This window comes from Pseudomonas sp. GM18, assembly GCF_000282195.1.
Taxonomy (GTDB): Bacteria; Pseudomonadota; Gammaproteobacteria; order Pseudomonadales; family Pseudomonadaceae; genus Aquipseudomonas.
This window is the reverse complement of the sequence record NZ_AKJT01000080.1, coordinates 1-57,137: the sequence shown is the minus strand read 5'-3', so window position 1 is coordinate 57,137 and position 57,137 is coordinate 1. Positions and strand designations below refer to the sequence as shown.

Sequence of the window (57,137 nt, the reverse complement as noted above, 5' to 3'; positions counted from 1 at the left end):
CGTTGTACGCCGACCCGCAGATCCTTTTGCACCCCGACGCCGCACTGCTCGAACACCCACAATGGCTGAACCTGGCCCGCGATGCACTGGCCCAGTCGGTGGGCGTCGGCCTGCTGCTCTGCGCCGGCATCGGCGTGCTCGCACTGTTCATCCTGTACCGCTTGCCGCCCGTGAGACTGAACGTCTTGCCGGCCACCGCTGCTCCTGAAAAACAATAAAAACCTTTACTGCCGCTTTTGACTGCCTCTCACAACATTCGACAACTCATGGGGATGACTCCGATGGAGCTTTTCAATCGCGCACCTAAAGTAGTGGCCGGCATTTGCGGCCTGATCATCGCTCAACAGGGTTACGCCGCAGGCCTGGTAGAAGACAGCAAGCTCAGCGTGCTGGCCCGCAACTTTTTCAGTAATGCCGACAACCGCAGCGGCGCCGCCGACCCCAACTACACCCAGGAATGGGGCCAGGGTTTCATCGCCAACTTTCAGTCCGGCTACACCCAGGGCACGGTCGGTTTCGGCGTGGACGCCATTGGCATGTACGGTATCCGGCTGGACTCCGGCAAGGGCCGGCACTACAACCCCGAAAGCAAAAACTTCAACGGCAACATCTTTCCGACCGACAGCGACGGGCGTGCCGTGGATGAGTTCGGCAGCCTGGGCCTGACGGCCAAGGCGAAGTTCTCCAACACTGAACTGAAATACGGCACGCTGGTCCCGATGTTGCCGGTGGTAATGTCCACCGACCGCATGCTGCAACAAACCTTCAATGGCGGGCAGATCCAGTCCAAGGATCTGGAGAACTTCACCTTCACCCTCGGCCAGCTGGAGCATGTCAAAGGTCGCGGCTCAAGCAACCAGATGGGCATGTCCATTCCCGGTGCAAACAACGCGCAGACGGGCGAGTTCGTCAACAAGTTCTATTACGGTGGCGTGGACTACAAAGCGACCAAAGACCTGACCTTGCAGTACTACTACGGCAATCTGCAGGACTTCTACAAACAGAACTTTCTGGGCCTCAAATACGATTGGCAGGTCGGCCCCGGCACCCTGCGCACCGACCTGCGTCACTTCGACAACCGCTCCGATGGCGCCAACGGTCATGACCCCGACTTCTACACGTTTGGCTACTACGGCGACGGCGTCACCAAAGGCAAAGTCGACAGTCGCCTGAGCAGCGCGCAGTTCACCTACCTGGTGAACGGCCACACCATCGCCGCCGGCCTGCAGCAAGTCAGCGGCGACAGCGACGCGGTCTGGCTGAACCAGGGTGACGGCTCCACCGCCTATTTCATGACGGAGTCGATGATCGGCAAGTTCCAGCGCGCCGGCGAAACCACCTGGCAGGTTCGCTACGGCTATGACTTCGCCAAGGTCGGGGTTCCGGGTTTGAGTTTCATGGGCATGTACGAAAGCGGTTCGAACATCCGTACTCCCACGGGCGACAAAAGCGAATGGGAGCGCAACCTGACCGTGAGTTATGTGGTCCAGCAAGGGCCGCTCAAAGATCTGAGCATTGCCCTGCGCCACGCTTCGTTGCGCACTGAAGTGTCCACGCAACGGGACAGTGATGAGCATCGAGTGATCATCAGCTACCCGCTGAACATTCTGTAAGAGCCTACACACTGGGTGATACGCATCGTCACCCAGTGTGCCGTTGTAGATGACAGAGGCAAGACTAGTTCAAAGTAACCGTGCATCCACCGGATCAGAAGGACAGTGTACGACTTGATCAACTAAGTAACGATATTGGCTAAAGAATGGACGCTCGCGCTCGCGGGATCAAATTGCCATCCATTGCCTCTCCGAACCTTGAGTGTCACCCTGCGGCCGTTCATCAAGGATCAGAACAAGGAATCAAGGATTGAGTGGCTACGTACCCAACCCGCCTAAAAACTACCGCTACGCAGAAGCCAAGCCCGTCGACCTCCACGCCGAACGCTGGGCCGAGTACGAAAAACACGGCAAAGAGCCCGCACCCACGCCACCAAAAGTAGGTATCGCCTTACGCATCGGTGTGTTCTTCGATGGTACGGGTAACAATGCTAATAACGCCGCAGCTGGGCTGCTATGTGGTGCCCATCATCCCATCGCACCCAATGACATTGATGCCAGTTGCAAACCGTTCATGAGTGATCCGGACAGCAGTTATGGCAACGACGTCAGCAATGTGAAAAAGCTCAGCGACCTGTATGAAGCCGTTCCAGAGGCCGAAGGGGAAGGCCTACAAAAACGGGCCTCCCGCGTTGTGTATGTCGAGGGCATCGGCACCCGCTCCGGTGAAAAAGACAGTACATTGGGCGCCGGCACCGGGCGCGGGGAGACGGGCGTTGCAGGACGAGTCGAGTCCTCGCTCGCACTAATCAAACAGCGTATCAATGAAGTCTTACTCGATAACCCTGATAGTGAAATCACCTCACTGACTTTCGATACATTCGGCTTCAGCCGTGGCGCAGCAGCCGCTCGGCATTTCGCCAACGAAATCGTCCGCACTAGTCGGGGCCCCCTTGGCGACGTCCTACGAAGCCTCCCCAAGGCCTTCAGCTCCAACTTTATCGACCAATATAAAAACGATATAAACATGGGCTTCATCGGCTTGTTCGATACCGTGCCATCGATTGCCGGCTGGTCCAATTTGGGGAACATCAAAAGTCCCGTTGCAACGGGCATTAAGCTCTACCTTGACCGTCGTTTTTTCACTGACGTCGTCCAACTGGTCGCACGTGACGAGTGCCGAGCCAACTTTGCCCTCAGTCGCATCAAACCCGATCACTTGGAAATTACCCTGCCGGGCGTGCATTCCGACATCGGCGGCGGCTACCTCGAAGAAGCCCGGGAGTGTGTACTCGTCTGCCCCATGCAAACACTCGTAGTGCCCCTGAATACAGATGTCGTCACCACATCCATTTACCGCGATGCGGTGAATGTGAGAAGCCAGTGGTTGGCCAACGGCTGGCCTGCGGAGATACTGAATATCGTCACCCCCGATGCGCTCCTGATTCCAAACAACCCGCAAGATCGGCTCAGCCCAAGCGTCAAACGCGTGTATGCCGCCGTGCAGCTCAAACGCCCTGTGAGCGGACAACTGTCCAGGGTGTACCTGAGAGTGATGCACCACCTGGCGAAAGAAAAAGGCGTTCGGTTCAACGACATTCCCGACACGCCAGATCTGGCCGTCCCCTCCGAGCTTCAGACTCTGTGCGACCGATTTGTGGCGGGTGACTACAGCACCACGTCGCAAGAAGAACAACTGCTGAAACTGAAGTACATTCACACGTCCGCCAACTGGAACCACCCCCTTGGCCGTAGGGATGGCAATGGCATTAACGCCGTGTACATCAATGCCCCCACGGCGGATGCAATCCGCGTGCAACATCCTCACGTACCTGACTGGACACTTTGGTAATGAAAGTACTCGTGACCCTGCTGTGCACGTTGTTCATGGCTGGCTGTCAGTCAGCCGAATCGCTGTCAGCCAATAACGACCCCAAATCCCAGTGGTGGGAGCTCGCGTTCACCGAACCCTACTATATGAAGGCGTGGGTCGAGGACAGCGCCGTAGAAGACATCAACGGCAAGCTGTTTCAGCACACCGGTGGCGGCACAGCCGCAGGCGGGGAGCCAGAAAACGGTAAAGAGTCCGCACGAGGTTGGCATGCCGTTGGCAGCGCTGCAAAAGCAGTGGTCGGCGCCGACCTCCCCAAACGCATTTACGTGCGCTGGCAATCCATCGTAGAACCCCAGACCTATCACGTTTGGTTGGACATACCTGATCAAGCCAGAGAACTCATGCGGTCATCGACCAATCAACGATGTCCTGCATCCCCTGAACAAGAATCGCGGTATATGGCATCAATTTACCTGGGGCTAGCCCCAGGTGGTGTCGTACAAGTGTGGGTGAGAAACGCCTGCCACCAACCAATCAAAGTAGCTCGTGCTCAGGCGGAAGTTGAGCCGTTGGGGCCAAGTCAGGGCAAAAATGAAGGGCGATACGCTTACCCTATCAGTGAAAACTCCAAGCGCTACATCGAGAAATATGGAATACCGTACGGGAGTTGGTGAGTAGTGCTCCCGCATACCATGCACATATCAACGTGTTGAATTCACACGTTGAAGAGCATGTTTAAAGATACTCAGTGTTACTTCCCGACGGCTACAACACCTTGCGTCGTTGCCTACAGGTACGACAGAATTCGCCGGCTTGTGCACTTTGAAGCCCATCGGTAACTTGATTCGCATCACTGATTCCCAGTGATCGGGTTTAGTAGCCCGTGGTGTTTTTTCAGTTAGGTGCAAAGCTCTGTCCATCAGATGTTCCTGTCTGAACGTGATGGTGGCTGTGCTCAGGGCGCTTCGGCGCGCCGGTTAATGCTGATAACTCCCCGGTCTACTAACCTGCGCACAGCTGCCACCCTTCTTTTAGTAGGGAAGGTTAAGCAGCTCCATTCAGGAGTTTTCAGCTTATGTTCAAGGTAACGCCCAATCCGCCGGTCACAGATCCGGCATCCCCCTACGAATCCCCCGACTCAAAAAAATTCCACGAAGCCGCCGAACGCGCCCTCGACCATTACCTCAACCCGGCCGCCAAGATCATGGCCACCACCAACGAACCCGAGCCCATGTACTTGGCCAATCCGAAGTACAACACCGAAGCCCTGCTGGCCAACGCCAGCGAAACACTCGGCTCGGCCACCCTCATGCTCAACAATTTCGCGGCATTGCTGGAGACCTCACATCGCAAGACCCTGCTGGGTATTGCGCAAGTGGTCATGCTAGGTGAGCTGGCGGTGAATCAGGCGCTGGATAACGTCGAGCCGTCTGAGTAATCACCGCAGTCTTAGGGGGGCTTGCCCCGATCGGGTCTAAGGCAGTCAACCTAATCGGCTGACTGCCTTTTTTCACACGCCGAGGCCAAATCCATTGTGCAGCAGCGAGGCCAGGCACTAGTTTTTAAGCTTCGCATCAGTTACCAGCCGAGACTGACTATCCTGCCCCCCTCCCCGCGATCTTGCTGAAGATCTGCCTCATCTCCCCGCCACTCTGAGCCAAAAGCTGACGCCACACCTTGCCGCCCTTGGCCAGGTACGTTCATGAATCCGCGCCTCATTTTGATATGTTTATTTTCACACAGTTGATTTATGAAATATTTTATGTCATTTATACCCTCGCAAATCATCAGGACAGTCCACCTCGCCAGACCGGACGGCAGCCCCGTATCACCCCAACGCCCCATCCAAGGAGTCAACAATATGAACAAGACAGAACTTCTAGGTGCTCTGGCACTGTGCGCCGCAAGCTTGCTGGCACACGCCGACGAAGACAGCCTGCGTATCGGTATCGAAGCCGCCTACCCGCCCTTCTCCTTCAAGACGCCGGAGGGCAATGTCAGTGGTTTCGATTACGACATCGGCAACGCGCTGTGCGCAGAGATGAAGGTCAAATGCGAGTGGGTCATCCAGGAATTCGACGGCATGATCCCGTCGCTCAAAGTGCGCAAGATCGACGCTGTGCTGTCGTCGATGTCGATCACTGAAGACCGTATGAAGTCGGTCGACTTCAGCAAAAAGTACTACCACACGCCGGGCAAGTTCGCGATGAAGACCGGCAGCGTGATCAACGACCCGCTGGTCGATCTCAAAGGCAAGAAAGTCGGCGTGCAACGCGCCTCGACCTACGACCGTTTCGCCACCGAACAGCTTGCGCAAGCCGGCGTCGAAGTGGTCCGCTACGGCTCACAAAATGAAGCCTTCCTCGATCTGGCATCAGGTCGCCTGGACGCCACTCTCGCCGACATCGTCAATACCGATGAGAGCTTTATCAAAACTCCCATAGGTAAAGGTTTCGCTCTGGTTGGGCCGGACATCAACGACCCGAAATACTTCGGCAGAGGCGCCGGGATCGCGGTGCGTAAAGGCGACAGCGCGAACGTTGCACGCCTGAGCGCAGCGATTGATGCCATCCGCGCCAATGGCAAGTACCAGCAAGTGATGGCCAAGTACTTCGCCTTCGATATCTACGGCGAATAAGCCGTTACCCGAAACCCTGGCGCCGGCGCTTGCAGGTGCCACTTTTGGCTTGTCTCGCGCGCCTCCCGGCGCTCGTTTGAGGAACTTCATCATGCTTCACGGCTACGGATCGAGCATTCTCGATGGCGCCTGGCTGACCATTCATCTGGCCCTGACTTCCATGTCCATGGCGATTGCCCTGGGTCTGATCGGCGCCGCCTTTCGTTTGTCACCGTTTAAATGGCTGGCGGTGCTGGGCGAAGGTTATACAACCCTGATTCGCGGTATTCCTGACCTGGTGTTGATCCTGCTGATTTTCTACGGCGGCCAGGATCTGGTGAACCGCATTGCCCTCGCACTCGGTTACACCCGCTACATCGACATCAACCCCTTTATCGCCGGCGTCTGCACCATGGGCTTCATTTTTGGTGCCTACCTCTCGGAAACCTTTCGCGGCGCCTTTATGGCGATCCCTAAAGGTCAGGCCGAGGCCGGCGTGGCTTATGGCATGAGGGGCGCTCAGGTGTTCTGGCGGATTCTGGTGCCGCAGATGATTCGTTTCGCCATTCCGGGGTTCACCAACAACTGGTTGGTGCTGACCAAATCCACTGCGCTGATCTCGGTGATCGGGTTGCAGGACATGATGTTCAAAGCCAAAAACGCAGCGGACGCCACCCATGAGCCGTTCACGTTTTTCCTCGCGGTTGCCGCGCTCTACCTGATGCTGACCAGCGTGTCATTGCTGGTGCTGCGCTATCTGGAAAAACACTACTCGGTCGGCATCAAAGCCGCCGAACTGTGACGGGGAGCACATTCATGATTCTCGACTACAACCTGATCTGGGAAAACCTGCCGCTGTATCTCAATGGCGCCTTGTTGACCCTGAAAGTTCTGCTGATTTCCCTGGCCGTTGGCCTGGTGCTGGCGATTCCATTAGCGCTGATGCGCGTATCCCGATCGCCGCTAATCAGCTTCCCGGCCTGGCTCTACACCTATGTGATTCGCGGCACCCCGATGCTGGTGCAACTGTTCCTGATCTATTACGGGTTGGCGCAGTTCGAAGCGGTACGCCAAAGCGCGCTCTGGCCTTACCTGTCCAGCGCGACCTTTTGTGCCTGCCTGGCCTTCGCGATCAATACCAGCGCCTATAGCGCGGAACTGCTGGCCGGCAGTTTGAAAGCCACGGCCCACGGCGAGATCGAAGCCGCCAAGGCCATGGGCATGTCGCGCTTTACCTTGTACCGCCGCGTGCTCCTGCCGTCCGCCTTGCGCCGGGCACTGCCGCAATACAGCAACGAAGTGTTGATGATGCTGCAGACCACCAGCCTGGCGTCGATCGTCACCCTGGTCGACATCACCGGAGCCGCTCGTACGGTCAGTTCGCGGTTCTATCTGCCATTCGAGGCGTTCATTACCGCCGGCCTTATCTACCTGGCCCTGACCTTCATCCTGGTTCGTCTGTTCAAGCTGGCCGAGCGCCGCTGGCTGGCCTATCTGGCACCGCGCAAGCACTAAGGAGCTGTTATGGAGCACATTGAATACCTGTTGCCGTGGGGTGCCTCGGGCACAGAACGACGGCTGTCGCTGTTTCGTTTTGGCAGCGGGCCGCGCAAGGCCTATATCCAGGCCTCCCTGCATGCCGACGAGCTGCCGGGGATGCGCGTGGCGGTTGAACTTAAGCAGCGTCTGAGCGTGCTGGAAGAACAAGGTCGCCTGAATGGGGTCGTCGAGTTGGTGCCGATGGCCAACCCGATTGGCATCGCCCAGATGTTCCAGGCCACCCATCAAGGTCGTTTTGAGTTCTCCAGCGGGAAGAACTTCAATCGTGATTTTCCAGAGCTGGCCGAAGCTGTGGCGGCGCTGGTGAAAGGTCAACTGGGCGCCCACGCCGACGTCAACACCGGGCTGATCCGCCGCGCCATGGCCGATGTTCTCGCCGACATGCCACCGCCGACCTCGGAACTCGATGGCCTGCGCCGCCTGTTGCTTTCACATGCCTGTGACGCCGATGTGGTGCTGGACCTGCACTGCGATTTCGAGTCGATCATGCTGCTTTACGCCATGCCGCAACACTGGCCGCGCCTGCGCTCATTGGCCGCTCGACTGGGTGCCGGCGCCGCATTGCTGGCCGAGGATGCGGGTGGCAGTGCCTTTGATGAAGCCTGCGCGATTCCCTGGTTGCGTCTGGCCGAACTCTTTCCTGAAGCCGATATTTCTTTGGCCTGTGTGGCGACCACCATTGAACTGCGCGGTATGGCCGACACCGAACGCGAGCCCTGCATCGACAGCGCGCAGGCCATTCTCGGCTATCTCGCCGAGCAAGGCCTGATCAGCGGTGACTGGCCGGCCGCGCCACCGACCGAGTGTGAAGCGACGCCATTCGCCGGCGCGCAGTACGCCTATGCGCCGCACCCCGGCGTGGTGAGTTTTCTGCAACCGCTGGGTGCCCGGGTCAGGGTCGGCGACCCGCTGTTCGAAGTGATTGATCCGCTGACCGATCGCCACAGCATCGTGCGCGCCAGCACCGACGGCATCCTCTATGCCCGTGAACGTCTGCGCTTTGCCCAGCCCGGTTTGTGGCTGGCCAAAGTGGCCGGTACTCGCCCTATTCGCCAAGGCCGCTTGCTCAGCGACTGATTCCAGAGAGTTGAAACCATGTACAAACTTGAAATTCAGGATCTTCACAAAAGCTACGGCACCCACGAAGTGCTCAAGGGCGTATCCCTGGAGGCGAAGGCCGGTGACGTGATCAGCATCATCGGCTCCAGCGGCTCCGGCAAAAGCACCTTCCTGCGGTGCATCAACCTGCTGGAACAGCCCAACGCCGGCAACATCGTGCTCAATGGCGAACAGCTCAAGCTGGTGACCAACAAACTCGGCGGGCTCAAGGCTGCCGAGCCCAAACAGTTACAACGCATGCGTTCGCGACTGTCGATGGTGTTTCAGCATTTCAACCTCTGGTCGCACATGAGCGCCCTTGAAAACGTCATGGAGGCCCCGGTGCATGTGCTGGGCATGAACAAGAAAGAAGCGCGGGAAAAGGCCGAGCATTACCTGAACAAAGTCGGCGTGGCGCACCGCATGAATGCCTGGCCGGCGCATATGTCGGGGGGTGAGCAGCAACGCGTGGCGATTGCCCGGGCGCTGGCCATGGAGCCGGAAGTGATGCTGTTCGACGAGCCCACTTCGGCGCTCGACCCCGAGCTGGTCGGTGAAGTGCTGAAAGTCATGCAGGATCTTGCGCTGGAGGGCCGGACCATGGTGGTCGTGACCCACGAAATGGGCTTTGCCCGCGAGGTCTCGAACCAGCTGGTATTCCTGCACAAGGGCCTGGTCGAAGAGCGCGGCAACCCGCGTGAAGTGCTGGTCAAGCCACAGTCCGAGCGCCTTCGGCAGTTTCTGGCCGGCAGCTTGAAATAGCCCACCCGCCCGCTCACCGCCCCCAGGTTCAGCACTGCACACCAAGGGGCGGCTTCGGATACACTCCAGCCAACTTATGCCCGCGCCCGCCCCAGCCCCAGCCCCATCTCCAACCCTCAGGAACTGTAGAGCCGGATATGCCAACCCCTTCGAAAGACACCACGGTCTATGCCGCGCCGGTGATGCGCAAACTGGCGGAAATCGTTTCCGATCTACAGCCTTCACTGCGCAAGGTGGCGGATTTTATCCTGCGTCACCCGCTAAGGGCCGCGACACTGACCATCGAAGAAATGGCGCATGAAACATCCACCTCGCCGGCCGCGGTCAATCGTCTGGCCAAGGCGCTGAACCTGGGTGGCTACACCGGCATGAAGGCCGAGCTGGTCGCGACGTTGCAGCAGATGGTGTCGCCGGTCGACAAACTGCGCAACGAACTGGCGCATCGTCCCGGCGGTGCATTTGGCCTGCATGAGCAAATCCAGAGCGCCACCAGCAACCTCGCCACGGCAGCCACCAACAACCACGCCGACACCTTTGAAGCGTTTGTCACCCGCCTGATCGAAGCGCGCAAAATTTACATCCTGGGCTTTGGCAACAGCGTCTACTTCGCCGGCCTCGCCGCCTCGACCCTGATGCCCTTCTGTGCGGACGCCACCGCCATCAGCATGGAGGGCGGCAACGAAAACGCCGCGTACCGCCTGGCCGCCATCACCGATCAGGATGTGTTGCTGGCGATCTCCCTGCCACGCTATTCCCTCGACACCCTGCAACTCGCACGCTTCGCCAATGAGCGCGGCGCCTCGGTGCTGGCGATCACCGATTCACCCGCATCGCCGCTCACCAGCATTGCCGAACACGTGCTGTTTGCCCCCGCCGACCATCCGGTAATGACCAGCTCCAACATCGCCGTGCTCGCCTTGATCGAAGGATTGGTGGCGGGCGTGATGGCGCGCAATAAAGAAGCCGTCAAGCTGGCGACCGAGCTGACCGAGAGCGTGATGTCTTATTTGCATATTCCTGCCAGTAGTAAATCGTCGAAGAAGTGATGGCTGTTGGCAAGATTGGAGTTTCCCTAGAATCGCACGCCCGTGGTGACCATGACCGCGTTGAAGCCGAGCAATACCAGCTCCGCTGCTACCGGCCCGTAATGAACTCCCAGTGACGGAATGATCGCCGGTGCGACTCCGAAGCGATTGAGCGGGATTTTGTCCTGATATTTACCGTGATAGCCCTCAACTACACCGCCGGTCAGTTTTATATACACCGGGTAGTCCGCACTTTCGTAGCGCTGACCGGCATAGGCGTAATAGGAGCGCTGGCTGAACGAGTTGCGAAAAGTCGCCCCGCCAAACAACCAGCCGGATGCTTCTTCCCTCTCCAGTCCAATCAAATCCTGATTGTTATTGTGCTCGGGGTCCGGTGAGTAGTGCCGGGTGTAGACGCTGGCTTGCAGGTACCAGGAACCCTGGTTCTTTTGAGACGCGTCGTCCTGAGCCAGTGCATGGGCGGTTTGGGCCATCAGCAGCAGCCCGCAGATCCATAATTCTTTCATCAAGCGGCCCCCTGGGAGGCAATTGGGCTGACGCCGGAGAGCGTGCCTATATCTTGGGTGTGCTCCCTGCAGACGAAACGTAAGCCTAGTCGGTCTAAACGGAACATCCCAGGTAAAACCGGAACGCTGGCGGTACGAGAAGTGTTTCGTCACTGCTCCAGTCGCGGAATCCTTCGAGGGCTATGGCAATCAACCAGCGTATGATTGCGGAAGCTGCTCAAGAGCGGAAAAACAGCCTTGTTGGCGTTATAGGCTCAACGGACAAGATCAAATATGTATTCTGGTGGCCGATACTCTTGAGCTAGCAACTGAAGGCAAGTACTGCCCTGCAGAAAGGTTACTCGATGCTGAAGAAACAACCAGAAAGCAAAGTAGCGACTGCTGCTGATATTGAGCGCTCCATCCAGGCCCTGAACAAAATGGCAGAACGCCTTTGGGGTGATGGCCGGGAAGCTGAGGCGAAGGCCCTCCTTGATGCCTTGGACGCACTAAACCGGGCACTTGATCGGATCCGGATTGGAGAGAGTCGAAGGATTTCGACTCTGCATTAAGACGCACGGGTCAATCGGCGGTTGAAGTTATTCTCAAATGCAGTGGCTTTGACTTTGCAGCCTGGTACGAGCACATTCTGGTGCTACGTGAGGATGGATGCCTCGGTGAGGCTTAAGGAGAATGCCGTGTTTCCGATCAATATCTGGCTTGCCTATACTGCCGCGTGCTTTCTATTGGTGCTCGCACCAGGCCCGGATAATCTGCTGGCCGTAGGCCGAGGACTCAGCCAGGGCAAGATAGCCGCTATCGTGTCGGGGATGGCATCTGGGGCGGGAATTCTCTTTCATGTGGCAACCGCTTCGCTAGGACTGACTTTGCTGATGCAGACGTCCGCCGTTGCCTTCTGGGTCATCAAGCTTATCGGCGCCGGCTATTTGCTTTGGCTTGGCATAAAAGTCCTGCGCTCTCGTAGCCTGATCAGCTTCCAGCCAGCGACTCGGCAATCACTGCCGAGTATTTTCCTCACTGGATTACTCTCGGCGGCACTCAATCCGAAGCCTGGGTTTTTCGTCCTTGCGTTCATCCCGCAGTTCGTCGACCCACAACGCGGCTCAGTGAGCGTGCAGATGCTGGTGTACGGCATATGGTTCGCCGCACTTACGGCAGTGGGATTCGCACTTATGGGCGTATTTGCCACTGTACTGTCCCGATTTTTGCGTCAGAGACCACGGCTGGTAAATGGCCTGAACGTAGGGGCAGGACTCACCTTCGTCGCTTCGGGAGTATCGATAGCGGCGCTCAGCCAAAAATAGGATCAATGTATTGGCGTTGCGGGGCTGAAATTCCAGCCCCGCTGAGTCTCTGTGATTATGTAGCTGATGACTTTAAGACTTATCTTTCAGGGTTGAGTGAGTTTTCAACTCTTCGTCAATAACTCCATATCCTCATCATTTTTGCCTAAGCTAACCTTGAGATTCATGGGATGCGTCAGCTACAGGAGGTGGTGCGATGCTCGAATCGTCCGATCCGTCCGAATATCGAATTTTATCCCTAGATGGAGGCGGGACTTGGGCACTTATCCAAGTCATGGCTCTTCAGAGTATCTACGGCCCTGACGCGAAAGGGCACGACGTGCTTTCGCACTTCCATTTGGTAGCAGCAAACTCTGGGGGCTCTCTCACCCTCGGAGGGATGCTGGAAAACCTGAGTCTCGACCAAATCCTGAATCAGTATTTTCTCGCAAAAAATAGCCGGGAGCAGATTTTCGTCAAAGCATCATTTTTTGAGGATCCGCTCAACGTTACGCTCCACAAGCTTTTCGGCTTCGGGGCAAGATATCGGGCCTCTGCAAAACTAACTGGCTTGCAACACCTCCTTCCGAGGACTGGAGGAGAGAAGCTGGAAGATCTCCCGAACCTGTTTGAGAACCCGAGCAAGTGCCCGGACATCGTTATCTGTACATTCGACTACCAAGCACAACGAGCGCGCTATTTCCGATCCAACCTAAACAGCAAAGCTGCCAGCGGGAGTCGCCCCCTTCGTGTCACGCTTGCAGAAGCCATTCATGCGTCTACCAATGCTCCTGTAAATTTCTTCGATGCACCGGCCATAGCTAATGGAAGACAGTACTGGGATGGAGGTGTTGCCGGCCTTAACAATCCAATTCTTGCTGCTGTTACAGAAGCGCTTGCGAATGACAATAAGAGAGAAGATATACGTGCACTGAGTATCGGAACAGCTACCTCCGGTTTTCTCCCTTTCGCTAGTCCTGGAGAGGACTCCAGACTGACCCAACCGATCACGAAACCAAGTGTTAAAAATGACCTTCGAAAACTTGCCACTAGTGTCGTCGATGATCCACCCGATGCGGCCACATTTATCGCACACGTCGCCTTAGGCCAACCAATTCCGAAAAATAGAGATAGTCCACCAGTCACTGGTAACTTGATTCGAATGAATCCTCTAATCAGACCTGCGCCTGGAGCACATCCTAATACTTGGGCGCCACCGAAATTATTTACCGCTGACGACTTCAAGGCTCTCGCAGATCTAGAATTGGATGCAGTAGAAGAATCAGAAGTGAACCTAATCCAGCGTTTAGCAATGGGCTGGATCGCAGGTGATTTCCCGAACCAGCCTATACGAATGGACCCCAGCACGCTTAGCTGTGAGATTGGGCATATTACATTCGCCGCTGCGCATATAGCATGGAGAAAGCTTTGCCCTGGCCCCCCTTAGTGCTTTTTCAAAATCACCACAGTCGAATGTATTTGATCTGTAACTGGCTCGAGAGCCCTCGATTGCTTTCTTGGCGCGCTTGCTGGGGAAGAATGCGAACTGCAGCCTTCAGAGAAAAGGTGGCCGGATGCTGGGGGGTTACTGATGCCCATAGCAATCACGGTCTGTGTCTGCTTCTGGGGCGCTAGCGCACTCATCTACAAGACGGTGAATCCATGATCCCAATCTGGAAAGAGGAAGCAGGCGTGAGAAATCGAGAAGTCACGCAAATGTCACGCGCATGAAAAAGGCCAATGCTGTGAACATTGGCCTAAATCATTGAAAAATATGGTCGGGACGGAGTGATTCGAACACTCGACCCCTAGCACCCCATGCTAGTGCGCTACCGGACTGCGCTACGCCCCGACTAGGCGTTGACTCTGTCCCTCATCTCGAGGAACGCTCAAGAATATATCGCAAGCTTTTGAAAACTGGAAGTATTTAAAAGCAGGAATTTATTTCTTGAGGACCACCAGAACATCTTCCAGCTCGGCGATCATCTGGCGGATCATTTGTTTGTATTGGGTGGTGTCGTCTTTGGCTTCATCGCCGGACAAACGCAAGCGTGCGCCGCCGATGGTGAACCCCTGATCGTAAAGAAGCGCGCGGATCTGCCGGATCATCAGCACGTCCTGGCGCTGATAATACCGGCGGTTTCCGCGGCGTTTGACGGGGTTGAGTTGAGGAAACTCCTGCTCCCAGTAGCGCAGCACGTGTGGTTTTACCGCACACAGCTCGCTGACTTCACCAATGGTGAAGTAGCGTTTGCCCGGGATGACGGGTAGTTCGTCGTTATGACTTGGTTCCAGCATAAGCCTCAACTCGGGCCTTCAACTTCTGCCCTGGACGAAAGGTGACCACACGGCGAGCCGTGATCGGGATTTCTTCTCCCGTTTTCGGATTGCGGCCAGGCCGCTGGCGTTTGTCCCGAAGGTCGAAATTGCCGAAACCGGACAATTTGACTTGTTCGTTGTCTTCGAGCGCGTGCCTGATTTCTTCGAAAAACAGTTCGACCAATTCCTTGGCCTCCCGCTTGTTCAGGCCCAGCTCTTCGTACAGACGTTCCGCCATCTCAGCTTTCGTCAAAGCCCCCATACGTCACTTCCTTAACGTGGCGTTCAACCTTTGTTCGAGCGAGGTGAGGATGTTTTGCGTCGTGGAATTCACCTCATCGTCATTAAGAGTGCGCGATGGATGCTGCCAGGTCAAGCCAACTGCAAGGCTTTTTCTATGCGGATCAATGCCTTTACCCTGATACACGTCAAATAGCCTGAGGTCCGTTAGCCATTCGCCTGCATTTTCACGGATTACGTCCAGTACGGCAGTGGCCGCAACGTCTGTGTCCGCCAGCAGTGCAAGGTCACGACGCACTTCAGGAAAGCGCGATAACTCCTGGAATTTAGGCATTTTACCCGAAGCCACTTCGGCCAGAACCAGCTCGAAAACGAAGACCGGACGGTCGAGACCGAGGGTTTTCGACAATTCAGGGTGGATAGCACCAACGTAGCCGACCAGGCGACCATCACGCTCGACGCGCGCGGTTTGACCCGGGTGCAACGCAGGGTGTTTACCCGGCACGAACGTGAACGCATCCAGTGCACCGGCGAAGCCCAACACCGCTTCCACATCGGCTTTGACGTCGAAGAAATCCACGACATCGCGACCTTGCGCCCAGCCTTCCGGCAGACGGCTACCGCACACCACACCGGCCAGCATCGGCTCTTGCTTCAGGCCTTCCAGTTGACCGACAAAACGCAAGCCGCTTTCGAACAGACGGACACGATCCTGCTGGCGGTTCAGGTTGTGCTGAAGCGCCTTGACCAGACCCGGCCACAGGGACGAACGCATGGCAGCCATGTCGTTGGAAATCGGGTTGGCCAGCAGCAGCGGCTCGACACCCGGATTAAACAACTCGAACTGTTTCGGATCGATGAAGCTGTAGGTGATCGCTTCCTGATAACCACGGGCCACCAGCAGACGACGCAGTTCAGGCAGATCGCTGCGCGCTTCAGCCTTGGCTTGTGGCGCCAGACGGGCTTGCGGGTAGCGAACCGGCAGACGGTTGTAACCGTATAGACGGGCCAGTTCTTCGATCAGGTCGACTTCCAGGCTGATATCGAAACGGAAGCTTGGCACTTCAACGCGCCACTGCCCTGCCCCATCGGCAGTAATGGTCAGGCCCAAAGCGCTGAGCAGACGCTCGACTTCGGCCGAATCCATTTCCATGCCCAGCATCTGGGTGATGCGCTGGGCACGCAGGGTGATCGGCGCGATCGACGGCAAATGCTGTTCGCTGACGGTTTCAACAATCGGGCCGGCTTCGCCACCGGTGATTTCCAGCAGCAGGCCAGTGGCGCGCTCCATGGCTTCACGGGCCAGCTTCCAGTCCACGCCACGCTCGTAGCGGTGCGAAGCGTCGGTGTGCAGGCCGTAGGAACGAGCCTTGCCAGCGACGGCAATCTGGTCGAAGAACGCGCTTTCCAGGAAAATATCGCGCGTGGTCGCGGTGTTGACGCCGCTGTGCTCGCCCCCCATGACGCCGGCGATAGCCAAGGCGCGAGTGTGGTCGGCGATCACCAGCGTATCGCTACGCAGGCTGACTTCCTGACCGTCGAGCAGCACCAGCTTCTCGCCATCTTCGGCCATGCGCACGCGGATGCCGCCATTGATTTCGGCGAGATCGAACGCGTGCAGCGGCTGACCCAGTTCCAGCATCACGTAGTTGGTGATGTCGACGGCGGCGTCGATGCTGCGCACGTCGGCGCGACGCAGGCGCTCAACCATCCACAGTGGCGTAGGTTTGGACAGGTCAACGTTACGGATCACGCGACCCAGGTAACGCGGGCAAGCGTTTGGCGCCAACACTTCGATCGAACGCACTTCGTCGTGCACGGCAGGAACGCTGGCAATGGCCGGACGCACCACCGGGGCGGCATAAAGCGCACCGACTTCGCGGGCCAGACCGGCCAGGGACAGGCAATCGCCGCGGTTCGGGGTCAGGTCGACCTCGATGCTGGCGTCGTCCAGGTTCAGGTATTCACGAATGTCCTGACCGACCGGCGCATCGGCCGGCAATTCCATCAGGCCGTCGTTGCCTTCGCCAATTTGCAGTTCAGCCTGGGAGCACAGCATGCCGTTGGATTCAACGCCACGCAGCTTGGCTTTCTTGATTTTGAAATCGCCTGGCAGTTCGGCACCGATCATGGCGAACGGGATCTTCAGGCCAGGGCGCACGTTTGGCGCACCGCACACAACCTGGAAGGTCTCCGCGCCACTGCTGACCTGGCAAACGCGCAGCTTGTCGGCGTCCGGGTGTTGCTCGGTGCTCAGTACCTCGCCCACCACCACGCCACTGAATTCACCGGCGGCCGGCGTAACGCTATCGACCTCAAGACCGGCCATCGACAGACGAGCAACCAGCTCGTCGCGATTTACCTGCGGGCTTACCCAGCCACGCAGCCATTGTTCACTGAATTTCATCCTGCTCTCCTAAGAATTCGTTACGACTAGCGAAATTGCGCGAGGAACCGCAAGTCGTTGTCGAAGAACAGACGCAAGTCGTTCACGCCGTAACGCAGCATGGCCAGACGCTCAACGCCCATGCCGAAGGCAAAGCCCGAAAACTCTTCCGGGTCGATCCCGGACATACGCAGCACGTTCGGGTGAACCATGCCGCAGCCCATGACTTCCAGCCAGCCAGTCTGCTTGCAGACACGGCAGCCTTTACCGCTGCACATCACGCATTCCATGTCGACTTCAGCGGATGGCTCTGTGAACGGGAAGTACGAAGGACGGAAACGCACGGCCAGTTCTTTTTCGAAGAACACGCGCAGGAACTCTTCGATGGTCCCTTTCAGGTCGGCGAAGTTGATATCGCGGTCGACCAACAGGCCTTCGACCTGGTGGAACATCGGCGAGTGGGTGATATCGGAGTCGCTACGGTACACACGGCCTGGGCAGACGATGCGGATCGGAGGCTGTTTCGATTCCATGGTGCGGACCTGTACCGGCGAGGTATGGGTGCGCAGCAACATGTTGGCATTGAAATAGAAGGTGTCATGCATCGACCGGGCCGGGTGATGGCCTGGGATGTTGAGCGCTTCGAAGTTGTGGTAATCGTCTTCAACCTCAGGGCCTTCGGCTATGCCGTAGCCGATGTGGGTGAAGAACTGCTCGATACGTTCCAGAGTCCGGGTAACCGGATGCAGACCGCCTGAGGTCTGGCCGCGGCCAGGCAGGGTCACGTCAATGGATTCGGCGGCGAGCTTGGCCGCAAGATCGGCCTCCTCGAACAACGCCTTGCGCGCATTGAGAACCTCTGTGACACGCTCCTTGGCAACGTTGATCAGCGCGCCGACTTGCGGACGCTCTTCTGCCGGCAAATTCCCCAGGGTCTTCATCACCTGAGTCAATTCACCCTTTTTGCCAAGGTAGTGAACCCGGATTTGCTCCAGGGCATTGATATCTTCAGCGCTTTGCACAGCCTCTAGTGCTTGAGAGACGAGCGCATCCAGGTTTTCCATGTACAGACTCCAGATACAAAATAGGGGAAGAGCTTGAAGGCTCTTCCCCTATTTATGACGTTTAACACCTGGCCCCACAGAGGTGAGGCCGGGTGACTGTCGGGGGTACTTAAGCCAAGGTGGCTTTAGCTTTCTCGACAATCGCAGCAAACGCCGCTTTTTCGTTCACTGCCAGATCAGCCAGAACCTTACGGTCGATCTCGATGGACGCTTTTTTCAGGCCGGCGATGAAACGGCTGTAGGACAGACCGTTGATACGTGCACCAGCGTTGATACGAGCGATCCACAGAGCGCGGAACTGACGTTTTTTCTGACGACGGTCACGGTAGGCGTATTGGCCTGCCTTGATTACCGCTTGCTTGGCAACACGGAATACGCGCGAGCGAGCGCCGTAGTAGCCTTTAGCAAGTTTCAGAATTTTTTTGTGACGTTTACGGGCAATGACGCCACGCTTTACACGAGCCATGAGTTACTTCCTCTATTCTTGACTAAAATTAACGAAGGCGCAGCATGCGCTCGACTTTTGCCACGTCAGACGGATGCAGCAAGCTGCTACCGCGCAGTTGACGCTTACGCTTGGTCGACATTTTAGTCAGGATGTGGCTCTTGAAAGCGTGCTTGTGCTTGATACCGTTAGCAGTTTTCAAAAACCGCTTAGCAGCACCACTTTTCGTTTTCATTTTTGGCATGTTCGGATACTCCGCATTCAGTTGATAAACATAATCAGAAGGCCTGCCGTGCCCTGTTGATTACTTCTTCTTTTTCGGGGCGATGACCATGATCAGCTGGCGTCCTTCCATCTTAGGATGCTGTTCGACCGAACCGTACTCGAGCAAGTCACCTTCAACTCGCTTGAGGAGTTCCATCCCCAGCTCCTGGTGGGCCATCTCACGGCCGCGGAATCGCAAGGATACCTTGGCCCTGTCCCCGTCACTCAGGAAACGTACCAGGTTGCGCAGTTTTACCTGGTAATCCCCTTCCTCCGTCCCTGGACGAAACTTGATTTCTTTAACCTGAATCTGCTTCTGGTTTTTCTTGGCCGCAGCAATCTGCTTCTTCTTTTCGAAGATCGATTTGCCGTAGTCCATCAGTTTGCAAACAGGGGGTACTGCATCGGCGGAAATTTCCACCAAATCCAGCTTGGCCTCTTCAGCCTTAAGAAGCGCGTCTTCAATTGACACAATCCCAAGCTGTTCACCTTCAGCCCCAATTAACCGAACCTCGCGTGCCGAGATATTCTCGTTGATCGGGGCTTTCGGTGCAGCTCGTTTATCTTGTCTCATTTCACGCTTAATAATAATTACTCCGAATCTGGGCGACCACGCCGGGAAACCGCTTGCGCGAGAAACTCAGCGAACTGGGCGACGGGCATCGAGCCCAGGTCAGCACCTTCACGAGTACGCACAGCGACAGTCTGCATCTCGACTTCCCGATCTCCGATAACCAAGAGATAGGGAACCTTGAGCAAAGTATGCTCGCGGATTTTAAAGCCGATCTTTTCATTTCTCAAGTCAGACTTGGCACGAAATCCGCTTTCGTTGAGAGTTTTTTCAACCTCGGCGGCAAAATCGGCTTGTTTATCAGTGATATTCATAATCACTGCCTGGGTCGGCGCCAGCCACGCAGGGAATGCACCCTCGTAGTGCTCGATCAGAATTCCGACGAAGCGCTCGAAGGAACCCAGGATCGCCCGGTGCAACATCACCGGGTGCTTGCGACTGTTGTCTTCGGAGACGTATTCGGCTCCCAGACGGACAGGCAGGTTAAAATCGAGCTGAAGGGTACCACACTGCCAGACACGGCCGAGGCAATCTTTCAGCGAGAACTCGATCTTCGGACCGTAGAACGCACCCTCGCCCGGCTGCAGATCGTACGGCAGGCCCGCGCTATCAAGGGCTGCAGCCAATGCCGCTTCGGCGCGATCCCACAACTCGTCGGAACCGACGCGTTTTTCCGGACGAGTGGACAGCTTCATTTCGACTTCTTTAAAGCCGAAGTCGGCGTAGACGTCCATGGTCAGCTTGATGAACGCAGCGGATTCGGCCTGCATCTGCTCTTCAGTACAGAAGATGTGAGCATCGTCCTGAGTGAAGGCGCGAACGCGCATGATGCCGTGCAACGCACCCGATGGCTCGTTACGGTGGCAGGCACCGAACTCGGCCAGACGCATCGGCAACTCGCGGTAGCTTTTCAGGCCCTGATTGAACACCTGCACGTGGCACGGGCAGTTCATCGGCTTGATGGCGTAGTCGCGGTTTTCCGACTGAGTGGTAAACATGTTGTCGGCGTAGTTGGCCCAGTGCCCGGATTTCTCCCACAGGCTGCGGTCAACGACTTGTGGAGTCTTGATCTCCAGGTAACCGTTGTCGCGCTGAACCTTGCGCATGTACTGCTCGAGCACCTGGTACAGAGTCCAGCCGTTCGGGTGCCAGAACACCATGCCCGGCGACTCTTCCTGGGTGTGGAACAGGCCCAGACGCTTGCCGATCTTGCGGTGATCGCGCTTTTCAGCTTCTTCGATGCGCTGGATGTAAGCCGCCAGCTGCTTCTTGTCCGCCCATGCGGTGCCGTAAACGCGCTGCAATTGCTCGTTCTTGGCATCGCCACGCCAGTAGGCGCCGGACAGCTTGGTCAGCTTGAAGGATTTCAGGAAGCGCGTGTTCGGCACGTGCGGACCGCGGCACATGTCGACGTATTCTTCGTGATAGTACAGGCCCATGGCCTGCTCGTTCGGCATGTCTTCGACCAGGCGCAGTTTGTAGTCTTCGCCACGAGCCTTGAACACTTCGATCACTTCGGCGCGCGGAGTGACTTTCTTGATCACGTCGTAATCTTTTTCGATCAGCTGCTGCATACGCTGTTCGATGGCGGCCAGGTCGTCGGGCGTGAAAGGACGCTCGAAGGCGATATCGTAATAGAAGCCTTCTTCGATGACCGGACCGATGACCATCTTGGCCGTCGGGTACAGCTGCTTGACCGCGTGGCCAACCAGGTGGGCGCAAGAGTGGCGAATGATCTCCAGCCCCTCTTCATCCTTTGGCGTAATGATTTGCAGCGAAGAATCGCTGTCGATGATGTCGCTGGCGTCGACCAGCTTGCCATTGACCTTGCCGGCTACGGTGGCCTTGGCCAGGCCTGCACCGATAGATGCGGCGACCTCGGCTACGGAAACCGGGTGATCGAATGAACGTTGACTGCCGTCGGGAAGAGTAATAGTTGGCATGGCGCCTCCTCTCCTAGTGGTGACCCCTACCAAAGGTCACGTGGGTTGGGATGAGCCAGTACAAGATCCGATCCAGGCCATTCAATGACGAACGCCTGCCTTACAGCGGCAGGAGCCTTGCGGCCAACCGGAAAACCGAACCAGAGTGACTGGGATTCAAATCAGGGTTATTCGCGCATTTGCCGCTGCCGGGACGGAAGGTCATCCGGAGCCTGCAAACACCCGAGCTGGGCATGCTAGCACAGATGAACGGTCGTCGATGCACCGAGGTTTTCTGCTGGGGCAAATCAGGCTTTTTATGCCAGAGTGCTGAACTTGAACCCCACGTCACCCATCAGATAAAAGACATTGACCCGAAAGGAGCATCTCAGCATGCGTCTGAATCGTTTATTCGCAGTAGTCGCACCCCTCGTCCTGTTGCTACCGCTGGCCGCCCACGCCGACTGGCCAAAGGGCGAGCGTGAGAAGTACATGGCTCAGTGCACACAAGCGGCTTCCCCTCAGATCGGCGCTGCGGCTGCCAAGTCTCACTGCGCTTGCGGTGCCGATGCGATCAAATCGTACCCGGCCAGCGACATTCAGTCGTTGATGGACAACAAGGCCAGCCCGGAACTGCAACAGAAGGCACTGGGCCAGATCGCCAAATGCAAGGCCAACGCACCGGCTAAAAAGTGAGGAAAAAGTCCTTTTGACTCGGCCCAACGCTGATAAAAAGTGATGGATTTCAGCTTTTTCGTACGATTTATGCAGGTTTTACAGCTTTTTTTATTGTCTTTACTTTCGGCTGAAAGCCTTTTAAAACGGGGCTTTCAGCCACACAAAGCAACAAAGAGAACGCGACTGTAGGGCAAACAGCACGTCCGGGGGGCTCCCAAAGCGAACATTTCGACTATGATACTCCGGTGTGCCCAGTTGGCCTGAGCAGCACAGTACTACTGAAAATATATGTTTCTTGGAGATACACCATGTCTAATCGCCAAACCGGCACCGTTAAATGGTTCAACGATGAAAAAGGCTTCGGCTTCATCACTCCTCAAGGTGGCGGTGACGACCTGTTCGTACACTTCAAAGCTATCGAAAGCGACGGTTTCAAAAGCCTGAAAGAAGGCCAAACCGTTTCCTTCGTGGCTGAGAAAGGCCAAAAGGGTATGCAAGCTGCACAAGTTCGCCCAGAGTAATTTTCTGGCGCACTAAAAAAACCCCGTCCATGTGACGGGGTTTTTTATGGGCGAAACAAAAGCCTGAAGCAATCAGCCGCAGTTGACGCGAGTGACCACCAGGCTGTTATCGGTGTTCAGGTTCAGGCGGTCTGAGCGGTATTCCAGGGTCACCATGTCATCAGGCTTGAGGAACCGGGCATTCTGCGCGCCTGCACGGGTACGTGCCTGCTCCAGCAATTGGGGCGAAGCCTTTTTGCCAATGGTGAATTCGGCAGCCTTTGCTTCACAACGGCTGTGGCCGGTATCGGTCGCCACAGGGTCCTTTGCCGACTCGGTGGACGTACTGCTGCAACCGGCCAGCAGAGTGGCGGCCAACAACGCACCCAATGACGCGAGCTTCCAAGGCATGAAGCCTCCTTTTTTCAAAAATTAAGCAGAGATCGTGCGACCGCCATTTTGGTGTTTGGTTTCAAGGCGGGCGCTATCACCCTGCCCTCGGTCTGGACGAATGGTGAGTTTGCCTGAGCATCGCCCTACCGTTCATCCCGCAATCGTGACTGAATATGAACAGCGTTCAATAGACGTCGATGTAGTCGTACGGCGGATTCGGCCAGTTCTCTTTCAACGCGTTGAAGATCTGCATGACCCACACCTCATCGCTGGCTGCGACTAATCCGACATAACCCGAACCCTTGGCCCATGTTTCCAGGCGAAACAGCAGCCCGTCGATATCAGTACCGCCCACGACACCCGACGAAATGTAGGCGATGCCGCCCTTGGTGACCCGCAACTGGGTGTGCTCATCGTCGCTGGCAGAGGCCAGTAGCTGACGCACTGCTTCGAGGGTCAAGCCGTCAGGAGTGTTCAAATCGATCTGCACAGCGCAATCCTTGAAAATTCGTCAAAGACCAAGTGTCGCATAGCCCTCCACTGATGCCTAAGTCGGAGTGCCAAACGTCCTGCAAAATGGTTAACTCGACACTCAGACTTTCCCGACTTCACGAGCGCCATCATGACCACCGTAAGCATCGAAGCCAATATCACAATCAAGTGGCCACAGGGTCACAGCTCTTACAGCCCGGGCAGTCCGGAAGAGCTGGCAATCATTGGTATCGATTTGCTGGTCAAGGAATTGGGGACGCAGGCCGCCCAGACCTTCATCACTCAGGTTCTCGAGAGGTACCCTGCCGACTACATGGGCGCAACGGATACCGAGTAGCGGAAAACCCCGCAGGTTGGCACCTGCGGGTCTATGGCTTACTTCAAGCGAGCCAGGCGCTGGGTCAGCAGATCGAAGAAGCCCTGAGCATCGCCATTTTCAACCCAGAAGGCATTCTTCGGTGCCTTCAGGCCGTCATACCAGTCGACAATGGTCTGACCGAAGGTCGGCCCTTCACGACTGTCGACCACCACGTTTACCGAACGACCGGTAAACAGTTCCGGCTTGAGCAGGTAAGCGATGACCGTGGCGTCATGCACCGGGCCACCCGGAATACCGTAGTGCTCCATGTCGCCTTTGACGTATTCGTTGAGAATATCGCCCACCAGTTTGCTGGCATTGTTGTTCAGTGCGGCGATCTGCTTCAGGCGCGCTTCACTGGTAAGGATCTTGTGAGTCACGTCCAGCGGCAGATACGTCAGCTTGACGCCACTCTTCAGCACCACCTCCGCTGCCTGTGGGTCGGCAAACAGGTTGAATTCGGCCACCGGGGTGATGTTGCCACCATTGAAGTGCGCACCGCCCATGATCACCACTTCCTTGATGCCCTGAACGATTTCAGGCTCCTGGATCAGCGCCAGGGCCAGGTTGGTCTGTGGACCGAGCATGGCGATGGTGATGCTGTGGGGCTTGGCGGCCTTCAGCGTATCGATCAGATAGTTGACCGCATTGCCTTTGGCCAGGCCTTTCTTCGGCTCGTGCACGGTGACACCCGACAGGCCTTCCTTGCCGTGGATGTTCTCGGCATAGATCGGCGTGCGCATCAGCGGTTTCGGTGCGCCCGCGTAAACAGGCACCTCTTCGCGGCCCGCCCATTCGCGGGCCAGGCGCGCATTACGCGAGGTCTTGTCCAGACGCACGTTGCCAGCGACGGTGGTCAGCGCACGAATGTTCAGTTCTTCCGGCGAGGCCAGGGCAAACAGTAAGGCGACCACGTCGTCGGCACCCGGATCGGTGTCGATGATCAAGTCGATCTTTTGCGCCGCGTGGGCGCTTGTTGCGGTAATCAGGGACAAAAGCAGCAGACTCCGAAGCAGGTGATGCAGTTTCTGAGCATAGCGGTGCATAGCGCACTCCTTGTGCGTGGGAAGAACGGAAAGTTAGAACGTTACGCCAGCCACCAAAATGATGTTGCAGTACGGCTGACATTCGCCTGTACGAACAATCGCCCGAGCCTGTCGGCTGAGCGCTTTGAATTGGTCATGACTGAGCAGTTCGCGCCGACCAAGCGCATCGTCGGCATTCAGTTCATCCAGGGTGCTCAAGGCCGACGGCTTTTTGTCCAGAATTTCATGGGCCAGCACATGGCTTTCGACCTGCATTTCGCTGAGTACGACCTTCAAGGTACTGATGAAATCCGGAATGCCGTGGGTCAAGGCCAGGTCGATCAATTCAACGCCGGGCGGTACCGGCAGGCCGGCATCGCCGATCACGACGGTGTCGCCATGGCCCAGGGATGCGATCAGCCGCGACAACGCGACGTTGAGCAAAGGTGTCTTTTTCATGGTGCTTTAAACGCCTGTACGTCGGACAAGGTAGGAATCGAAGGTTGCGCGCCAGCCCGGGTGACCGACAGCGCAGCGGCAACCTGACCGAAACGGATCGCCTCGGCCTCGCTTTTGCCGGCCGCCAGGGCCGCAGCGAAACCACCGACAAACGTGTCGCCGGCCGCGGTGGTATCGACCGCCGTCACTGTCGGTGCCGGGAAATGCTCGAAGCGTGTGCCATTGGCGAATAGCGATCCCTGGGCGCCAAGGGTGATGATCACTTTACCGGCGCCCATGGCGATCAAACGGGTTGCGGCGGCTTCGGCAGTGCTCAGGGAATCCACCGGCAAACCGCTCAAAGCCGAGGCTTCGCTTTCGTTGGGAATCAGGTAATCGATGGCCGCATACCAATCCGCCGGCAACGGGCGACTGGCCGGCGCCGGATTGAGAATCACGGTTTTGCCCAGCTCACGTCCGCGTTTCAGCGCATGGCCGACCGTGGCATCCGGCACTTCCAGCTGACAGATGATGACATCCGCCGTCTGCAACACGCTGTCGAAACGATCAATCACCTCAGGGGTCAGCGCGCCGTTGGCACCGGCAACAATCACGATCGCGTTCTGACTGTTGTCATCGACCACGATCAACGCCACACCGCTGGAATCTTCGACTGTACTGACTGCCTGGCAATCGATCTGCTCGGCCAACAGCGCTCCGCGCAGCGCTTCGCCATAAGCGTCGCTGCCGACACAACCGACCATCGACACCTGCGCTCCCAGGCGCGCCGCGGCCACGGCCTGGTTCGCGCCCTTACCGCCGGAAACCGTGGCAAATGACTGGCCGATCAGCGTTTCACCACCACGGGGCAGCCGTGGCGCCCGGGTTACCAGGTCCATGTTCAGGCTGCCTATTACCACTACTTTTGCTGGCATACATCTTTACTCATCAATTCGATTTCAGCGGTGCTTTTTGTTTAGCGGTGCTTTCGGCTCAACGGTGCTTTTTGTTTAGCGATACTCAGCAAACACACCAGCCAGCGGCGCGGTCGATTCCCGCAGGACAATACTGGGCGTCACGATGCGCTGATCGGTCGCCAGATCCGGCGCGGCAATCCGGCGCAACAACACCTCGGCCGCCATCTCGCCAAGTTGCAGGATCGACTGGCCCACGGTGGTCAACGCCGGATAGACGTAACGGCTCATCTGGATATCGTCGAAGCCGATCACCGACAGCTCGGTGGGTACACGAATATTGCGCTCGGCAGCAGCGCGTAACACACCGATGCCGATCATGTCGTTGCCGGCGAAGATCGCGCTGGGCGGGTTCTTTTCCAGCAGGATTGCGGCGGCGTTGTAACCGCCGGTGCTGGTGAAGTCGCTTTCCAGCATGCGCTCGCGCGGCACCTCGACACCCGCCTCTTTCAACGCACGGCAATAACCGGCCAGACGCATCTGCGCCACGCTGGTACTCGCCGGTCCGCCAATCGTGGCGATGTCCCGATGCCCCAACTCCAGTAAGTGCCGGGTCGCCAGATAGGCGCCGTATTCGTGATCGATGCGCACCAGGTCCGCATCGACACCCTCCAGGTCACGGTCGACGATCACCATCGGCGTACGCACGCCCGTCAGGCCTTCAGCCAGGCCGCTGTCACCACCGGCAGACGCAACGATCAAGCCGTCGATGCGTTTTTCCAGCAGCACGCGAAGGTAGCTGCGCTGTTTGTCCAGGTTGTCGTCGGAGTTGCAGAGGATGACGCAATAGCCGTTGCGCTCGCAGTAATCCTCGATGCCACGGGCCAGCTCGGCGAAGTACGGGTTGAGGCTGTTGGGCACCAGCAGGCCGATGGTTGCGGTGGTTTTCGCTTTCAACGAGCGGGCCACAGCGCTGGGCACGTAGTCGAGGCTTTTGATCGCCGCCTCGACCTTGATTCGCACTTCCTCACTGACCGGCCGCGTCTTGTTCACCACGTGGGAAACCGTGGTGTAGGAAATGCCCGCGAGTGCCGCTACATCCTTGATCGTTGCCATGACTCAGGTCCGCCGGCTTGCGCGCTGACTGCGATAGGTATCGAGCACCACCGCCACCACGATAACCGCACCGGTAATGATGCGTTTGGTTGGCTCGGTCGCGCCGATCTGCGCCAGACCGGCCGCCAGTACGGAAATGATCAGCACACCGAAGAAGGTGCTGATGACCGAACCGCGCCCGCCCATCAGGCTGGTGCCACCGATCACCACCGCGGCGATCACTTGCAGCTCCAGACCGGAACCGGCATTCGGGTCCGCCGCTTCCAGGCGAGAAATCTGAAACAACGCAGCGATACCGGCCAACAGCCCCATCAGGCTGAACACCAGAATCTTGTAGGGCTTCGGATTGATCCCCGCCAGACGCACCGCCTCTTCGTTGGTGCCGATGCCGATCAGATAACGACCGAACACCGTACGCGTCAGCACAGCCTGGGCGATGAAGATAATCAGCAAGGCAATGATGAACGACGGCGAGATGCCGAACGCGATCGGGTTGGACAGCCAGGCGAAGGCATCACCGATGTAGGCGGTGCGCGAACCCGTCATCTGATACGCCAGGCCACGTGCCATTTCCAGCACACCGAGGGACACGATGAACGACGGAATCCGCCAGGCCACGGTAATCGAACCGGTGATGGTGCCCGCCAGTGCCGCGGCGCCCATTCCCAGCAACGCCGCCGGCAGCACGCTCCAGCCCCAGCCGAGAATCGCCACGCTGACCGTCGACGCCGCCAGCGCCAGCACCGAACCCACCGACAAATCGATTCCGCCGATGATCAATACGAAAGTCATGCCGACCGCCAGCACCATCAGATCGGGAATCTGGTTGGCCAGGGTGCTGAAGGTGTCGTAAGACAGGAAATGGCTGCTCAACACAGAGAACAGCGCGACCATCGCCAGCAAGGCACCGGCCAGGCCCAGGTAAGTGCCGAGGCCGTAAAAATTGCCACTACGTTTGCCGACCAGAGTTGCAGTATTCATGGAAGATCCCTAGGCGCTGCTTCGTTGAGCAACGCATCACGTTTTTGGTAGCCGGCGAACGCGGCGGCAAGCAAATCATCCTGGGTCCAGCTGTCACGCTCGAAGGTGTCGATCAGACGACCTGCCGACAGCACACCAATGCGGTCGCAGATCAGCATCAGTTCGCGCAGGTCGCTGGACACCACCACCAGTGCTTTGCCCTGACGGGTCAACTCACCGAGCAAGGTATAGATGTCGAACTTGGCGCCGACGTCGATGCCTCGGGTCGGCTCGTCGAACAGCATCACCGTGCAGTCGCGCTCCAGCCAGCGGCCGATCACGACTTTCTGCTGATTACCGCCGGACAGTTCCGAGACCAATTGTGTCGGGCTGGAACTACGAATGCGCATGGCGTCGATCTGGCGCTGAGCCAACGACATCTCGTCAGCGTTGTTGACGAAGCCGCCGCTGGAAATCACCGGCATATTGCCCAGGGCAATGTTGGCACTGATCGATTGCGTCAGTAGCAGGCCTTCGCCCTTGCGATCTTCGGTGATCAGCGCTATGCCATGACCGACCGCGTCGGCCGGCGAACGAATATTCACCACCTGAGCCGGCGAACCCAGCGCGACGGTGCCGCTGTCGGCTGCATCGGCACCGAAGATCAGGCGCAGCAACTCGGTGCGCCCTGCCCCGATCAAACCGGAGATCCCGAAGATCTCGCCGGCGCGCACTTCGAAGGACACATCGCGAACCTTGTCGGAACGGGTCAGCCCTTTGACCGTCAAGGCCGGAGCACCGATATTGCGCGGGCCCATGTCGATGTGTTCGCCCAGCTCACGGCCGACCATCAGGGTGACCAGTTGCTCGCTGTTGTAATTGGCCATCGGCTCGACACACACCAGGTTGCCGTCACGCAATACCGCAATGCGCTGGGCCACCCGTGCCAGTTCTTCGAGGCGGTGGGAAATGTAGATGATCGCCACGCCGCGCGCCTGCAGGCGAGTGATCTGCTCGAACAGCATTTCGACTTCACGGGCCGTCAGCATCGCGGTCGGCTCGTCGAGGATCAGCACATGGCAATCGCCGATCAGGTTGCGGGCGATTTCCACCATTTGCTGGTGGCCGATACCCAGCTCACCGACCAGGGTGTCCGGGTCAATGGCGTCGAGACCGACCTGAGCCATGGCCTCGATCGCCGCCCTGCGCAGTTGCTTGCGGCTGATCCAGCCACCGAGGCTGGGCAGGTTGTCGAGGAACAGGTTTTCCGCCACCGACAATGTCGGCAACAGATTGAGTTCTTGCATGACCATGCGGATGCCCAGCTCTTCGGCCTGGCTGCGGCTGCCGGGACGGTAATCCTGCCCCTGGAATCGCATCTGGCCGGTGGTCGGTGTGACCAGTCCGCCAATGATTTTCGATAGCGTGCTTTTGCCGGCGCCATTCTCGCCGGTCAGCGCCAGCACTTCGCCGCGCATCAGCGTCAGGTCGATGCCGGTCAGGACAGGTTGAGCGTAGGTCTTACCGATACCGCTGACCGAGAGGACAGCGTTCGGGGCGGAAACTGACATAAAAACTCTCCATGTGCTCGCCCCAAGAGGCGAGCACCGTTGTGTCGCCAGAAAGACTACTTGGTAACCAGCTCTACCGGAGTTTCGATGACGCCGTTGGCGCCGCTATCGACTTTCTCGCCTTTGATGATTTTCAGCGCGGTCTCGATGCCGAACACCGCTTGCCGGGCAGCAAACTGGTCGGCGGTGGCCAGGACGCGACCGTCCTTGAGCATTGGCTTGATCGCATTGATGTTGTCGTAACCGACCACTTGCACCTTGCCGGCCTTGCCCGCGGCACGCACGGCAGAGACCGCGCCGACCGCCATGCTGTCGTTGCCGGCCAGCAGGGCCTTGATGTTCGGGTATTCGCTGAGCATCGACGAGGCCACCTTGCCGCCCTTGTCGATTTCCCAATCGCCAGACTGCAGGGACACGACTTTGATCTGCGCCGCTTCCATCGCATCCTTGAAGCCGGCAGTGCGCTGCTGGGCGTTGGTGGTGGTGGAAACGCCTTCGATGATGCCGACTTCGTCACCGGCCTTCAGTTCCTTGGCCAGGTATTCACCCACCAGACGCGCGCCTTTGCGGTTGTCCGGGCCTACGAATGGAACGGTGATGTTTTTGCTTTTGACGACAGCCGGGTCCAGCTGGTTATCGATGTTGATCACGGTGATACCGGCATCGACTGCTTTCTTGATGACCGGGACCATGGCCTTGGAATCTGCCGGAGCGATGACCAGCGCGTTGACCTTGGACAGGATCATTTGCTCGACGATGCGCGTCTGCCCGGCCGTGTCCGTTTCGTCCTTGATGCCGTTGGAGATCAGCTCGAAGTCGCCGGAGTGGTCCTTCTGGTAGGCCTTGGCGCCGTCTTCCATGGTCAGGAAGAACTCGTTGGCCAGGGATTTCATGACCAGCGCGACTTTAGGTTTTTCAGGGGTTGCGGCGAATGCCGAAGAGACAGGCAACGCGGCGGATGCGGCAGCCAGCATAGCGACAGCGAGAAGACGTCCAGCGAATGGCAGCTTCATGGGTTCACTCCGATCTTATGATTATTCTTAGCAACGCTTGCGCTGGCTCATCAATGGATCAAACCATCGACGGCGACCGCGCAAACGTTTGCGTAGACCGAACTATGCGAACCCTGCCGAGATTTGTCAACGCCCCGTTCTATGTCTCGATTGGCAAAAACCAACCCGTTTTGCATCACGCCGTGGTGTTGACCAGACCGCCACTGCTGGAATCCTTGGCCAGCTCCTTGACCAGATTGCCTGTCACTTGCGCGAGCGCAGCACTGGTATCGGCGATTTGCCCCTGGATCGTCATGACAGCGGTGGCCTTGGCTTCCGGGGTCGGATAATTCGCTGCCTGAGCGGCCGCCAACTGTTGCTGCTGTTCGCGCAGCTGCTGCTGCAGCTCCTGCATGCGCTTGAGCAATACCTGCACCGCAATACTCTGATTGCTGGTTTTCTCGGATTTGCTTTCGCCCTGAGCCGCCGCACCGCCACCGGTTCTGACCTGGTTGTCGTCGCCCTGCTCTTCGCCCAGCGCCTGGGCCGAGGCGTCGGAGGTTGCTTCACTCAAGTCGCTGATGGTCGCCGGGGACTTGCCCCCGATAGTGATAGCGCCTGCATTTGCAAAACCGACAGTAAACGACATGTGAACTCCTGAAAAAAAAGATTCCTTTAAAGGAGCATCGACCTACGTGCGGGTTTCTTTAGCACCGATTTTAGATTTTGCAAGGCGACCTCCTCGATGAAGGTCGGAGAGCCGAACATAAAAGCTGAGCCTATTCGGAAACCCGGACGGCCGGGCGCGAAGTATCGCCAGACACGGCAACAATATTGATAAAAATCATCAGGTTAAAATATCACCTCCTCCAGCGTCCGACTGGTACAGATCCTGCTCTTCCTCTCCACCCCCAGCGTTCAGATCTGCTTGGGGCGCTTCTAGATGAACCTGCATCTGCACCGTCTCACTACTAGAGAAAACAATAATGAAATCTGCCTTCAACACTTTTATTCCGGGTGCTTTGGCCCTGCTTATGCTTCTGCCTACCGCCCTTCAGGCAAAAGAAGTCGAAACCCGACAGAAACTGGCGAACGTGGTAATCCTGGCCACCGGCGGTACCATTGCCGGCGCGGGCGCCAGCGCCGCCAACAGCGCCACCTACCAAGCGGCGAAAGTCGGCATCGAACAATTGATCGCAGGAGTTCCGGAACTGAGCCAATTGGCCAACGTTCGCGGCGAACAAGTCATGCAGATCGCATCCGAAAGCATCACCAACGACAACCTGCTGCAACTGGGGCGTCGCGTGGCTGAACTGGCCGACAGCAAGGACGTCGATGGCATTGTCATCACTCACGGCACCGACACCCTGGAAGAAACCGCTTACTTCCTGAACCTGGTGGAAAAAACCGACAAGCCGATTATCGTCGTCGGTTCCATGCGCCCTGGCACCGCCATGTCGGCCGACGGCATGCTGAACCTGTACAACGCCGTCGCCGTGGCCAGCAGCAAAGACGCGCGCGGCAAAGGTGTACTGGTGACCATGAACGATGAAATCCAGTCAGGTCGCGATGTCAGCAAAATGATCAACATCAAGACCGAGGCATTCAAAAGTGCCTGGGGCCCGTTGGGCATGGTGGTCGAAGGCAAATCCTACTGGTTCCGCCTGCCGGCCAAGCGTCACACCATGGACTCGGAATTCGACATCAAAACCATCAAGAGCCTGCCTGACGTCGAAATCGCCTACTCCTATGGCAACGTCAGTGACACCGCCTACAAATCCCTTGCTCAGTCGGGCGCCAAAGCCATCATCCACGCCGGCACCGGCAATGGCTCGGTATCGTCCCGCGTGGTTCCCGCCCTGCAGGCCCTGCGCAAGGACGGTGTACAAATCATTCGCTCCTCCCACGTCAACGCTGGCGGTTTCGTGCTGCGTAACGCCGAACAACCTGACGACAAGTACGACTGGGTTGTGGCTAACGACCTGAACCCGCAAAAAGCCCGCATCCTGGCCATGGTCGCACTGACCAAGACCAACGACAGCAAAGAGCTGCAACGGATGTACTGGGAATACTGATTCGCCCTCGCCCGACCCGTTCGCGGTCGGGCACCGCTGTCACCACTCGCCAGTCCTGGCGAGTGGTTCACGACCTCTTTCCGATAAAAAATCTCCCTTCGCCCTACACCAAATGGAAAAAACCACTGTCAGAGGATTTTCTTGAATTTTAAGCAGTTGCGAAAATGCCTACAGTTAAATACTGTATGCACGTACAGCTTAATAAGGATAACTCCGTGGCCACCACCTCTGCCTCTCCTGACGCTTACGAACGCCTGGGTATGCGCGTTCAGAAAATCATCAATTCCCCCACCGCCCAGAAAGCCAAAGCTGCACTGATCTTCCGTCTTCCGGACGAACCCGTGGATGAGTGGGAGCGTTTGCTCGAAGAAATCGACGAGAACGACAACGTCACCCTCGCCCATCGCGACGATGGCGGTGTGCAGATTTTCTGGGTTGTGCCGAAGGAAGATTGAGTCAATGAGCGTCCGCTGGCTTGCTTTGCTGTTTCTGCTCATCACCCTTGGCGCCCAGGCTGACGCCCCACGCACCTTCAACGAAGCCAAGAAAGTCGCCTGGAAGTTGTACGCTCCGCAATCCACCGAGTTTTATTGCGGCTGCAAATACACCGGCAACCGTGTGAACCTCGCCGCCTGTGGTTATGTGCCACGCAAAAACACCAAGCGCGCCTCGCGCATCGAGTGGGAACACATTGTCCCGGCCTGGCAGATCGGCCATCAGCGTCAGTGCTGGCAACAAGGCGGTCGCAAGAACTGCACGCGCTACGACCCGACCTATCAAAAAGCCGAGGCCGACCTGCACAATCTGGTGCCGAGCATCGGCGAGGTGAATGGCGATCGGAGCAATTTCAGTTTCGGCTGGCTGCCCGTGCAGTCGGGTCAATATGGCTCGTGCCTGACTCAGATCGACTTCAAGGCGAAGAAGGTCATGCCCCGTCCTTCCATTCGCGGCATGATCGCCCGGACGTATTTCTACATGAGCAAGCAGTACGGCTTGCGCCTGTCGAAACAGGATCGGCAATTGTATGAAGCCTGGAACAAGACCTACCCGGTTCAGGCCTGGGAACGTCAGCGCAACCAGAGCGTGGCGTGCGTGATGGGCCGCGGCAACGAGTTTGTCGGGCCCGTAGACATGAAGGCCTGCGGCTAACCGGCTGCCAGGACTTTCTCCCGGCAGATTGCGCCCTCGCCAGGCGCACAAACAAAAAAAACGCCCCGACCGAAGTCGGGGCGTTTTCATGTGCGGCTAAGGCTTAGCGCGGGAATGCTGGCGGGTTTACACCGGCCATGTCTTCCATCACGCGAACAACCTGGCAGCTGTAACCGAATTCGTTGTCGTACCAGACGTACAGAACAACGCGGTTGTCGTTGCAGATGGTCGCTTCAGCGTCCACTACGCCTGCGTGGCGCGAGCCCACGAAGTCGGTGGAAACCACTTCCTGCGAGTTGACGAAGTCGATTTGCTTATGCAGATCGGAGTGCAGCGCCATGTAGCGCAGGTACTCGTTCATCTCTTCGCGGGTGGTGGCTTTCTCGAGGCTCAGGTTGAGAATGGCCATCGACACGTTTGGTGTCGGAACGCGAATCGCGTTACCGGTCAGCTTGCCAGCCAGCTCAGGCAGCGCCTTGGCGGCAGCAGTGGCAGCACCGGTCTCGGTGATAACCATGTTCAACGCGGCGCTACGGCCACGACGATCGCCTTTGTGGAAGTTGTCGATCAGGTTCTGGTCGTTGGTGTACGAGTGAACCGTTTCAACGTGACCATTGACGATGCCGAACTTGTCGTTGACAGCTTTCAGCACCGGCACGATGGCGTTGGTGGTGCAGGAAGCGGCAGAAACGATCTTGTCGTCAGCGGTGATTTCACCGTGGTTGATGCCGTGAACGATGTTCTTCAGCTTGCCTTTGCCAGGCGCGGTCAGAACCACGCGGTCGATACCCGGGCAGGCCAGGTGCTGGCCCAGGCCGTCGGCGTCACGCCATACACCGGTGTTGTCCACCAGCAGCGCGTTTTTGATGCCGTACTGGGTGTAGTCCACTTCAGTCGGGTTCTTCGCGTAGATAACCTGGATCAGGTTGCCATTGGCGGTGATGGTGTTGTTGGCTTCATCAATGGTGATGGTGCCATTGAACGAACCGTGCACCGAGTCGCGACGCAGCAGGCTGGCACGTTTGACCAGATCGTTCTCGGCGCCCTTGCGGACAACGATGGCGCGCAGACGCAGGCCGTCGCCACCACCGGTTTTCTCGATCAGGATGCGCGCCAGCAGACGGCCGATACGACCGAAGCCGTACAGGACAACGTCGGTGCCGGTACGGCCGGAACCATTCTGCTTGCCGACCACATCAGCCAGTTCGTCACGGACGAACGCTTCGGCGGTACGGCCATTGCCTTCGGCCTTGAACTTGACGGCCAACTTGCCCAGATCTACCGAAGCGGCGCCGAGCTTGAGCTCGCTCATTGCCTTGAGCAGCGGGAATGTTTCGTGGACGGACAATTCGCTGTCATCGGACTGGCGATGGCGAGCAAAGCGGTGAGCTTTGAGGATCGCGATGACAGACTGGTTGATCAGACTGCGGCCATAGATCGAGCTCACCACGTTGTTATTGCGGTAGAGCTGACCGATAAGCGGAATCATCGCTTCTGCGAGTGCTTCACGGTCGATCCATTCACCAAGACACTGGTCGGGCTTCTGAGTCACGGGAACCTTCCACATGTAGGGGCAGAAAAAAGGGGCTACATTATGCCGCCGAGTCCCTTCCGTAGCAATGCGCGCCTGTCGCAGGAGCGGTAACAAAATTCCGTTCAAAAAAATCACGCCCCGCGCCAGCCCAGTAAATACGGGGCTTTCAGCACAGTCAAATTTTCGACGATGACACCACAGTGTCCGTAACCCTCCGTAACACTGGGCGGTTTCGGCACTACATTTTCACTGTTAAAGCGCTAGTTTTTGTCATTACCACTACATTTTGCCCAACCTGTGTGTATAGACACAGTCTGCAACTGACAGCCGGCACTCGAGACCGTTACAATTGCCGACTTTGTCGCAACGCTTGGAGCTCAACCTTCCGTGCCCGTTCTGCGTCTACCGCTTCTCCCTGCCGCGGCAGGTAAACAGCACTGGGGCAACCTGCCCGGTGCCGCCTTGAGCCTGGCCATCGCCGAGGCCGCTAGCGCTGCCAAGCGCTTTACCCTGCTACTGACCGCCGACAGCCAGAGTGCCGAACGGCTGGAACAGGAGCTGAGTTTCTTCGCCCCGGATTTGCCTGTTCTGCACTTCCCCGACTGGGAAACCCTGCCCTACGACCTGTTCTCGCCACACCAGGACATCATCTCGCAACGCATCGCCAGCCTGTATCGGCTGCCGGAACTGATGCACGGCGTGCTGGTGGTGCCGATCACCACTGCCCTGCACCGTCTGGCGCCGACCCAATTCCTGCTCGGCAGCAGCCTGGTGCTGGATGTCGGCCAGAAACTCGATGTCGAACAGATGCGCACCCGGCTTGAAGCCACCGGTTATCGCTACGTCGATACCGTTTACGAGCATGGCGAATTCACCGTGCGCGGCTCGCTGATCGACCTGTTCCCGATGGGCAGCAAGTTGCCTTATCGCATCGACCTGTTCGACGACGAAATCGAAACCCTGCGCACTTTCGATCCGGAGAACCAGCGTTCCATCGACAAGGTCGACTCGGTCAAGCTGTTACCGGCCAAGGAATTCCCGCTGCAGAAAGAAGCCGTGACCCGCTTCAAGGCGCGGTTTCGCGAGCGCTTCGATGTCGACTTCCGGCGCTGCCCGATCTTTCAGGACTTGAGCAGCGGAATCACCCCGGCGGGTATCGAGTACTACTTGCCGCTGTTCTTCGAGGAAACCTCCACGCTGTTCGATTACCTGCCCCAGGACACGCAAGTGTTTTCCCTGCCGGGCATCGAACAGGCCGCGGAAAACTTCTGGAACGATGTGCGCAACCGCTATGAAGAGCGCCGTGTCGATCCGTCCCGTCCTTTATTGCCACCGGCCGAGTTGTTCCTGCCGGTGGAAGACTGCTTTGCACGCCTGAAGAGCTGGCCCCGTGTGGTGGCCAGCCAACAGGATGTCGAAACCGGTGTCGGCCGCGAGCGCTTCCCGGCTCAGCCGCTGCCGAACCTGGCCATCGAAGCCAAGGCCACTCAGCCGTTGGCGGCGCTGGCCAGTTTCCTCGACGAATTCCCCGGCCGCGTGCTGTTTACCGCCGAGTCCGCGGGCCGTCGTGAAGTGTTGCTGGAGTTGCTGGAACGCTTGAAGCTGCGACCGAAAACCGTCGACAGCTGGCCGGACTTTGTCGCCAGCAAAGAGCGCCTGGCGATCACCATTGCGCCGCTCGACGAAGGCCTGTTGCTGGACGACCCAGCCCTGGCCCTGGTTGCCGAAAGTCCATTGTTCGGCCAGCGCGTGATGCAGCGCCGTCGCCGCGAAAAACGCGCCGACGCGAACAACGATGCAGTGATCAAAAACCTCACCGAGCTGCGCGAAGGTGCGCCGGTGGTGCACATCGATCATGGTGTCGGCCGCTATCTGGGGCTGACGATCCTGGAAATCGACAACCAGGCCGCCGAGTTCCTGACCCTCGAATACGCTGAAGGCGCCAAGCTGTACGTGCCGGTGGCCAACCTGCACCTGATTGCCCGCTACACCGGCAGCGACGATGCCCTCGCGCCGCTGCACCGCCTCGGCTCCGAGACCTGGCAGAAAGCCAAGCGCAAAGCTGCCGAACAGGTGCGCGATGTGGCCGCTGAATTGCTCGACATTTATGCCCGTCGCGCCGCTCGCGAGGGTTATGCCTTCGCCGACCCGAAAGCCGACTACGCGACCTTCAGCGCCGGTTTCCCGTTCGAAGAAACCCCGGACCAGCAGACCACCATCGAAGCGGTGCGCGAAGACATGCTCGCGCCGAAACCGATGGATCGACTGGTCTGCGGCGACGTCGGTTTCGGCAAGACCGAAGTGGCCATGCGCGCGGCGTTCATCGCGGTGCACGGCGGCCGTCAGGTGGCCATTCTGGTGCCGACCACCCTGCTCGCCCAGCAACACTACAACAGCTTCCGCGACCGCTTTGCCGACTGGCCGGTGACCGTGGAAGTGATGAGCCGCTTCAAGTCGGCCAAGGAAGTGAACGCCGCGGTTGCGGACCTGGCCGAAGGCAAGATCGACATCGTCATCGGCACGCACAAGCTGCTGCAAGACGACGTAAAAATCAAAAACCTGGGGCTGGTGATCATCGACGAGGAGCATCGTTTCGGTGTCCGTCAGAAAGAACAGCTCAAGGCACTGCGCAGTGAAGTCGACATCCTGACGCTGACCGCCACGCCGATTCCGCGCACGCTGAACATGGCGGTGTCGGGCATGCGCGACCTGTCGATCATCGCCACACCGCCGGCCCGTCGTTTGTCGGTGCGCACCTTCGTCATGGAACAGAACAAGAGCACGGTCAAAGAGGCCCTGCTGCGTGAGTTGCTGCGCGGCGGCCAGGTCTACTACCTGCACAACGACGTGAAGACCATCGAGAAATGCGCCGCCGACCTCGCCGAACTGGTGCCCGAAGCGCGGATCGGCATCGGCCATGGGCAGATGCGCGAACGTGAACTCGAACAGGTGATGAGCGACTTCTATCACAAGCGCTTCAACGTGCTGATCGCCTCGACCATCATCGAGACCGGCATCGACGTACCGAGCGCCAACACCATTATCATCGAGCGCGCCGACAAGTTCGGCCTGGCCCAGCTGCATCAATTGCGCGGCCGGGTCGGTCGCAGTCACCACCAGGCGTATGCTTACCTGCTGACACCGCCACGCCAGCAAATCACTCCCGACGCGGAAAAACGTCTGGAAGCGATCGCTAATACCCAGGACCTCGGCGCGGGCTTCGTGCTCGCCACCAACGACCTGGAAATCCGTGGCGCCGGCGAACTGCTGGGCGACGGCCAAAGCGGGCAGATCCAGGCCGTGGGTTTCACGCTGTACATGGAAATGCTCGAGCGCGCGGTGAAGTCGATCCGCAAGGGCGAACAGCCGAACCTCGATCAACCGCTGGGTGGCGGTCCGGAAGTCAATCTGCGTGTACCGGCGTTGATTCCCGAAGACTACCTGCCGGACGTCCATGCTCGACTGATTCTCTACAAACGCATTGCCTCGGCCACCGATGAGGAAGGCCTCAAGGACCTGCAAGTGGAGATGATCGACCGCTTCGGCTTGTTGCCGGAACCGACCAAGAACCTGGTACGGATCACGGCGCTGAAATTGCAGGCCGAACAGCTGGGCATCAAGAAAGTCGACGGCGGCCCGCAAGGCGGTCGCATCGAGTTCGCGGCACAGACCCCGGTCGACCCGCTGACGCTGATCAAACTGATCCAGAGCCAGCCCAAACGCTACAAATTCGAAGGCGCCACGATGTTCAAATTCCTCGTGCCGATGGAGCGCCCGGAAGAACGCTTTAATACTGTAGAGGCGCTATTCGAGCGCCTCATTCCGACCACTGCTTGAAGGACGCCGCATGCGCCTGTTTCGCTCACTGACCTTGTTGATGACGTTGTTGATGTCGCTGCTCGCCTCGACCGCGTTTGCCGATGATCTGTATCAGGTTGAAATGATTCTGGTACGGCAAAACGCCGTGCCTGCCATCGTCAGCCGCGCCGCGCCAGAAGACTGGGCTGCCGGTGCCCAACGCATCAGCCCCGACAGCTTTCGTACGCCAAGCCTGAATGCCGAAGTGGAAAAACTCACCGCCAGCAACGAATACACGGTGTTGCTGCACAAGGCCTGGCAACAGAACCTGGGTGAAGAAACCAGCAAAATCGCGATCAGCGAAGGCAAGGAACAGTTTGGCCAATTCCCGATCGAGGGCACGTTGAACCTGAAACTGGGGCGTTTCACTGACGTCGACGCCGACTTCTGGGTCAATAACATTGACACCAACGGCATGGTCACCGCCAGCGAACGCCTGAAGCAGGAAAGCCACACCAAGAACGGCCTGCTGAACTTCCTCGACAATGGCCACCTGGGCCTGTTGATCAAGATCACCTCGCTGACCGCCCCTGCGCCTCGGCCAGTCCCCGATGAAATTCCGGACTGATTGAAGCCCTTATGTCCTCCGCGACCCTGAGCAAACCCCTGGCAACATCCTGGGTCAGCCGATTCAAGGAACAGAGCCTGGAACGTGGCCGTCGCTACGCACTGGAGAACCGCGTCAGGATCGTCGAAGTCGGCGACGCCACCATCACCGCCAGTTGCGAAGGCTCTGGCGGTAACGTTTACCGTCAGACCATTCGCCTGCGCGAGTCGGCCAAAGGCACCTTGCTGATGATCGACGCCACGTGCACCTGCCCGGTTCACAGCAACTGCAAACATTGCGCAGCAGTGCTGCTGCAAGTGCAGGAAACCCTCGCATATCCGGCCGCCGCGAAAGACGCCGAACTGCTGGAAAAACTTCAGGCCGTACTGGAAAACCGTAGCCCGAAAGCGCCGCCGCAAGTGCTGGTGGACAACGTGCAACCGGTGCCGCGCCTGTGGCTGGCGAGCATCGAGTTCAGCGCCTTCGAACCGCGCAACGGCAAGATGCAGCGCTACATTCAGCATCGCGCGGCATTGTCCTTCAGCTATCTGGACGAATACGTCAGCGGACAGAAAAACGCCGACATCCTGATTCGTCAGGAAACACAGACGCTGCGGATAAAACGTCACCCGGAAGTCGAACAGACCTACAGGGAACAGCTACGGATCCTCGGATTCAAAGTCGCCACCCGACAAAGCAAGGCCTTGCCGGAAAGTGCCGGCGAACTCTACGAGATGGTCAACGACAGCGCTTGGCTGACCTTCACCCTCAACGAACTGCCGAAGTTGCGCACCCAAGGCTGGGAGTTACAGATCGACGAGGATTTCGGCTTCGACCTGACCGCCGTGGACGACTGGTACGCCACCGTCGAGCAGGCACCGGAGCGCGACTGGTTCGACCTGGAACTGGGGATCATCGTCAACGGCGAACGCCTGAGCCTGCTGCCGATCCTGTTGAACCTGGTGCGCTCCCACACCGAAATCCTCAACCCGGAACGGCTCGCCCGACGTCGCGACGACGAACTGATCCTGGTGAACATTCCGCAACGCCGCAGCACCGACCAAGGCCCATTGCAGGTAGCCCTGCCCTTCGGCCGCCTGAAACCGGTGCTGGCCACCCTCGGCGAGTTTTATCTGCAAGAGCCCGGCGAAACCACGCTGCGCCTGAGCAAGGCCGACGCCACGCGACTGAACCCGCTCGAAGACCTGCCGCTGCTCTGGGAAGGTGGCGAGCAGATCCGCACCTTTGCCCAGCGCCTGCGCGACATCAAGGACCACACCGCCGCCGCGCCCGAAGGTTTGAATGCCACCTTGCGCCCGTACCAGCTCGAAGGCCTGAGCTGGATGCAATCGTTGCGACAACTGGAAGTCGGCGGGATTCTCGCGGACGACATGGGCCTGGGCAAAACCCTACAAACCCTGGCGCACATTCTCAGCGAGAAGAATGCCGGGCGCCTCGATCGGCCGTGCATGGTGGTCATGCCCACCAGCCTGATTCCCAACTGGCTCGACGAAGCGGCGCATTTCACGCCGCAGCTCAAAGTGCTGGCGCTGTACGGCATCAGCCGCAAAAAGCATTTCGGCAATCTGGCCGATTACGACCTGATCCTGACCACTTATGCACTGCTGCCCAAAGACGTCGAACGCCTGGCCGCGCAGCCATTGCACGTTCTGGTGCTGGATGAAGCGCAGTACATCAAGAACCCCAACAGCAAAGCCGCCCACGCCGCCCGTGAGCTGAATGCTCGCCAGCGTTTGTGCCTGAGTGGCACGCCGCTGGAAAACCACTTGGGCGAGCTGTGGTCGCTGTTCCACTTCCTGCTGCCAGGCTGGCTCGGTGACGTGAAAAGCTTCAACCGCGATTACCGCGTGCCGATAGAAAAGCGTGCCAGTGAAGTACGACTTCAACACCTGAACGGTCGGATCAAACCGTTCCTGCTGCGCCGGACCAAGGAACAGGTGGCCACCGAACTGCCGCCGAAAACCGAGATTGTCCATTGGGTCGAGCTCAACGAAGCCCAGCGCGATGTGTACGAAACCATGCGCCTGGCCATGGACAAAAAAGTCCGCGACGAGATCACCCGTAAAGGCGTGGCGCGCAGCCAGATCATCATTCTTGAGGCGCTGCTGAAGCTGCGCCAGGTGTGCTGTGATTTGCGCTTGGTCAACGACGCCGCCCTGCCTGCCCGCGGCAGCACCTCCGGCAAACTCGATAGCCTGATGGAAATGCTTGAAGAGCTGTTCGAGGAAGGTCGGCGGATTCTGCTGTTCTCGCAGTTCACTTCAATGTTGTCGCTGATCGAGGACGAGCTGAACAAACGCGGCGTGGTGTATGCGATCCTGACCGGCCAGACCCGCGACCGACGCACGCCAGTGAAGGAATTCCAGAGCGGCAAGCGTCAGATCTTTCTGATCAGCCTGAAGGCTGGCGGTGTGGGCCTGAACCTGACCGAAGCCGATACGGTGATTCACTACGACCCTTGGTGGAACCCGGCGACGGAAAATCAGGCAACTGACCGCGCGTATCGCATTGGCCAGGAGAAGCCGGTGTTCGTCTACAAGATGATTGCCAGGGGCACGGTGGAAGAGAAGATTCAGCATCTGCAGAAGGAAAAGTCCGATCTGGCCGCAGGCGTGCTGGATGGGCGCAAGACTGGGGACTGGAAATTGCAGAGCGATGATATCGAGGCGTTGTTTGCGCCGTTGCCGGAAAAAATTGATAAGTAGCAGGGATAGTCAGACCTCCATTGCGAGCAAGCTTGCCCCCACAGGGTGAGCATCAATCCTGCGGGAACTTGCTCGCGAAAGCGGCCTTCTGGCCTCCCTCGAACTCAGAGCCGCCACACCTCTGGCCCGACAAAAAACGCCCGGGCATTATCCTCAAGACTCTCCAGGTGATACCCGCCTTCCTGCACAATCAGACACGGCAACCCCAGGCTGCGAATCCGCTCGCCCAGTCGCGCAAAGCCTTCACGGGTTACTGCTACTTTGCTTTGCGGGTCCAGCTCGAAAATATCGAACCCCAGGGACAGCACTAATACCTCGGCGGCAAAATCTTTCACCGCCGCCAACGCCACTTCAAGCTGTGCCAGAAAGTCCGCCTCACTCGCCCCATGGGCCATCGGCAAGTTGAGGTTGAACCCCTCTCCCGCCCCGACACCGCGCTCATCGCTGAACCCGGCAACCCCCGGATAGAAGTTGGTCGGATCGCCGTGCACCGAAACGTACAGCACGTCATTGCGGTCGTAAAAAATCTCCTGGATTCCCTGCCCGTGGTGCATGTCAGTGTCGAGTACCGCGACTCGCTCAAACCCTGCACGCAACACCTGAGCGGCCACTGCAGCATTGTTCACATAGCAGAAACCACCCGCTGCTTCGGCCCGAGCGTGATGACCCGGCGGACGACACAGGGCATACGCGGCCGGCTCGCCATCGAGCAATGCCTGGGCGCCGGCAATCGCGCTTTGCGCCGACCAATAAGCCGAGCGCCAGGTCTGCTCACCCACCGGGCAACTGCCGTCCGCCAGATAACGCGCGGCCTGAGCGAGAACCCCACGCAAGGCGTTGGGCTCGCGCACGAAGATGTTCGACATCACCTCATCACCCCAATCCTCGGGGATTTCCTTCCAGCGCTGATGCGCTTCCTGCAAGAACGTCAGGTACGGCGCACCGTGCACCGCCAGCAGCGGAGCAAGCCCCGCATCAGCCGGTTGCTCGACCGTAAAGCCCAACGCCTTTGACGCCCGCACCAGCCGTTGCGCGCGCTCGGGCACCTCCTGCGGCGTGCGCATCTGCCCTCGGGAGTAGTAGCTGCGCGGATGGTGGAGCAATTGTTCGGGATTGAAAAAACTGCGCATGGGTTAATACCTGTCAGTTAACGTAGATCTTTTGCCCGATGAACACTCTGTGGCGAGCGAGCTTGCTCGCGCCGGGCTGCGTAGCGGCCCCAAAACACCGGCAGCCCTCGCTGGTTTTGTGAGTGCTGCGCACTCAAGCGGGAGCAAGCTCCCTCGCCACAGGGTGTGTATTCACAACACTGTTCTTTAATCGACAACGCCAGCGCGGGACAGCACCGCGTTGAGCAGCACGTCGGTGCCCTGGCGCACATCTTCAGGCAGCACGTCTTCGGCTTCGTTATGGCTCAAGCCGCCAACGCAAGGAATGAACACCATCGCCGTCGGGCAGAACCGCGCCAGATGAATCGCATCGTGCCCGGCACCGCTGACAATCGATTGCTGAGCGTAGCCCAGTGCATCCACCGCATGCTGCACCGCCGCCACACAATCGGCGTCAAACGGGGTCGCCGGGCTGATCCAGTGCGGGGTGATCGTCATCGTCAAACCGCGACCGTCGGCAATCGCCTGAAGCCGTGCGCGAACCTGCTGCTCCATGGCCTCGATGGCTTCGTCGCGGTGATGACGCAGGTCGACTGTGAAGTTCACCAAGCCTGGAATGGTGTTGCGCGACGACTTGTTGATGCTCAACTCGCCAACCGTGGTCAGGCCTTCGGGGGCAAAATCCGTGGCCAAACCTTCAATTGCCTGAATCATCCGCGCCACGCCGTACAGGGCGTCCTTGCGCAATGGCATCGGCGTGGTACCCGCATGGGCGGCCATGCCTTCGACCCGCACGTCGAGCCAGCGAATCGCCTGGCCGCCGCTGACCACGCCGATGCTCTTGGCGTTGTCTTCAAGGATCGGCCCTTGTTCGATGTGCGCTTCAAAATACGCATCCACCGCCCCGCCCAACGGCCGCTCGCCGGCATAACCGGTGCGTTGCAGCGCCTCGGCAACGCTGATGCCATCCACGTCACGCACCGCCAATGCAGCGTCCAGTTCCATGATCCCGGTAAACACTGCCGAGCCGAACATCGCCGGGGTAAAACGCGCACCTTCTTCGTTGGTCCACACCGCCACTTCCAGCGGTTTACGGGTCTGGATGCCGAGGTCGTTGAGGCAACGGACCACTTCCAGACCGGCGAGCACACCGTAGACGCCGTCAAAACGTCCGCCTTCAGGCTGGGTGTCGAGGTGACTGCCCATCATCACCGGCGCGGCATCCGGGTCGGTGCCGGCGCGGCGGGCGAACAGGTTGCCGATGGCGTCCACACTCAAGGTCATGCCAGCCTCGCGGCACCACTGGGAGAACAGTTCGCGACCAGCCTTGTCTTCATCGCTCAGCGCCAGACGGCAACTGCCACCACGAGCCGTCGCACCGATTTCAGCCATGGCCATCAGGCTCGCCCAGAGGCGTTCACCATTAATCTTCAACATGAGTCACTCCTGGAATTTTTTGATCAAACAGAGGCCATTTCCAAACGCTGAGCGCTGGCATGGCGACGGGCAAGGGACAAGCCGATCAGAACAGCGGCAAGCTGTAGCTGACCACCAAGCGGTTCTGGTCCGCATCGCGTGACGCTTCACTGCGCGACACGCCATTGCGCCAACCCAGGGCAACGTTCTTCAACGGTCCGCTCTGGATCACGTAATCGACGCTCAGGTCCCGCTCCCACTCCTCTTGCTCAGGCCCGGCCGTCGTCCGGATCCCATGCCCCGACAGATACATCGCCGAGGCCTTGAGCCCTGGCAGGCCGAGGGCGGCGAAATCGTAGGTGTATTGGCCGAAACCGGTACGTTCTCCGGCGCGGGTAAAGTTCTGGATGTAACGGTCGGTCAGCAGATAGACGCTTGCGCCCGCAGCCCCCTTATCCGGCAAACCACCCTGATTGAGCTGCACGAAGCCGCTGTCGCTGGACACCTGCTGATAACCAGCCATCAGCGCATGAGCCCCCATGCTCCAGGTGAACGCCAGGCTCCAGGTGTTGTTATCGATCTTGCCGTCGCCGTTCTGCGTATAGCCACTGGTGCGATAACCGTTGGCCCGCCCGGCGGCCGTGTCATTGGCGCCGTCGGCGGTGGTCTTGAAGTAGCGCAGATCGGTTTTCAGCGCACCGAAATCTCCCAGTTTCAGGTTATGAACCAGGCCGGCGAAATGCTGTTGGTAATAGTCCTCGAGATTGGCGTAGTAGTACTGCGCCAGAAGCGCCTCGCTGACCTTGTAATCGGCACCGGCAAAATTGAACGCGTTGCTTTCCCGAGTGCCGCCGGCCACGGCCAGGCCGGTGCTGTCGCTGGAGCCGCGCCCCGTGGCGTGTTCAAGATGGCCACCGGTCAGGGTCAGGTGTTCGAAGTCATTGGAGACGATCTGCCCACCTTCGAACGTCTGCGGCAGCAGCCGGCCGTCGTTGGCCTGCAGAATCGGCAACTTCGGTGTCAGGGTGCCGTAACGCATTTCAGTCTGGGCAAAGCGCATCTTCGCCGTCGCACCGAAACGCGCCCATTGCTCGGCGGCGCCATTGCCATCGCTGGGGATCATCGAACTGCCGACATGGCGACCGTCACCGCTGTCCAGGCGAATACCCAGCAACCCGAGTGCATCGACGCCAAAGCCGACAGTGCCCTCGGTGTATCCCGACTGATAGTTGAGCATGAATCCCTGAGCCCACTCTTCGGTTCTGGAAGGACTCGCGGCGCCATCGCGATTATCGTTGTTGAAGTAAAAGTTGCGCATCCCGAGGGTCGCTTTACTGTCTTTAATAAAGTCCGCCATGCTCAACGGACTGAAAAGAGCACTGCCGATCGCAATCAGTGCCAACGGATGTTTATTCATTGATTGAAGTTCCTGAGCCGCCAGCGGTCTGGCTGGCGGCCGGTCATTAAGAGAGATTTATGTTCAAGACACTGGACACCGGCTCACCCGCCATCAGCCGGGTCAGCAGTTGCGGTTCTGCCCGGTCCGATGCCAGTGCGCGCTCGATGACGTCTTGCGCGGTGGCCGGATCGAGAAACAACACACCGTTGTCGTCCGCCAGCACCAGATCGCCGGGATGCACCGTGACACCGGCGCAGTGAATCGGCTGATTGATCTGGCTGTCACCACGGCCATGCAACTTGGTGGTCAGCAGACTGGTGCCGCGAGCGAAGACCGGTAGTCCGGCTTCACGCAGTTCGAGCAAGTCGGTCACCGCGCCGTCCACCACGATGCCCACCGCACCCGCGCAACTCGCCGCGCAACTGGTGACAGCGCCCACGGGGGCGTGTTGCCAGTCTCCGTCAGTGTCGATCACCAACACATCGCCGGGCTGGATCAGCGCCAATGCCTGGTTGACCGCGATGGCGTCGGCGCCCACCAGTTTCAGGGTCAGCGCGCGGCCGACCAGTTTCACATTGGGCACCATGGCTCGCAGTTGTGAGTCGGCAAAGCCCACCTCGAGAAAATGCCCGAGGGTTGGAAAACTCACCGCGTTGAGCTGCTCGATCAGCCGGGACTCATCCATGCTGCGGCTCCTTCGCAATCAGCTCGGCGACACAGTCGATTTCCAGCGACACGCCCCAAAGGGCCACGCAGACCGTGGTGCGAGCCGGCGGCGCATGGCCGAGGAACTCGCGATACACCGCGTTGAACGGCTCCAGTTGCGCGGGATCGGTGAGGTAGGCGTTAACCTTGATCACGTGGCTGAAGTCGGACCCGGCTTCAATCAGGATCGCCTCCAGATTGCGTAAGGTTTGCCGTACTTGTTCGGAGAAATCGGCGGGTTGGTCATCGAGCCCGCTCTGGGCCGGAATTTGCCCGGCGGTGAACACCAGGTGACCGCTGACCACCGCCTGGGAGTAAGGGCCGACCGGGCCGATAAAGCCTGGGGCTGACTGAATTCTGCGCATGTTGTTGAACTCCATTAATCAGGCGGCAGCCGATTTGACCGGTTTGCCGAGGGCTGGCTCGTCCGCCGGCACTGCCGTTGGGACGTCGCTGATGTCTCGCTTGAAGGTCTCGGTCAGCAACAACAGCGCTATCAGCGAAATCAACGCCGCGCCGATCATGTACCAGGCCACCGACGAACCTTTGCCGGTCGCCGCAAGCAATGCGGTGGTGACAATAGGGGTCGCGGCGCTGCCGAGCAGGCCGGACAACATGTAGCTGATGGACAATCCCGAATAACGCACACGCGTGCCGAACAGTTCGGCGAGGAACGTCGCGATCGGTCCGTAGTTGGCGGCGAACGCGGTCATCAACAGCAAGTAGCCGAAGATCACCAAGGGCAACTCTTTGGTGTCCATCAACCAGAACATCGGGAACGCCACCAAGGCTTCGGCGACGATGCCGGCGACAATAATCGGCTTGCGTCCGAAGCGGTCCGACAGCGCGCCAAACACCGGCAACATGACGATGCACCAGGCGCAGGACAACAGCACCACGCCGAGCATCACGCTACGGCTGAAGCCGAGATTCTGCGTGCCGTAGGTCAAGCCGAACGCGACGATGATGTTGAACGACGCACCGGTCGACATCGTGGCGATCCCGCCCAGTACCACTTGTTTCCAGTACTTGCGGAAGACTTCAGCCAGCGGCATTTTCACCTGCACTTCGGCTTCCTTGACCTTGTTGAAGGCCGGGGTTTCAGCGATGTTCAGGCGGATGTACAAGCCCACGGCGATCAGCAGCACGCTGGCCAGGAACGGAATGCGCCAGCCCCAGGCCAACAGGTCTTCAGGCGACAGCCACGCCGCGATCAGCAGGAAGGCCAGGTTGGCAATCATGGTCCCGGCCGGAACGCCGATCTGTACCCATGAACCGTACAAGCCGCGCTTGTTGGCCGGCGCATGTTCCACCGCCATCAGCACCGCCCCGCCCCACTCGCCGCCCAATGCCAGGCCTTGAATCACCCTTAACAGCAACAACAGGATCGGCGCCCAGATACCAATGGCCGCATAGTTCGGTAGTAACCCGATCGCGAAAGTGGCGGCGCCCATGGTCAGCAGCGATATCAGCAACATCGACTTGCGGCCCAAACGGTCACCGAAATGCCCGAACAAGGCAGCGCCGACGATCCGCGCCAGGTACGCCGAAGCAAAAGTACCAAAGGCCAGTAACGTGCCAATCAATGGCACGAAGTCCGGGAAGAACACTTTGTTGAACACCAGCGCCGAGGCGGTGGCGAAAACGAACAAGTCGTACCACTCCACCGTGGTGCCGATCACACTGGCCACGGCCACTTTCTTCATGCTGATTGCAACTTCCGGCGGCGCGCCGGACTTTTCTACAGGCGATAGATCGCTCATCACTGTCTCCAGGAATTCTTCAAGAACTCGTTATTTAATTGTTTTGACTGGCAGTAAAACTTTTGATGTGAGGGATTGTTGTTATATCTCGCCCAACTAAGCGGGCGAGTTTGCAAGGCACTTTTTTATTAATAACCCAGTGTTCTGTCCGCACAATTTAATAACAGCTCACCGGCATTTAAACGGCGGAAGTTCTCCGCTACTTGTTCGGCAATACAGTCATGGGAGGCTGCCGACGCCATGTGCGGTGTGATAGTGACGCCGGGCATGTTCCAGAGGCAGTGATCGACCGGCAGCGGTTCTTGTTCGAAAACATCCAGCAAAGCACCGCGCAGTTTTCCTCGCTTGAGCGCTTGTTCGAGGTCGTCGATGTTCAGATGACCGCCCCGGCCACAATTGACCAGCGCGGCGCCGTTGGCCAATCGCTCGAACGTTGCATTGCCGAGAATGCCGCGGGTTTCGCTGGTCAGCGGCAGCAGGTTGATCAGCAACTCCACACCGTCGAGAAAAGGATTGAATGCCTCGGCCCCGGCGAAGGTCTGCACGCCCGGCAAGTCCTTGCTGCGGCGAGCCCACCCGCGTACGTCGTAACCAGCGGCGGCCAGATCCTCGGCAATGGCGCTGCCCAACGAGCCAAGCCCCATCACCCCGACCTTGAACTGGCCCGCCGCCCGTTGCAGCGGGCGCTCCCAGCGCTGTTCCCGTTGTTGCTCCAGCACTCGATCAAAACCACGGTGATAGTGAATCACCGCCCAACGCACATACTCGGTCATGCCTTGACGGTGGCCGGGATCGACCACCCGGCATACCGGCAAATCCGGGCACGACGGGTCGTGCTCCAGGTGATCGATACCGGCGGCCACCGAGTGAATGACCTGCAGGTTCGGCAACGCGCCGAGGCTGCCCGGCAACGGAAACCAGCACGCGGCAATCTGCGCGTTGACCGCTTGTGGATCATCGGCCAACACAGCCTTGAGTTGCGGCGCGCTGCGGGCAAACGCAGCCTGCAATTGCTTGAGCAGCAGACTGTCGCGGGACAGCAAAACCACGGTGTTGATGACGGTGTTCACGATAAGTAGGACTCGCGCTGGGATTCGATCAGGGTCAGAGCGGCCTCCCAGGCCAGGTCGATGATGTTGTCCTGTTCATCACGGTCAAACTGTTCGGCGGTGTGCGCACAGACTTCCGGAGACGGGTAATGCAGGGCCGAACCACCGGCCAGCGCCTGGACCTGTGCCTGACAGGCGCGTTCCAGGAAGTGAATTTCCTGAAACGCCTGAGCCACGCCGGAGCCGCCGACCAGCAGGCCATGATTGCGCAGGATCATCGCCCGGTGCGGCCCCAGGTCGGCAATCAAACGCTCGCGCTCATCCAGCGACAGGGCAATGCCTTCATAGGTGTGATACGCCAACTTGCCGTAGAACTTCAGCGCGTGCTGACTGATCGGCAACAAGCCGTGCTTCTGCGCGGCGACGGCCATGCCGGCGGCGGTGTGGGTGTGAATCACACAGTTGAGATCCGGGCGAGCCATGTGGATTGCCGAGTGAATCACAAAGCCTGCGGCATTGACTCGATGCCCTTCGTAGGCCGGATCGACCACTCGCCCTTCCTGATCGATGCGCACCAGATCCGAGGCGCGCATGCGGTCGAAAATAACCCCGTAGCGGTTGATCAGAAAATGATGCTCAGGCCCTGGAATCCGCAGGGTAATGTGGGTGTCGATCAGGTCGGTCATGCGAAAGTGCGCGACCAGGCGATACAGCGCGGCCAGTTCGCAACGGGCTTGCCATTCAACCGGACCGATGTGTTCAGGTTTACTCACGAATACACCTCTTTAGCAGCGTGGGTGACGACCGGGTTGGCGCGCAGGCGGGCCAGGCCGCAAACACCGATCAAGGACAGGGCCGACAGCAACGTGAAGAACACCGCCAATGGCAGCCACTGCCCGGAAAACTTGCTCGCCAAGAGCGTGCCGATCAGCGGCGTGGTGCCGCCGGCGAGCGCGCAACTCAACTGGTATGCGATGGAAATCCCCGAGTAGCGCAGGTGCACCGGGAACGCCTGGGTCATGTAACCGGCAATCACCGCGTACAGCGCCGAGAGGATCACCACCGCCAAGGCAATGCCGACCGTCATCAGCACAATGTTCTGCGTACTCACCAGCAGGAACATCGGATACGGCGTGACCATGCACAGCAGCGCGACGAGTTTGAGGAAACGGCCTTCACCGATGCGCTCGGCGAGCAGTGCGGAAAGCGGTTGCGAGAGCAGTTGAATGACAGTCACCAGGAACAGGCAATCGAGGATCGTCGAGCGCGGGATACCCTGATATTGGGTGACGTAAGTGATCATGAAGGTGTTGGTGAAGAAGAACCCGGCCGAACCGATGGTCACGGCTGCGGCAGCAAACAGAATCTGCCGCCAGCAGGTGCGGATCACGTCCTTCACCGGGTACTTCGCCGTTTCGTTGTTGTCCTTCGCCTTGGCGAACTCCGGAGACTCGTGGACGCCGGAACGAATCATCAGCCCAACCATCATCAGCACACCGCTGGCGAGAAACGGCAGACGCCAGCCCCAAGCGAGGAAGTCCTCCGGCTCAAGGGCGGTCACCAGACGAAAGGCGATCAAAGCCAGCAACAAACCGGCCGGACTGCCGAGCTGGGCGAACGATGCGTAAAAGGTTTTGCGTTTGGCCGGCGCATGTTCGCTGGCCATCAACACCGCCCCGCCCCACTCGCCGCCGACCGAAATCCCCTGGATCAACCGCAGCACAATCAGGCCGATCGGTGCCCAGATGCCGGCACTGGCGTAGCTCGGCAACATGCCGATGCCGGCGGTGGCAATGCCCATCAGGGCCATGGTCACCAGCAGCATTTTCTTGCGGCCCAGGCGATCACCCAAATGTCCGAAAACCATGCCGGCCATGGGACGGGCAATGAAGCCAACGGCGAAGCTGCCGAAGGCTGCCAACGTGCTCATCACTGGGTCGCTGCTGGGAAAGAACACTTGCCCGAGTACCAGCGCCGCCGCCGTGGCGTAGATGTAAAAGTCGTAGAACTCAATGGTCGTGCCAATGAAAGCTGCGGCCGCGGCTCGTCGCGGTTGGGGAGTAGTGTGCATGCAAGGACCCTGTTTATTTATAGTTTTGGGCAGGTACTGAAGGCTGGTTACGGTTGCACTCTGTGGCGCTTGTGGGCTTTATCGCTTCCGTGCCAGGATTAGTCAATTTTCATATTCTTATCTTTACTATTAGCACTGCTACTACATGGAATCTTTATGCCTTCCACTTCGAACCCGTGGGTTGGTCGCCGCTTTCTGAATGACCGTCTCGACTGGAACTTGCTGCGCACTTATCTGGTGATCGGTCAGGAAGGCAGCATGAGTCGGGCTGCTGCGCGACTGCACATTACCCAGTCGGCAGTTAGCCAAGCTTTGAAGCGCCTGGAAGAACAACTGGAATGTGTGTTGATCGCCCGCAGTGGAAGGCGGTTCGATCTGACGGAAACCGGGGAAGAAGTCCTGCGCATTGCGACAGACATTTACGGCGATATTTCGCGCCTGGGAACGGTGTTGGAGAGTCGGCACGACGACGTGGTCGGCAAGATTCGCATCCTCACCGTCAGCGGCGTGCAAGCACGGCACTATGATGAGTTCCTCGCCGATTTCCATGAAATCCACCCGAAAATCGAGCTGGAAGTCGAGGTGATGGGCAGCTCGAACATCATCAGTTCGTTGCTGCAAAAGACCGCGACCATTGGCGTCGGATTGTGCCGTTTACCGCAGCCGCGACTGGAGCAGAGGGTATTGTTTCGCGAGCGTTATGCGTACTTTTGCGGGCAGCGTCATCGACTTTTCGGACAAGAGAATCTGACCCTGGAACAGCTCGCTGCAGAGAACTTCGTCAGCTTCACCAGCGATCAGCTCGGCGGCAACCTTTCACCCCTGACCCTGTTTCGCGACCAGCAAGGCTTTACCGGCAAGATCGTTGCCTCATCCACCAGTTTCGAAGAGATTTACCGCTTGATCTGCGCAGGATTTGGTATTGGGTGTTTGCCGACTCATCTGGTGCGCAGGGATGTCGAGCAAGGTTTGCTCTGGCGTTTGCCGCCGGAAGATGGCGTGGTGGATTTCGATATCCAACTGTTGTGGAATCGCGAGCAGAAGATGAGTCAGGCCGAAACCGTGTTCCTGGAAAGCTTCCAGCACATGCTCAGCATTCGTGAGCCTGTGCTGTGAAGCCTTTATCCTCAGACGTGAGGGTCGCCCGGGGCTTTGCTCGGCGCGGCGTATTGCGGCTTCAGGTGGCCGTCCTGATCGAGTAGCCAGGCATCCATGATCTGCCGCACCACGGGGCCGGCAACGCGACCACCGGCCTCGCCGTTTTCGATCATTACCGAGATGACAATCTTCGGATGTTCGGCCGGGGCGAAACCGACGAACAAGGCGTTGTCGCGGTTGCGCTCCAGTGTTTTCGCCCGGTTGTAGCGCTCACCCTGCTTGATCGCCACCACTTGCGCGGTGCCACTTTTGCCGGCGATGCGGTACTGCGCGCCCTCCGCCGCCGCTCGGGCAATCCCGCGGGCGTCGTGCATCACCATCTGCATCCCATGGTTGACCTGCTCCCAGTCACGCGGATCCTTGAGCAGGATGTTCGGCATCGGATGCTCGTCTACCGGCGCTACGCCATCCACGGTCTTGGCCAGGTGCGGTCGGTTCCATACACCTTTGTTGGCGATCAGCGCGGTGGCCTGGGCCAGTTGTAGAGGGGTGACCTGCATGTAGCCCTGGCCAATGCCGAGGATCACTGTCTCGCCGGGGAACCATGCCTGTCGCCGTGTGGCGCGCTTCCAGGCCTGAGACGGCATCAGACCGGGAGACTCTTCGAACATGTCCAGCGAGACCTTCTCGCCAAGGCCGAACATCGCCATGTAGTCGTGCAGGCGGTCGATGCCCAGCTTGTGGGCCAGATCGTAGAAGTAGGTGTCGTTGGAGCGCATGATCGCTGCGTCCATGTTCACCCAGCCATCGCCACTGTGGTTCCAGTTACGGTACTTATGATCGAAATCCGGGAGTTGGTAATAACCCGGATCGAAGACGCGGGTCTGCGGGGTTACGACTCCGGCGTCGAGGCCGGCGATCGCCACTTCCGGCTTGATGGTCGAGCCCGGCGCATAGAGCCCGCGCAGCACGCGGTTGAACAGCGGCCGGTCGATGGAATCGTGCAACGCCGCGTATTCCTTGAAGCTGATGCCCGTCACAAACAGGTTCGGGTCGAAGCTTGGCTTGCTGACCATGGCCAATACTTCACCGGTCGACGGATCGAGAGCGACCACCGAGCCACGGCGATCGCCCAATGCCTCCTCGGCGGCTTCCTGAAGTTTGACGTCGAGGCTCAGGACGATGTTTTTGCCGGGGATCGGATCGGTGTGCTTGAGCACTCGCAGCACGCGGCCCTGGGCATTGGTTTCGACTTCCTCGTAACCCACATGGCCGTGCAATTCTGATTCGTAGAATTTCTCGATACCGGTTTTGCCAATGGATTGGGTGCCACGGTATTCCACCGTGTCCAGGGCTTTGGATTCTTTTTCGTTAATGCGACCGACGTAGCCGATCGAATGCGCGAAGTGCGCGCCCATGGGGTAGTGGCGAACGAACTGCGGCTCTACATCGATTCCGGGCAGACGGAACTCGTTGACCGCGAGTACGGCTATCTGTTCTTCGCTGAGCTCATAGAACAGCGTAACCGGGACGAAGGGGTGCCTGGCCTGCTTCATCGCCTTGTCGAACAGCGTGCGGTCCTCGGCCGGCAGGTGCAGGAGGTTGACCACTTCATCCAGCTCGCTTTTGACATCGGAAGCGCGTTCGCGGGTGATGGTCAAGTTGAAGCTGGGCCGGTTGTCTGCCAGGACCACGCCATTGCGGTCGTAGATCAGCCCGCGAGTTGGAGTGATCGGCAGGACATGGACGCGGTTGTTTTCGGAGATTGTCGAGTGATAGTCGAACTCGACGACTTGCAGGACGTACATGCGCACCACCAGCGCGCAAGTAATGGCGGCGACGAACAAGGCGCAGGCCATCAGTCTTTTGTTGACCAGGCGTGTCTCTTTTTCGTGGTCCTTGATCGGTATCGGTTCGGGCATTTCTGCAGCAACTCTTTGACTATAAACGGGAGTACCGATCCGTAGGCTTGCAGTCAGTCCGTTGAAACGAGCTGCACCATACCAAAACACTGCACTCACTTCAGTGACAATTCCCTGAGCGGTTCATGCCTATCAAGACGATATCGCTCTGTTTGCTGCCCAGTCCCTCACTGGTGCGAAACCTGCCAACTGCTGGATGACGATGCGCTGGCTATCGACAGCATAGAGCTCGGGCCGAGCTCTTAAATGTCCTCTTCTATTTATCTAGCAGAAATTGTCCGTTTGGCTGACCGCTTATCTACAAACCCAACACCCATACATTCATAAACTAACGTTGTAAGCAGAAGAGCAGTCTCACGGTAATCCAGTCGATTACTACTGCACCTTCCAACCAGACAAGGAGTTCAGGACATGCCCAACGACCAACCCCCACCACCTTCGAACAATGAAAAGTCCATTCCTAGAGCGCAAAATGAAAAGGAACCGAAGAGTAATGCTGGCTGGCCCAATCAAATAGGCGCCGTGTTCAAAGCCGGGCTGGCTGTTGGTTTCGTACTTTTGCTCCTTGGTGGAGCCTGTATGATTTTCTTTCCCATGAACTGGACACTTGAAGTGCTTGTGATCTGTGCCGGACTCAGCATTATTCTTGGTGCGTTTGGGTCTACCGCGTCCGTGAGTATCCCGGGGCAGTCCATCACTTTTATGGGAGTGGCGGCCATAGCGATTGGACTATTCACCGTATTGCTGGATCAAATGTCAGAGCGCTACGTTCAGATCAAATTATCTGGCGACATCAAACAAGAACAGGTTAAATCAGTCGAACTCATCGGCGACAATGAGTATGCCGGCGGACTATTACCCGGCAAAAAAAAATGGGGATTCTTTATTTTCGGCAAAGAAATAAAGTCACCAAAGCTAACGCTACGCATAACTCTACTGGGTGATACTGAGCGACTGTTCGAATGCATTGACGCAGGAGAGGTTGTACCCTTTCTCGCATCGAGTTCGATAATAGAGTGGCAATACAATGAAGCCAAAACGACTATCGTAAATACCCGCACAAAAAAACCTGTTGCCACTGCTGTCGGAGGGTGCGCGACACCAGAAGGTGCATTCGCCCACTACATCCCGACAAGACACTCGGATACAACAGTTAGCCTTTTCTCTGTAGCTTATGCCGAAGAAGTCCCAGAAAACCAACGTATCTCAAGTGCACCTACCGAACAACTGATTGAGTACCTGGACTCTGATGGAGTCAAACTGCGTCGCAGTGCCAGAGATCAACTCGGTAAAAGTGGTGATGCGGTCGTCAAACCGCTTCTCGACAACCTGGCCAAAGACGATGCCAGTTATCGCATGCAGTTAGGTTCGCTAGTGGCCCTGAGCCAAATTTCACGGAACCCGAATGCGAATTTTGAGGGCATAAAACAAGATGTTGAGCCTGCAGATATAAACCGCTTACTCAAAGCAGCAACAAACAGCGACAAAACCATTCGGGTTTACGCATCGGAGTTTCTATATCGCTTGGAAGACCCGAGGGTGATAGAACCTGTACTCGAAAATATCCCATCAGCCTCAGAAGATGGTAAATACAATCTTTTACTGATTCTAAGCAACTCTCTTGGAACCGCAAACAAGGATCAAAAAAGGCTGATCGCGACGCAGATCCCTCCTCTCAAAGTAGACGGAGAAACAAAAACCAACAGTTTGATAGACAAGATATCGGAGCAGGCAGCCCAATAAGACAATGGATTCTACTGATGTATTTAATGCAACAGCCCGATGTCGCTGTACGAACTTTCCTTCGGG

General features: G+C 58.2%; 55 protein-coding genes and 1 tRNA gene (1 of these 56 running past the window's edge). 25 read left to right on the top strand and 31 right to left on the bottom strand.

Features of this window, described 5'->3' with window-relative positions; translation table 11 throughout:
- The 11 genes from PMI21_RS07840 to PMI21_RS07890 all read left to right on the top strand — a co-directional run.
- Positions 1 to 218, top strand: partial view of an MFS transporter gene (locus PMI21_RS07840; RefSeq protein WP_007940254.1) — the final stretch only. 1,327 nt of this gene lie to the left of the window's left edge; the window shows 218 of its 1,545 coding nt (coding positions 1,328-1,545); the start codon falls outside the window, past its left edge; it ends in the stop codon at positions 216 to 218.
- A gap of 63 nt (positions 219 to 281) precedes the next feature.
- Positions 282 to 1,613, top strand: a complete 1,332-nt coding sequence (locus tag PMI21_RS07845; protein ID WP_007940253.1) for an OprD family porin — start codon at positions 282 to 284, stop codon at positions 1,611 to 1,613.
- A 250-nt stretch (positions 1,614 to 1,863) separates the two neighbouring features.
- Positions 1,864 to 3,405: a phospholipase effector Tle1 domain-containing protein gene (locus PMI21_RS07850; protein WP_007940252.1), complete on the top strand. Its 1,542-nt coding sequence runs from the start codon at positions 1,864 to 1,866 to the stop codon at positions 3,403 to 3,405.
- Complete coding sequence (locus tag PMI21_RS07855; RefSeq protein ID WP_007940251.1) at positions 3,405 to 4,061, top strand: DUF2931 family protein; 657 nt, start codon at positions 3,405 to 3,407, stop codon at positions 4,059 to 4,061. The genes PMI21_RS07850 and PMI21_RS07855 overlap by 1 nt, the downstream gene beginning before the upstream one ends.
- Before the next feature lie 401 nt (positions 4,062 to 4,462).
- Positions 4,463 to 4,825: a DUF6124 family protein gene (locus PMI21_RS07860; RefSeq protein ID WP_007940250.1), complete on the top strand. Its 363-nt coding sequence runs from the start codon at positions 4,463 to 4,465 to the stop codon at positions 4,823 to 4,825.
- A gap of 423 nt (positions 4,826 to 5,248) precedes the next feature.
- Positions 5,249 to 6,025, top strand: coding sequence for an ABC transporter substrate-binding protein (locus tag PMI21_RS07865; RefSeq protein ID WP_007940249.1), 777 nt, complete (start codon positions 5,249 to 5,251; stop codon positions 6,023 to 6,025).
- A 91-nt stretch (positions 6,026 to 6,116) separates the two neighbouring features.
- Entirely contained in the window at positions 6,117 to 6,806 is a 690-nt protein-coding gene (locus PMI21_RS07870; protein ID WP_007940248.1) for an ABC transporter permease, read from the top strand.
- Between the two features lie 14 nt (positions 6,807 to 6,820).
- The gene (locus tag PMI21_RS07875) at positions 6,821 to 7,519 is read left to right on the top strand and encodes an ABC transporter permease (protein WP_007940246.1); all 699 of its coding nucleotides are present in this window, start codon (positions 6,821 to 6,823) and stop codon (positions 7,517 to 7,519) included.
- A 9-nt stretch (positions 7,520 to 7,528) separates the two neighbouring features.
- Complete coding sequence (locus PMI21_RS07880; RefSeq protein WP_007940244.1) at positions 7,529 to 8,641, top strand: succinylglutamate desuccinylase/aspartoacylase family protein; 1,113 nt, start codon at positions 7,529 to 7,531, stop codon at positions 8,639 to 8,641.
- 18 nt (positions 8,642 to 8,659) lie between these two features.
- On the top strand, positions 8,660 to 9,424 hold the full coding sequence (locus tag PMI21_RS07885; protein WP_007940243.1) for an ABC transporter ATP-binding protein: 765 nt from the start codon (positions 8,660 to 8,662) through the stop codon (positions 9,422 to 9,424).
- Positions 9,425 to 9,561: 137 nt separating this feature from the next.
- The gene (locus PMI21_RS07890) at positions 9,562 to 10,470 is read left to right on the top strand and encodes a MurR/RpiR family transcriptional regulator (RefSeq protein ID WP_007940239.1); all 909 of its coding nucleotides are present in this window, start codon (positions 9,562 to 9,564) and stop codon (positions 10,468 to 10,470) included.
- 26 nt (positions 10,471 to 10,496) lie between these two features.
- Here the strand turns inward: PMI21_RS07890 and PMI21_RS07895 are convergent, their stop codons facing one another.
- Positions 10,497 to 10,976, bottom strand: a complete 480-nt coding sequence (locus tag PMI21_RS07895) for a hypothetical protein (protein WP_007940236.1) — start codon at positions 10,974 to 10,976, stop codon at positions 10,497 to 10,499.
- 344 nt (positions 10,977 to 11,320) lie between these two features.
- Between PMI21_RS07895 and PMI21_RS0128260 the strand changes: the two genes are divergently transcribed.
- The 3 genes from PMI21_RS0128260 (at position 11,321) to PMI21_RS07905 (ending at position 13,706) form a co-directional block, all read left to right on the top strand.
- A complete protein-coding gene (locus tag PMI21_RS0128260) occupies positions 11,321 to 11,527 on the top strand; it encodes a hypothetical protein (protein ID WP_033064141.1) in 207 nt (68 codons plus the stop codon).
- A gap of 126 nt (positions 11,528 to 11,653) precedes the next feature.
- Positions 11,654 to 12,280, top strand: coding sequence for a LysE family translocator (locus PMI21_RS07900; RefSeq protein WP_007940235.1), 627 nt, complete (start codon positions 11,654 to 11,656; stop codon positions 12,278 to 12,280).
- Positions 12,281 to 12,476: 196 nt separating this feature from the next.
- On the top strand, positions 12,477 to 13,706 hold the full coding sequence (locus PMI21_RS07905; RefSeq protein ID WP_007940234.1) for a patatin-like phospholipase family protein: 1,230 nt from the start codon (positions 12,477 to 12,479) through the stop codon (positions 13,704 to 13,706).
- A gap of 328 nt (positions 13,707 to 14,034) precedes the next feature.
- On the opposite strand, the gene PMI21_RS07910 is transcribed toward PMI21_RS07905, so the two are convergent.
- The 9 genes from PMI21_RS07910 to thrS form a co-directional block, all read right to left on the bottom strand.
- A tRNA-Pro gene (locus PMI21_RS07910) sits at positions 14,035 to 14,111 on the bottom strand.
- A gap of 89 nt (positions 14,112 to 14,200) precedes the next feature.
- A complete protein-coding gene (locus tag PMI21_RS07915; protein ID WP_003179985.1) occupies positions 14,201 to 14,557 on the bottom strand; it encodes a MerR family transcriptional regulator in 357 nt (118 codons plus the stop codon).
- On the bottom strand, positions 14,538 to 14,840 hold the full coding sequence (gene ihfA / locus PMI21_RS07920) for an integration host factor subunit alpha (RefSeq protein WP_002553164.1): 303 nt from the start codon (positions 14,838 to 14,840) through the stop codon (positions 14,538 to 14,540). Before ihfA ends, PMI21_RS07915 begins: the two co-directional genes overlap by 20 nt.
- A 3-nt stretch (positions 14,841 to 14,843) precedes the next feature.
- Positions 14,844 to 17,225 (bottom strand): phenylalanine--tRNA ligase subunit beta, encoded by a 2,382-nt coding sequence (pheT, locus tag PMI21_RS07925; RefSeq protein ID WP_007940233.1) that lies wholly within the window; start codon positions 17,223 to 17,225, stop codon positions 14,844 to 14,846.
- A gap of 26 nt (positions 17,226 to 17,251) precedes the next feature.
- Positions 17,252 to 18,268 (bottom strand): phenylalanine--tRNA ligase subunit alpha, encoded by a 1,017-nt coding sequence (pheS, locus tag PMI21_RS07930; RefSeq protein ID WP_007940232.1) that lies wholly within the window; start codon positions 18,266 to 18,268, stop codon positions 17,252 to 17,254.
- Between the two features lie 109 nt (positions 18,269 to 18,377).
- Positions 18,378 to 18,734: a 50S ribosomal protein L20 gene (gene rplT / locus PMI21_RS07935; protein WP_007905879.1), complete on the bottom strand. Its 357-nt coding sequence runs from the start codon at positions 18,732 to 18,734 to the stop codon at positions 18,378 to 18,380.
- A gap of 28 nt (positions 18,735 to 18,762) precedes the next feature.
- Positions 18,763 to 18,957: a 50S ribosomal protein L35 gene (rpmI, locus tag PMI21_RS07940; protein WP_002553160.1), complete on the bottom strand. Its 195-nt coding sequence runs from the start codon at positions 18,955 to 18,957 to the stop codon at positions 18,763 to 18,765.
- A 60-nt stretch (positions 18,958 to 19,017) separates the two neighbouring features.
- On the bottom strand, positions 19,018 to 19,569 hold the full coding sequence (infC, locus tag PMI21_RS0128255) for a translation initiation factor IF-3 (RefSeq protein WP_172435341.1): 552 nt from the start codon (positions 19,567 to 19,569) through the stop codon (positions 19,018 to 19,020).
- Positions 19,569 to 21,491: a threonine--tRNA ligase gene (thrS, locus tag PMI21_RS07945; RefSeq protein WP_007940231.1), complete on the bottom strand. Its 1,923-nt coding sequence runs from the start codon at positions 21,489 to 21,491 to the stop codon at positions 19,569 to 19,571. Before thrS ends, infC begins: the two co-directional genes overlap by 1 nt.
- Positions 21,492 to 21,863: 372 nt before the next feature.
- Between thrS and PMI21_RS07950 the strand changes: the two genes are divergently transcribed.
- Together PMI21_RS07950 and PMI21_RS07955 are read left to right on the top strand one after the other, a co-directional pair.
- Positions 21,864 to 22,166 carry a hypothetical protein gene (locus PMI21_RS07950; RefSeq protein WP_007940230.1) on the top strand — a complete coding sequence of 101 codons (303 nt, stop codon included), beginning with the start codon at positions 21,864 to 21,866 and terminating at the stop codon, positions 22,164 to 22,166.
- Between the two features lie 290 nt (positions 22,167 to 22,456).
- Entirely contained in the window at positions 22,457 to 22,669 is a 213-nt protein-coding gene (locus tag PMI21_RS07955) for a cold-shock protein (RefSeq protein WP_003179963.1), read from the top strand.
- Positions 22,670 to 22,741: 72 nt separating this feature from the next.
- Here PMI21_RS07955 and PMI21_RS07960 read toward each other — a convergent pair whose 3' ends face one another.
- Both PMI21_RS07960 and PMI21_RS07965 read right to left on the bottom strand, forming a co-directional pair.
- Positions 22,742 to 23,059, bottom strand: coding sequence for an I78 family peptidase inhibitor (locus PMI21_RS07960; protein ID WP_007940228.1), 318 nt, complete (start codon positions 23,057 to 23,059; stop codon positions 22,742 to 22,744).
- 166 nt (positions 23,060 to 23,225) lie between these two features.
- A complete protein-coding gene (locus tag PMI21_RS07965; RefSeq protein WP_007940226.1) occupies positions 23,226 to 23,531 on the bottom strand; it encodes a hypothetical protein in 306 nt (101 codons plus the stop codon).
- A gap of 132 nt (positions 23,532 to 23,663) precedes the next feature.
- Here PMI21_RS07965 and PMI21_RS07970 point away from each other — a divergent pair, with 132 nt between their 5' ends.
- The gene (locus PMI21_RS07970) at positions 23,664 to 23,870 is read left to right on the top strand and encodes a hypothetical protein (protein ID WP_007940225.1); all 207 of its coding nucleotides are present in this window, start codon (positions 23,664 to 23,666) and stop codon (positions 23,868 to 23,870) included.
- A gap of 38 nt (positions 23,871 to 23,908) precedes the next feature.
- Here PMI21_RS07970 and PMI21_RS07975 read toward each other — a convergent pair whose 3' ends face one another.
- From PMI21_RS07975 to PMI21_RS08010, 8 genes are all read right to left on the bottom strand, one after another.
- A complete protein-coding gene (locus tag PMI21_RS07975; RefSeq protein ID WP_007940224.1) occupies positions 23,909 to 24,937 on the bottom strand; it encodes a nucleoside hydrolase in 1,029 nt (342 codons plus the stop codon).
- Between the two features lie 33 nt (positions 24,938 to 24,970).
- Positions 24,971 to 25,375, bottom strand: a complete 405-nt coding sequence (gene rbsD / locus PMI21_RS07980) for a D-ribose pyranase (protein ID WP_007940223.1) — start codon at positions 25,373 to 25,375, stop codon at positions 24,971 to 24,973.
- Positions 25,372 to 26,289: a ribokinase gene (gene rbsK / locus PMI21_RS07985; protein WP_007940222.1), complete on the bottom strand. Its 918-nt coding sequence runs from the start codon at positions 26,287 to 26,289 to the stop codon at positions 25,372 to 25,374. The genes rbsD and rbsK overlap by 4 nt, the downstream gene beginning before the upstream one ends.
- Before the next feature lie 75 nt (positions 26,290 to 26,364).
- The gene (locus PMI21_RS07990) at positions 26,365 to 27,384 is read right to left on the bottom strand and encodes a LacI family DNA-binding transcriptional regulator (protein WP_007940221.1); all 1,020 of its coding nucleotides are present in this window, start codon (positions 27,382 to 27,384) and stop codon (positions 26,365 to 26,367) included.
- A 3-nt stretch (positions 27,385 to 27,387) separates the two neighbouring features.
- Positions 27,388 to 28,365 (bottom strand): ABC transporter permease, encoded by a 978-nt coding sequence (locus PMI21_RS07995; RefSeq protein WP_007940220.1) that lies wholly within the window; start codon positions 28,363 to 28,365, stop codon positions 27,388 to 27,390.
- On the bottom strand, positions 28,362 to 29,915 hold the full coding sequence (locus PMI21_RS08000) for a sugar ABC transporter ATP-binding protein (RefSeq protein WP_007940219.1): 1,554 nt from the start codon (positions 29,913 to 29,915) through the stop codon (positions 28,362 to 28,364). The genes PMI21_RS07995 and PMI21_RS08000 overlap by 4 nt, the downstream gene beginning before the upstream one ends.
- Before the next feature lie 56 nt (positions 29,916 to 29,971).
- Entirely contained in the window at positions 29,972 to 30,928 is a 957-nt protein-coding gene (locus tag PMI21_RS08005) for a sugar ABC transporter substrate-binding protein (RefSeq protein ID WP_007940218.1), read from the bottom strand.
- 175 nt (positions 30,929 to 31,103) lie between these two features.
- Positions 31,104 to 31,556: a hypothetical protein gene (locus PMI21_RS08010; protein ID WP_007940217.1), complete on the bottom strand. Its 453-nt coding sequence runs from the start codon at positions 31,554 to 31,556 to the stop codon at positions 31,104 to 31,106.
- 337 nt (positions 31,557 to 31,893) lie between these two features.
- Between PMI21_RS08010 and PMI21_RS08015 the strand changes: the two genes are divergently transcribed.
- The 3 genes from PMI21_RS08015 (at position 31,894) to PMI21_RS08025 (ending at position 34,131) form a co-directional block, all read left to right on the top strand.
- Positions 31,894 to 32,982: an asparaginase gene (locus PMI21_RS08015; RefSeq protein ID WP_007940215.1), complete on the top strand. Its 1,089-nt coding sequence runs from the start codon at positions 31,894 to 31,896 to the stop codon at positions 32,980 to 32,982.
- Positions 32,983 to 33,146: 164 nt separating this feature from the next.
- Entirely contained in the window at positions 33,147 to 33,437 is a 291-nt protein-coding gene (locus PMI21_RS08020; protein WP_007940214.1) for a DUF1654 domain-containing protein, read from the top strand.
- Positions 33,438 to 33,441: 4 nt separating this feature from the next.
- Positions 33,442 to 34,131, top strand: a complete 690-nt coding sequence (locus PMI21_RS08025; RefSeq protein ID WP_007940213.1) for an endonuclease — start codon at positions 33,442 to 33,444, stop codon at positions 34,129 to 34,131.
- A 103-nt stretch (positions 34,132 to 34,234) separates the two neighbouring features.
- Here PMI21_RS08025 and PMI21_RS08030 read toward each other — a convergent pair whose 3' ends face one another.
- A complete protein-coding gene (locus tag PMI21_RS08030) occupies positions 34,235 to 35,698 on the bottom strand; it encodes a glyceraldehyde-3-phosphate dehydrogenase (protein WP_007940212.1) in 1,464 nt (487 codons plus the stop codon).
- A gap of 354 nt (positions 35,699 to 36,052) precedes the next feature.
- Between PMI21_RS08030 and mfd the strand changes: the two genes are divergently transcribed.
- From mfd to PMI21_RS08045, 3 genes are read left to right on the top strand one after another with little or no spacing between them, the layout of a single operon-like run.
- A complete protein-coding gene (gene mfd / locus PMI21_RS08035; protein ID WP_007940210.1) occupies positions 36,053 to 39,502 on the top strand; it encodes a transcription-repair coupling factor in 3,450 nt (1,149 codons plus the stop codon).
- 10 nt (positions 39,503 to 39,512) lie between these two features.
- A complete protein-coding gene (locus PMI21_RS08040) occupies positions 39,513 to 40,091 on the top strand; it encodes a CsiV family protein (RefSeq protein WP_007940209.1) in 579 nt (192 codons plus the stop codon).
- A gap of 11 nt (positions 40,092 to 40,102) precedes the next feature.
- Positions 40,103 to 42,796, top strand: coding sequence for a DEAD/DEAH box helicase (locus tag PMI21_RS08045; protein WP_007940208.1), 2,694 nt, complete (start codon positions 40,103 to 40,105; stop codon positions 42,794 to 42,796).
- Between the two features lie 104 nt (positions 42,797 to 42,900).
- Here PMI21_RS08045 and PMI21_RS08050 read toward each other — a convergent pair whose 3' ends face one another.
- The 9 genes from PMI21_RS08050 to PMI21_RS08090 all read right to left on the bottom strand — a co-directional run bounded on the left by PMI21_RS08050 (position 42,901) and on the right by PMI21_RS08090 (position 52,308).
- A complete protein-coding gene (locus tag PMI21_RS08050; protein ID WP_007940207.1) occupies positions 42,901 to 43,926 on the bottom strand; it encodes a histone deacetylase family protein in 1,026 nt (341 codons plus the stop codon).
- 186 nt (positions 43,927 to 44,112) lie between these two features.
- Positions 44,113 to 45,342 (bottom strand): Zn-dependent hydrolase, encoded by a 1,230-nt coding sequence (locus PMI21_RS08055; protein ID WP_007940206.1) that lies wholly within the window; start codon positions 45,340 to 45,342, stop codon positions 44,113 to 44,115.
- Positions 45,343 to 45,427: 85 nt separating this feature from the next.
- Complete coding sequence (locus PMI21_RS08060; RefSeq protein ID WP_007940204.1) at positions 45,428 to 46,738, bottom strand: OprD family porin; 1,311 nt, start codon at positions 46,736 to 46,738, stop codon at positions 45,428 to 45,430.
- A 46-nt stretch (positions 46,739 to 46,784) separates the two neighbouring features.
- Positions 46,785 to 47,405 (bottom strand): RraA family protein, encoded by a 621-nt coding sequence (locus tag PMI21_RS08065; RefSeq protein WP_007940203.1) that lies wholly within the window; start codon positions 47,403 to 47,405, stop codon positions 46,785 to 46,787.
- On the bottom strand, positions 47,398 to 47,790 hold the full coding sequence (locus tag PMI21_RS08070; protein ID WP_007940202.1) for a RidA family protein: 393 nt from the start codon (positions 47,788 to 47,790) through the stop codon (positions 47,398 to 47,400). Before PMI21_RS08070 ends, PMI21_RS08065 begins: the two co-directional genes overlap by 8 nt.
- Positions 47,791 to 47,808: 18 nt before the next feature.
- Positions 47,809 to 49,188, bottom strand: coding sequence for an MFS transporter (locus tag PMI21_RS08075; protein WP_007940201.1), 1,380 nt, complete (start codon positions 49,186 to 49,188; stop codon positions 47,809 to 47,811).
- Between the two features lie 128 nt (positions 49,189 to 49,316).
- Positions 49,317 to 50,258: a 2-hydroxyacid dehydrogenase gene (locus PMI21_RS08080; protein WP_007940200.1), complete on the bottom strand. Its 942-nt coding sequence runs from the start codon at positions 50,256 to 50,258 to the stop codon at positions 49,317 to 49,319.
- A complete protein-coding gene (locus PMI21_RS08085; RefSeq protein ID WP_007940199.1) occupies positions 50,255 to 51,010 on the bottom strand; it encodes a class II aldolase/adducin family protein in 756 nt (251 codons plus the stop codon). The genes PMI21_RS08080 and PMI21_RS08085 overlap by 4 nt, the downstream gene beginning before the upstream one ends.
- Positions 51,007 to 52,308: an MFS transporter gene (locus tag PMI21_RS08090; RefSeq protein ID WP_007940198.1), complete on the bottom strand. Its 1,302-nt coding sequence runs from the start codon at positions 52,306 to 52,308 to the stop codon at positions 51,007 to 51,009. The genes PMI21_RS08085 and PMI21_RS08090 overlap by 4 nt, the downstream gene beginning before the upstream one ends.
- 156 nt (positions 52,309 to 52,464) lie before the next feature.
- On the opposite strand from PMI21_RS08090, the gene PMI21_RS08095 reads away from it, so the two are divergent.
- Positions 52,465 to 53,424, top strand: a complete 960-nt coding sequence (locus PMI21_RS08095; RefSeq protein ID WP_007940197.1) for a LysR family transcriptional regulator — start codon at positions 52,465 to 52,467, stop codon at positions 53,422 to 53,424.
- Positions 53,425 to 53,435: 11 nt separating this feature from the next.
- Here the strand turns inward: PMI21_RS08095 and mrdA are convergent, their stop codons facing one another.
- Positions 53,436 to 55,328 (bottom strand): penicillin-binding protein 2, encoded by a 1,893-nt coding sequence (gene mrdA / locus PMI21_RS08100; protein ID WP_007940196.1) that lies wholly within the window; start codon positions 55,326 to 55,328, stop codon positions 53,436 to 53,438.
- A gap of 411 nt (positions 55,329 to 55,739) precedes the next feature.
- Here mrdA and PMI21_RS08105 point away from each other — a divergent pair, with 411 nt between their 5' ends.
- The gene (locus PMI21_RS08105; RefSeq protein WP_007940195.1) at positions 55,740 to 57,071 is read left to right on the top strand and encodes a hypothetical protein; all 1,332 of its coding nucleotides are present in this window, start codon (positions 55,740 to 55,742) and stop codon (positions 57,069 to 57,071) included.
- Positions 57,072 to 57,137 lie beyond the last annotated feature (66 nt).

Bases quoted from the DNA above. Each gene is read 5' to 3' on its own strand.
- PMI21_RS08025 (WP_007940213.1), top strand. From the start codon at position 33,442: ATGAGCGTCCGCTGGCTTGCTTTGCTGTTTCTGCTCATCACCCTTGGC.
- PMI21_RS07955 (WP_003179963.1), top strand. From the start codon at position 22,457: ATGTCTAATCGCCAAACCGGCACCGTTAAATGGTTCAACGATGAAAAA.
- PMI21_RS08105 (WP_007940195.1), top strand. From the start codon at position 55,740: ATGCCCAACGACCAACCCCCACCACCTTCGAACAATGAAAAGTCCATT.
- PMI21_RS07895 (WP_007940236.1), bottom strand. From the start codon at position 10,976: ATGAAAGAATTATGGATCTGCGGGCTGCTGCTGATGGCCCAAACCGCC.
- PMI21_RS07855 (WP_007940251.1), top strand. From the start codon at position 3,405: ATGAAAGTACTCGTGACCCTGCTGTGCACGTTGTTCATGGCTGGCTGT.
- PMI21_RS08000 (WP_007940219.1), bottom strand. From the start codon at position 29,915: ATGTCAGTTTCCGCCCCGAACGCTGTCCTCTCGGTCAGCGGTATCGGT.
- PMI21_RS07975 (WP_007940224.1), bottom strand. From the start codon at position 24,937: ATGCACCGCTATGCTCAGAAACTGCATCACCTGCTTCGGAGTCTGCTG.
- PMI21_RS07905 (WP_007940234.1), top strand. From the start codon at position 12,477: ATGCTCGAATCGTCCGATCCGTCCGAATATCGAATTTTATCCCTAGAT.
- PMI21_RS07995 (WP_007940220.1), bottom strand. From the start codon at position 28,365: ATGAATACTGCAACTCTGGTCGGCAAACGTAGTGGCAATTTTTACGGC.
- PMI21_RS08055 (WP_007940206.1), bottom strand. From the start codon at position 45,342: ATGTTGAAGATTAATGGTGAACGCCTCTGGGCGAGCCTGATGGCCATG.
- PMI21_RS07970 (WP_007940225.1), top strand. From the start codon at position 23,664: ATGACCACCGTAAGCATCGAAGCCAATATCACAATCAAGTGGCCACAG.
- PMI21_RS08040 (WP_007940209.1), top strand. From the start codon at position 39,513: ATGCGCCTGTTTCGCTCACTGACCTTGTTGATGACGTTGTTGATGTCG.
- PMI21_RS08065 (WP_007940203.1), bottom strand. From the start codon at position 47,405: ATGGATGAGTCCCGGCTGATCGAGCAGCTCAACGCGGTGAGTTTTCCA.
- PMI21_RS08060 (WP_007940204.1), bottom strand. From the start codon at position 46,738: ATGAATAAACATCCGTTGGCACTGATTGCGATCGGCAGTGCTCTTTTC.
- PMI21_RS07875 (WP_007940246.1), top strand. From the start codon at position 6,821: ATGATTCTCGACTACAACCTGATCTGGGAAAACCTGCCGCTGTATCTC.
- PMI21_RS08070 (WP_007940202.1), bottom strand. From the start codon at position 47,790: ATGCGCAGAATTCAGTCAGCCCCAGGCTTTATCGGCCCGGTCGGCCCT.
- thrS (WP_007940231.1), bottom strand. From the start codon at position 21,491: ATGCCAACTATTACTCTTCCCGACGGCAGTCAACGTTCATTCGATCAC.
- PMI21_RS07990 (WP_007940221.1), bottom strand. From the start codon at position 27,384: ATGGCAACGATCAAGGATGTAGCGGCACTCGCGGGCATTTCCTACACC.
- pheS (WP_007940232.1), bottom strand. From the start codon at position 18,268: ATGGAAAACCTGGATGCGCTCGTCTCTCAAGCACTAGAGGCTGTGCAA.
- PMI21_RS07960 (WP_007940228.1), bottom strand. From the start codon at position 23,059: ATGCCTTGGAAGCTCGCGTCATTGGGTGCGTTGTTGGCCGCCACTCTG.
- PMI21_RS07950 (WP_007940230.1), top strand. From the start codon at position 21,864: ATGCGTCTGAATCGTTTATTCGCAGTAGTCGCACCCCTCGTCCTGTTG.
- pheT (WP_007940233.1), bottom strand. From the start codon at position 17,225: ATGAAATTCAGTGAACAATGGCTGCGTGGCTGGGTAAGCCCGCAGGTA.
- rpmI (WP_002553160.1), bottom strand. From the start codon at position 18,957: ATGCCAAAAATGAAAACGAAAAGTGGTGCTGCTAAGCGGTTTTTGAAA.
- rplT (WP_007905879.1), bottom strand. From the start codon at position 18,734: ATGGCTCGTGTAAAGCGTGGCGTCATTGCCCGTAAACGTCACAAAAAA.
- PMI21_RS08090 (WP_007940198.1), bottom strand. From the start codon at position 52,308: ATGCACACTACTCCCCAACCGCGACGAGCCGCGGCCGCAGCTTTCATT.
- rbsD (WP_007940223.1), bottom strand. From the start codon at position 25,375: ATGAAAAAGACACCTTTGCTCAACGTCGCGTTGTCGCGGCTGATCGCA.
- PMI21_RS07885 (WP_007940243.1), top strand. From the start codon at position 8,660: ATGTACAAACTTGAAATTCAGGATCTTCACAAAAGCTACGGCACCCAC.
- PMI21_RS08045 (WP_007940208.1), top strand. From the start codon at position 40,103: ATGTCCTCCGCGACCCTGAGCAAACCCCTGGCAACATCCTGGGTCAGC.
- ihfA (WP_002553164.1), bottom strand. From the start codon at position 14,840: ATGGGGGCTTTGACGAAAGCTGAGATGGCGGAACGTCTGTACGAAGAG.
- PMI21_RS0128260 (WP_033064141.1), top strand. From the start codon at position 11,321: ATGCTGAAGAAACAACCAGAAAGCAAAGTAGCGACTGCTGCTGATATT.
- PMI21_RS08095 (WP_007940197.1), top strand. From the start codon at position 52,465: ATGCCTTCCACTTCGAACCCGTGGGTTGGTCGCCGCTTTCTGAATGAC.
- PMI21_RS08020 (WP_007940214.1), top strand. From the start codon at position 33,147: ATGCCTACAGTTAAATACTGTATGCACGTACAGCTTAATAAGGATAAC.
- mrdA (WP_007940196.1), bottom strand. From the start codon at position 55,328: ATGCCCGAACCGATACCGATCAAGGACCACGAAAAAGAGACACGCCTG.
- PMI21_RS07845 (WP_007940253.1), top strand. From the start codon at position 282: ATGGAGCTTTTCAATCGCGCACCTAAAGTAGTGGCCGGCATTTGCGGC.
- PMI21_RS07890 (WP_007940239.1), top strand. From the start codon at position 9,562: ATGCCAACCCCTTCGAAAGACACCACGGTCTATGCCGCGCCGGTGATG.
- PMI21_RS07870 (WP_007940248.1), top strand. From the start codon at position 6,117: ATGCTTCACGGCTACGGATCGAGCATTCTCGATGGCGCCTGGCTGACC.
- PMI21_RS08075 (WP_007940201.1), bottom strand. From the start codon at position 49,188: ATGAGCGATCTATCGCCTGTAGAAAAGTCCGGCGCGCCGCCGGAAGTT.
- PMI21_RS08050 (WP_007940207.1), bottom strand. From the start codon at position 43,926: ATGCGCAGTTTTTTCAATCCCGAACAATTGCTCCACCATCCGCGCAGC.
- PMI21_RS08015 (WP_007940215.1), top strand. From the start codon at position 31,894: ATGAAATCTGCCTTCAACACTTTTATTCCGGGTGCTTTGGCCCTGCTT.
- PMI21_RS08010 (WP_007940217.1), bottom strand. From the start codon at position 31,556: ATGTCGTTTACTGTCGGTTTTGCAAATGCAGGCGCTATCACTATCGGG.
- PMI21_RS07860 (WP_007940250.1), top strand. From the start codon at position 4,463: ATGTTCAAGGTAACGCCCAATCCGCCGGTCACAGATCCGGCATCCCCC.
- PMI21_RS07865 (WP_007940249.1), top strand. From the start codon at position 5,249: ATGAACAAGACAGAACTTCTAGGTGCTCTGGCACTGTGCGCCGCAAGC.
- PMI21_RS08030 (WP_007940212.1), bottom strand. From the start codon at position 35,698: ATGTGGAAGGTTCCCGTGACTCAGAAGCCCGACCAGTGTCTTGGTGAA.
- PMI21_RS07880 (WP_007940244.1), top strand. From the start codon at position 7,529: ATGGAGCACATTGAATACCTGTTGCCGTGGGGTGCCTCGGGCACAGAA.
- rbsK (WP_007940222.1), bottom strand. From the start codon at position 26,289: ATGCCAGCAAAAGTAGTGGTAATAGGCAGCCTGAACATGGACCTGGTA.
- PMI21_RS08005 (WP_007940218.1), bottom strand. From the start codon at position 30,928: ATGAAGCTGCCATTCGCTGGACGTCTTCTCGCTGTCGCTATGCTGGCT.
- PMI21_RS07915 (WP_003179985.1), bottom strand. From the start codon at position 14,557: ATGCTGGAACCAAGTCATAACGACGAACTACCCGTCATCCCGGGCAAA.